This window comes from Parasphingopyxis sp. (assembly GCF_052168275.1).
GTDB lineage: Bacteria > Pseudomonadota > Alphaproteobacteria > Sphingomonadales > Sphingomonadaceae > Parasphingopyxis.
In genome coordinates, this window is record NZ_JBQLZM010000075.1 from 1 (window position 1) to 41,005 (window position 41,005).

Below are 41,005 nucleotides of genomic sequence, written 5' to 3' on the forward strand. Positions count from 1 at the left end.
CGCCGGAATTGTCGCAACGGCTTTGGCCATTTCGTTCCTGTGCTCCTTGAACCTTGGTTATCCCGGAATACCCCCGGAAATCCTTACATTATCTATACGTTTAATGCCCTGAATAGTTCCTGTATGTCGACAGGGAGATCGCTTTCAAAGGCTAAAGCTTCGCTTGTGACCGGGTGCGTGAACCCAAGGCGTTTAGCATGCAGCGCCTGGCGCTTGAAATCCAGTCTTTTCAGTATGTCCTTTAGGGCAGGTCGCGGCTTTCCATAGACCGGATCGCCGACCAGCGGATGGCCGATATGCGCCATATGGACCCGGATCTGGTGGGTTCGGCCCGTTTCGAGCCGGCATTCGATCAGGGTCGCATCGTTGAGCGCCCGAAGCCGGCGATAGTGCGTGACCGCATGCTTGCCCTTCGGCGGTTCGACGACCGCCATTTTCTGGCGGTTGTGCGACGACCGGGCGAGGTTGGTCTCGATCTTATCCTCAGATTTATTCACAACTTTATTCACTATCGCATTGTAAACCCGGTCGATGCTGTGCGCGGCGAACTGTTTCGCCAGCCCTTCATGCGCCTTGTCGGTCTTGGCGGCGACGATCAGGCCCGACGTGTCCTTGTCGATCCGGTGGACGATGCCGGGCCGCGCGACGCCGCCGATCCCGGACAAATTGCCTGCGCAATGGTGGAGCAGCGCATTGACCAGGGTGCCGTCGGCATTGCCGGCCGCCGGATGGACGACGAGGCCCGCCGGCTTGTCGATGACGATCAGATGCTCGTCCTCGAACACGATATCGAGCGGAATATTCTGCGCTCTGGCTTCCGCTGGCTCGGGCGCGGGCACGGAAACCGTGTAGTTCTGCCCCGATTCGACCGCGCTGCGGGGATCGCGGATTTCGGCGCCGTCGGTCGTGCGGACATGGCCCGATGCGATCAGCTTCTTGAGCCGCTCGCGCGAAAACTGGGGCAGGGCCGCGGCCAGGGCCCGGTCCAGGCGCCAGCCATCGGCTTCAACCGAAATCCGCGCTTCCAATGTCGACAAGGCCCCCGTCATTGCCTACCGATCTGGGGGTGAGCGTGACGATTTCAAGAGCCGCGAAACGCGGAATCCTGCGCCATTGCAGCGAAAATCCCGATATCGAGGCGTGCGGCCTGCTTTTCGGCTCGGAAACCATGATAGTGCGCGCCGTTCCCGCCGACAACGTCGCCGAAAACCCGGAGAATAGCTTCGAGATCGACCCGGCGGCGCTGTTCGCCGCGATCCGGGGGGAACGGGAGGGCGGCGACCGGCTGATCGGCCATTATCATTCGCATCCATCGGGCCCGGCCGAACCCTCGGCGCGGGACGCCGTAATGGCGCTCGACGCCGGCCGCCTGTGGCTCATCGTCGCCGGGGGCGAAATGGGCCTCTGGCGCGCCGCCGCGCCTGGCCGGCTCGCGCCTGTGGAGCTAGCCCTTGCAAGCCCTGCGTCCAGCCGACATTAGGGGCTGCGCAGAGGCAGAAAACGGGAATCCCGAGACGATGGACAGCAAGAGCGTTGAATTTGCGAGCCTTTTGGCGTCGCGCCTGTGCCACGATCTTCTGAGCCCGATCGGCGCGCTCAACAACGGCATCGAGCTGCTGGCCGACGAGCACGACCCGGAAATGCGCGAGCGCTGCATGGAATTGCTGGCCGAAAGCGCGAAAACCTCGGCGACCAAGCTCAAATTCTTCCGGCTGGCGTTCGGCGCAGCGGGCGGCTTCGACGACGAGATCGACAGCCGCGAGGCGAAAACGGCGATCGAGGGCCTGGTGGGAACCCAGGGCCGGGTCGAGCTCGAATGGATGGTCGAACAGACTTCGATGTCCAAGGCGAAGATCAAGATCCTGCTCAATCTGGCGCTGATCGCCGCCGATGCGCTGGTGCGCGGCGGGGCGCTGCTGGTCGGCGCGGAAGGCGGGGAGATCGTCGTTCGGGCCGAGGGCGAGCGGATCGTACTCGATCCCGAACTCAAGACCGCGCTGCTCGGCAAGACCGATGCCGAAGCGCTCACCCCGCGCGCCGCGGCGGCGTGGCTCGTCCATGTCCTGGTCCGCGAGGGCGGCGGCGAGGTGCAGGTGTCCGAACCGGAGGACAATGTCCTGCTGTTCGGCGTGACGTTCGCCGACTGAGCCGCCGGGTAAACGACATCTTAACCAACAGGGCGCATCAGGGCAGTCGAGCGACTTTCCTGGATGGGCCGAATGGACGATCTTCTCGCAGAATTCATTGCCGAAACGCGCGAAATGCTGGGCACGATTTCCGGCGAGATCGTCGCCTGGGAAACCGATCCCACCGACCGGCAGCGGCTCGACGCGGTGTTCCGCTTCGTCCACACCGTCAAGGGCAGCTGCGGCTTTCTCGATCTGACGCATCTCCAGCGGGTCAGCCATGAGGCCGAGAACGCGCTGTCCGACCTGCGGGACGGCAAGCGGCAGCCGAACCCCCGACTGGTCAGCGCGATCCTCGCCATTATCGACCGGATCGGCGAGATGGTCGACGCGCTCGAACGCGGCGAGGAGATAGACGAGGCCATCGACGAACCCCTGATCGCGGCGCTCAATGCCGCCGATGACGGGGAAGAAACGATCGCGATCCCCCACCCGTCGACGACCGAACTGCGCAATCCGGCGCGCAGCATCCGCGTTCCGCTCGAACTGCTCGACCGGCTGATGGGCGGCGTGTCCGATCTCGTCCTCGCCCGCAACGAACTCTCGCGCCAGCTGCGCCGCTCCCTTGGCGACGATCAGGTCGAGACCGCTTTCGAGCGGATGTCGGTCTGCGTCGCGGAGATGCGCGATGCGATCACCTGGGCGCGGATGCAGCGGATCGAAAGCCTGTTCGCGGCGCTGCCCCGGCTGGTGCGCGACCTCTCGGCCGAACTGGGCAAGTCGGTCCAGCTCGAAATCGACGGCGCCGATGTCGAACTCGATCGCGAGATGATCGAGATGCTGCGCGACCCGCTGACCCATATCGTGCGCAACGCGCTCGATCATGGCATCGAAACGCCCGACCAGCGAACCGAAGCCGGCAAACCGCGAGACGGCGTGCTGCGCATCGGCGCGCGCCAGTCGGGCAATCAGATCCAGATCCGTGTCGCCGACGACGGACGCGGCATCGATCCCCAGAAACTGCGAGCGCGGGCGATCGAATCCAGGAGCGTCGCCTCCGATACCGCAAACGGAATGAGCGAGGCCGAACTGCTCGACCTCGTGTTCCAGCCCGGCGTGTCGACCGCGGATACGGTCAGCACCGTTTCGGGCCGGGGCGTCGGCATGGATATCGTGCGCTCGAATGTCGAGCGGATCGGCGGGACGATCCATGTCGAGAGCCATGTCGGCCAGGGTACGACGCTGTCGCTTCTGGTTCCGCTGACCCTGACCATCATTCCGGCCCTCATCTTCGGCGTCGGCGGCGGCCGCTATGCCATTCCGCGCGCGAGCATCGAGGAGATCGTGTCGCTCGACAAGGAACGCGCCCGGCTCGAACGGGTCGGCGGCACCGAGATCGCCAAGGTGCGCGGGAGGCGGCTGCCGGTGGTGCGGGTCGCCGCGATGTTCGGCGCCGAGGGCACCGCCGACGATCCCTCCGAAACCGCCGATGCGCGCCATCTGGTCATCGTTCGTTCCAGCCGGCGCGAACGGTTCGCGGTCATGGTGTCCGCGGTGTTCGACCATGAAGAACTCGTGGTGAAGCCGGCTCCGCCCTGTATCATGGGATCGGGAATCTATGCCGGGACGGCTCTGCCCGACAACGGCCTCCCGCTGCTGCTGCTCGACATAGCGGGGCTGGCTTCGGCCGCCGGATTGCGGCTGTCGCTGGCCGACTATTCGGACGAAGAGGCCGGGGACGCGCAGCGCAAGACTGCCAGCCCCGATGCCCTGATGTTCATCGATCTCGACGGAAAACGCCGGGCGGTCCGCATGGGTCTCGTCGAACGGATCATCGACACCGATGTCGATGCGATCGCCGAGCGCGCCGGCCTGTTGCGGCTCGTGAAGGATGGCGAGACGATCCCCGTCGTCGCCAGCGCGCCGCTGCCCGAAACCGGTATCGTCCGTCTGCTGCGTCTCAGCGACGGGAGCCGGGCCATCACCTATGCGATCACCAGCGGGACCGCCGATGTCGCTCCGCTGCCCGAAGAATTCGAACCGGCCGCGCGCCCCGGGCGGGTTGCCGGTGTCGCGGTTCATGAAGGCGAGGCCGTCGAGCTGCTCGACGCGCATTTCCTCTTTTCCGAATTCTCCGCAGGACCGGCGCCCCGAACCGGCAAGCCGCGATGCCTGGTCGTCGGCGGCGACGATCTGTGGCGGCATGAACTGCTCGCGCCGCTGATCGAGCTGGCGGGTTATGAAGTTACGTTCGACGAAAACGAAGACGCGGCATTGGTGATCGATGCGAGCGACGCGGATGCGGTTGCGCGCGACGATCGCGACAATGTCGTGCGGCTCACCGCCGATCCGTCGCCTGGCGAAGGCAGGCTGTACCGCTATGACCGCACGGGGATTGTCGACGCATTGCATGCACGCCTGAAGGCGAGGGGGTAGACGCCATGGAACAACTCTATCTGATCGCCGAGGCCGGGGGCGTGAATTTCGCGATCGAGGCCGATGCCGTCGAATCGGTCGTGACCGCGTCCGACGTCATTCCCGTGCCCCTTGCCGAACCCAGAGTGGCAGGCGTGGCGGCGCTCCGCAGCAAGGTGATTACGGTGATCGACACGATGGCGGTGATCGACGATCGCCCGGCGTCGGTGGAGAAGGGGCGATCGCTCGTCGTCGTCAAGGTTGACGATTTTCTCTACGGGCTGGCCGTCGATACCGTGCATGACGTGCGCGAATGTTCGGCCCGGCCCGAACGTCTTGGCGCGGCGTTCGAGCCCGGCTGGCGCCGGATATCGGCCGGCGTGATCGAAATCGACGATCATGCGATCGCCGTCGTCGATCCGGCGGCGCTCGTTCTCCCGCAGGAAGCCGACGCGGCATGACATTTTGACGACGGGACAATCCGTTAACGTCAAAGTTACCGCGACGCCGTACTGTCCGGAATATTAGCAACTCCGTGCGGGTATTGGCTGGGAGTGTTCGTGTGAAGAAATGTCTTGTTGTCGATGATTCGAAGGTCATTCGGAAAGTCGCCTGTCATATGCTGCAAACGTTGGATTTCACGGTCGAAGAGGCCGGTGACGGCAGCGAAGCGCTGGACAGCGTCAAGCGGGAGGTGCCCGATGTCGTCCTGCTCGACTGGAACATGCCCGTCATGGACGGCATGCAATTTCTCAACGCGCTCGGCGATCTCGGCCTCGACAACCCGCCCAAGGTGATTTTCTGCACGACCGAAAACGATATCGACCATATCCGGGAGGCCATGGACGCGGGGGCCGACGAATATATCATGAAGCCGTTCGATCGCGAGACGCTGCAGAGCAAGCTCGAACTCGTCCAGATTGGTACGGGCTGTGGCCAGTCGGCCTGACGGAATAGCGCCAGCCCCCCGCGGGGCGAAAAACCTCCGCAACGTCCTCGTAGTAGACGATTCGGCGGTGGCGCGATTGATCGTCCAACGGGTGATCAACGAGACCGAACAATTCGCCGTTGCCGCCCATGCCGGAACTGCCGAGGAAGCGCTGGAAAAATTGCGCACGACGTCCGTCGATCTGGTCATCCTCGATATCGAAATGCCGGGCATGGACGGCATCGAGGCCATTCCGCACATCATCCGGAGCAGCTTCGACGCGCCCATTCTCGTCGTCTCTTCGCACTGCCGCGAGGATGCGGAATCGTCGGTCCGGGCGATGGCCATGGGCGCGAGCGACATCATCCTGAAGCCCGACCGCAGGGAACAGACCGAACAGTTCGCGGCTGCGCTGCGCGAGAAGATGATCCGCCTGACCGAGCGCGAGGTGATGCCGGCGGTGCCCGAAGAAGTGCCCGCGGCTGCTCAGCCGGCCGCCGATGCGCCGGTGCAACGGCCGATCAAATGTCTCGCGATCGGGGCGTCGACCGGCGGTATCCACGCCCTGTCGACCTTCTTTTCCGCGCTGCCGCGCGATCTCGACATGCCGATCCTCGTCACCCAGCATCTGCCTGCCGACTTCATGGTCTATTTCGCCCAGCAGCTGCGGGCGATCTCGGGCCGCAAGGCCACGCCGGCGCGGGACGGCCAGCGGGTCTCGCCATCGGAAATTCTCGTCGCGCCCGGCGATGCGCATTTGACCGTCGTTCGCAGCGACGAACATGTCCGGATCAGTTTCGACCGGAATCCCGCGCCCAACGGCTTTTGCCCGTCGGTCGATCCGATGCTCGCGAGCGTCGCGCGCGCCTATGGAGCGGACGCAGTCGGCGTCGTCCTGACGGGCATGGGACGCGACGGGGCTCTCGGTGCAGCGGAGCTGGCCGAGGCGGGCGGCGAATTGCTCGTTCAGGACAGTGACAGTTCCGTGATCTGGGGCATGCCGGGAGCGGTGGCGCGGCAAGGCATTGCGAGCGTCATCGCACCGCCCGGGGATCTCGCTGCCCATGTCGCGCGGCGGGGAAGGGCGTTCGGATGCAGCTGAGTCCTGCCGCCATGCGTGTCCTGTCGTCGCTGCTGGAAGCACGCACCGGCCAGCGCCTGTCCGAAGGACGGCATTGGCGTATCGAGATGGCGCTCACGCCGCTCCTGAAGTCGCACGGAATTGCGAGCGGCGAGGAACTGGCTGCCCGGCTCAGCCGATCGGATGGCGGATCGCTTTGCGGCGAGACGGTCGACGCGTTGCTCAACAACGAGACCTATTTCTTCCGCGACAGCGACGCGTTTTCGCATCTGCCCAAGGTTATCCAGGCGATCGCCGCCTACCGAGAAGACCGGCGCAGCCTCCGCATCTGGAGCGCGGGCTGTTCGACCGGCCAGGAAATCTATTCGCTTGCGATGCAGTTCCGCGAGAATGCGGCACGCTGGCAGGACTGGTCGATCGACCTGCTCGGCACCGACATTTCGCGAAAAGCGATCGCGAAGGCGCGCGCCGGCAATTACAGCCAGTTCGAGATTCAGCGCGGACTGCCGGCCCTGCACATGCTCCGCTGGTTCGACCAGCAGGGCGATCGCTGGCAGATCGACGACGAATTGCGCCAGATGGTGCGCTTCCGCCAGCACAACATTCTGGATGCGCCGCCGCCCGGCCGCTTCGACCTTGTGCTGTGCCGCAATGTGCTGCTCTATTTCCCGGCCGCCAATCGCAGCCTGGCGCTCGAGAATATCGCATCGGCGCTGGCGCCCGACGGCGCGTTGATGCTCGGCGCAGGCGAGACCGTTCTCGGCTATAGCGAGCGGTTCGAGATCCTGCCCGGCGTGCGCTCGCTCTACCGCCAGGCGCCTGCCGAGCCGGTGCGAAAACTGAGCGTCGGCTAGATATCGCCCTTGACGGCGCGCCGGAATTTGGGCGGTATCGGTTCGATGTCCGGTCGGTCGCCTTTATCAGTCGGTTTTCGGGAGCGGGTTGCGTGACGATCGTCGATACTCCTTCGCCCAATTTCAACGACCGCAAGCTGCCGGTCTCGATCCTCGTCATGCACTATACGGGCATGGTCGACGGCGCTTCGGCGATCCGCCGGCTGACCAGCTCAGAATCGGGCGTGTCGTCCCATTATGTCGTCAACGAGGACGGCACCGTTCTGCGTCTTGTCGACGAGGGGAAGCGCGCCTGGCACGCCGGAGCGTCCTACTGGCGCGGCATCACCGACGTGAACTCCGCCAGCATCGGGATCGAGATCGTCAATCCGGGGCATGAATTCGGCTATCGGCCGTTTCCGGGCGACCAGATCGCCGCCGTCGTCCGGCTGACCGACGAGATCCGCAAGCGCCACGATATTCCCCGCGCCAATGTCGTCGGCCATTCGGACGTCGCGCCGGCCCGCAGGCAGGATCCGGGCGAACTCTTCCCTTGGGACAAGCTCGCCCGGTTGAACCTGGCGCTGGCCCGGCCCGAAAATGCCACGACCGATCCCGGCTGGACCGATAGCGCGTTCCTGATCGCGCTCGAACGCTTCGGCTATGACATCGAGGACAAGATGGCCGCCGTCGTAGCGTTCCAGCGGCGGTTCCGCCCCGAACTGATCGACGGCACGATCGACGGCCAGTCCCGCGCCATTCTTTTCCAGCTGCTCTTGGAACGCGAACAGGGCGACGCTAGATAGGAGCGGCCAGAGGGCCGGGCGGCCGCGGGGCAGCGATGCCGCGAGGAAAGTCCGGGCTCCATGGACCCACGGTGCCGGATAATGCCCGGCGGGGGCGACCCCAGGGAAAGTGCCACAGAGAGCAGGTCACCCAAGGCTTCGGTCCGGTGAAAAGTGAAAGGGTGCGGTAAGAGCGCACCGCGCGCGCCGGCAACGGCCGCGGCACGGCAAACCCCACCGGGAGCAAGACCGAATAGGGACGGCATAGGGGCCTGGGTCCGGCCCGTCGTCCGGGTTGGTTGCTTGAGGGCGGGAGCGATCCCGTTCCTAGAGGAATGGCCGCACAGGCGGAGCGATCCGCCGGACAGAACCCGGCTTACAGGCCCTCTGGCAACCATCTTCCGTGATCTGGGACACAGGCGTACGATCGGCCATCTGCTTTACGAATCGAGCAATTTGGTTCACATGAACACGTAGAAAAATAGGGGAAGAGCTATGAGCCTGATCGACCGCGCAAAGAACATTCTTTTGTCGCCGAAAACGGAATGGACGAAAATCGAAACCGAAGGCGGCACAGTCGGCGGATTGTTCACCGGTTATGCGATGATCCTGGCGGCCCTGCCGGTCGTCGGCACGTTGATCGCGTTGGGGCTGTCAATCGGCCCCTATCGCTATTTCGGGGTGAGTTATTTCCTGGTCTCGGCGATCGCCGGCTATGTCATCGGTCTCGGCATCGTCTACCTGATGGGCATTATCGTCAACGCGCTGGCGCCCAGCTTCGATGGCACCAAGAACGATTTCGGCGCCATGAAGCTCGTCGTCTACTCGGCGACGCCGGGCTGGATCGCCGGCTTTTTCGGCTTCATTCCGGGCCTGAACGTGCTGCTGTCGCTGGCCGCATTCGGCTATTCGGCCTATCTGCTCTATCTCGGCAGCCAGACCGTGATGAAGGTGCCGGACAGCAAGGCCATCGGTTTCACGGCCGTCACGATCATCATCTGGATCATCGCCTCGTTCGTCGTGATGGGCGTGATCATCGGTATCCTCATATCCTCGCTGGTCGGCACGGCGGGGCTGATCGGCGCGGCGGCCTATAGCTGAACGATAGCTGATCACCGGGCGGAGCGACGGTCGCTCCGCCAGACGAATATCTGGGAAAGCGGGTCATGTCCGTTCGGCATGGCCCGCTCCCGATTCAGGAGCTAGAATAAAGCGATATGGCTGGCGCGAGACGATCCAACGACTGGGGCTTTCCCCGCTGGCGCGGCTATGATTCGTCGCGCGAGACGGTCGAAGTGCGCCTGTGCGACCGGCACGGGTGCGAGGAGCCGGGCGACCGGCCCGCGCCCAAGGCGCCGAACAGCCCCGAACGCTGGTATTTCTGCGAAAAGCACGCCGCCGAGTACAACCGCAACTATAATTATTTCGAAGGCCTGACCAAGGAACAGCGCAAGCAGCGCGAGCATGACGAGCAGCGCGACGCCAGCGGGTTCGGCCAGGCCTCGCATTATGGCTGGGGCGGCCCCGGGGACGGCACGCGCAGCGCCGACGAAATGCGCGCGCTGGAGATTTTCGAACTGGACAGCGATGCGGATATCGCCGCCGTCAAAAAGGCCTGGCGCAAGCTCGCCAAGGAAAACCATCCGGACGTGAAACCCGACGACGCCGAAGCCGCCAAGCGGTTTCGGGCGGGGCAGGCGGCCTGGGAGGTTTTGCGCGCCGCCGACGAGCGCCGGACCTGGAAAGGCGCCTGATCAAGACCGTCCGATCCGACTGGGAAAGCGCGATCCTCGTCTGCCGCAAATGCTCGAAACGCCTGGGCGGCGGGTTCGGGCCGAAGCGCAAGACGCGGCTCGCCAAGGCGCTGCGCAAGCATCTGGGCGGCAAGAAGGACCGCAAGGGCACTCTCGGCATCGTAGAAGTCAATTGCCTGTCGATCTGCCCGAAAAACGCGGTCACCGTGGTGCAATCCGGCGACCTGCTCAACTGGGTTCTGGTCAAGCCCGGCATGCCGATGGAGAAGGTCGCCGAGGCGCTGGGGATCGGTTCTCCTCAGGAATAGCGTTCGGCGGTTTCGCGGATCAGCGCGATCATGTTGGGGATCCCCTGGGTCCGGTTCGAACTGAGCTGGTTCTTCAAATCGAAGGCGGCGAGACCCTCCTCGATATCCGTTGCGAGGATTTCGTCGGCCGGCCGGTCCTGGACCGTCAGCAGGACGAGCGCGATGATTCCCTTGGTGATCGCCGCATTGCTGTCGGCCAGGAAATGCAGCCGGCCGTCGTCGGTTTGCGTCGGATAGACCCAGACAGCCGCCGAACAGCCGCGGACGAGCGTCGCATCGGTTTTCAGCGCGTCGGGCATGTCTTCGAGAGTCTGGCCGAGTTCGATCAGCAGCCGGTAGCGATCGTCGCTTTCGAGAAATTCATATTCCTCGCGGACATCGTCGAGAGAGGGAAGTTCGGTCATGCCCGCCATTTAGGGGCTGGCCGGCCGGTCGTCACCCCGGCAAGGATGCCGGGGCCTTTTCGGCGGGAGTTTCTGGCCGGGCCGAAAAGATTCCGCGGGGCTGGCGGAATGACGAAACGTGTTGATCCTAGAGCTCGATGCCGGCGGCGATCGCTTCCAGCTTGCGGACGCGTTCCTTGAGGTCGGCGACCTCGATCCGCGAGCCGGTGCTCGGTGCGGGCACGTCGGTGGACATCGCCGCCTTGTGCTGGAGCTCGAGCCGCTTGAGTTCCAGCCAGCCGCGCCATCCCCTGAGCGCCGCGTAGCTCGCGATTATCAGCCCGATCAATCCGGTGGCTGCCATCGCCAAGGTCGGTATCTGATCCTGCATGATTATACCTTTCTTTCCTGAACCTTCTTGTCGTTCTCAGCTGTGCGTTCTGTCGCGCAGAGCTTCGATTTCCTGTTCGAGCCGATTGCCCTTGTCCGTGGCGATCCGCTCGAGAACGGCGATCCGTTCCTTGAGCTGCTTGATTTCTTCGCGCATGCGTCCGGCGTCGGGATCGACGATCCGGCGCTGATTGCCGTCTTCGTCTTCGATGATGCCATGCTGCGCATTGTATCTGGAGCGGATGACGCCGGCGACGACGCAGATCAGGACGATCGCCACTACCATTTCGAACGGACCCATAATTACCTCCCTGAACCTTTCCCTGTATTTAGTTGAGCGGCTTATCCCGCAAATTTTCGATTTCGTCGGCGAGGCCCGTCGAACGGTCCGTCAGGATCCGCTCGAGCGTTGCGACCCGCTGTTCGAGGCGCTCGGTCTTCGCCGCATATTGCGCTGCCTTCTCGGCGGTCATCGCCATATTGGCCTCCGCTTCGGTCCGGCGAAGTTCGAACCATTTGCCGCCGAATATCCAGAAGGTGACGGCGCAGATCGGAAAGACGACCGTCATCAACAATATGCCCATCAATTCCATGTCCATGACGATCCCTTCCTATTCAGCCTTGTGCCGCAGCCGCTCGATCTCCTGATCGAGATTGTAGCCGCTGTCCGTGACGATCCGCTCGACATTGGTGAGCCGATCCTTCAGCCCGGCCAGTTCGTCCCGCAAGTGCGTGTTCTCCTGGCTGAGCAGCTTGATCTCGTCTTTCGTCTTGCGGTCGATCTGCGGATGGACGATTTCGCCCAGGCTGTTCTCGAGCGGATAGCCATGCTTGATCCGCATCCAGGTGGTGATGACCCAACCCACTACGCCGAGCGCCACGACCACCGCGATCATCGGCGCGATATCGGCGAGGAATTGTGCGCGTTCGGGATCCATTCTCAATTCTCCTACTTGGCCGCGTTGCGGAGATTTTCGATCTCGTCCGCGAGCCGTGTGCTGCCGTCCGTGGCGATCCGCTCGAGGACGGAAATCCGCTCTTCGAGCCGGACGATCTTGTCCTTCAGTTCGCCATTCTCGTTGGCGAGCAATTCGATTTTACGATCGCTTTCGGGGTTCTGGCGATGGGTCGATCCGCCCCATTCATTCTCCAGCGGATAACCGTGCTTGGCGCGAATGGCGGTTGTGATGATCCAGGCGAGGAAACTCATTCCCACGATCGCCAGGACAAAGACCGGACTTCCCCAATTCATCTGATATTTCCTCCCTGAACCTTATCCCTGAACCCTGCCCCCGAACCCTAGCGCAGCGCGTCGATTTCCTGGGCGAGGCGCGTGTTGCGGCTCGTTACCATCAGCTCGACATCGGCGAGCCGGCGATCGACATCGCGAAAGCGCGAGCGGATCTCGTTGACCGAGCGGCGCGGATTGGCGCGCGTGCCCTGCCAGAACTTTTCTTCCTCCTTGTCCTCGTAAAGGCCGAGCGGCTTCTTCGGAGCCAGCCAGGCGACGACGAAATAGACGAGGAACAGCGGCGGGAAGAAGAAGAGCGCGGTGACCACGAACCCGATCCGGGTCCAGAGCGTATCGATGCCGGTATAATCGGCGACGCCAGAGCATACCCCGAGAAACTTCGCATTCTGCTTGTCGAGATAGAATTTGGTGCGGCGGTCATGCATTGTCGGTCTCCTGTTCGTCTGTTCGTTACCGCCGGCGCTCGGCGCGGCTCATATCCTGCTCTGCGATCCGGTCTTCGATCCGCTCTCCGATCCGGTCGTCCAGGGGCGGCTCGTGACGCAGCGCGCGTTCGCGGGCCCATTCGGGATTGTCGGCGGCGATGATCCGTTCGATCGTATTCATCCGGTCGTCCAGTCGCCGGGCAGCGTCGTAAAGTTCATCCAGCAGATCTTCGTCTTCCCGCGTGATCGATCCTGCGCGCTTCCACTGGGTGGAGTAGTGGAGGATCAGCCAGGGAAGCCCGATGAAGAGCATCCCGACGACGCCGATGGGTACGAGGATGTCTTCCATGGGTTAGGCTTCCTTGCTTTCGGAGGGTTTCTTGCTGGCCTTCTTCATGGCCGCGAGCTCGGCTTCGACCTTGTCGCTCGTCTCAAGCTCGTTGATTTCCTCTTCGAGCGTCTTCGGCTGGCTGCCGAGCGCGAGCGCATCGGCGCGGCCCTCGGCCATGTCGACATGGCGTTCGAGCATTTCGAAGCGCGCAAAGGCGTCCTGGACGCGATCGCCATTGTAGAGGTCGCGCAGCTTGATCTGGTTTTCCGCGGTCTCGAGGCGGGCGGAAATGCTGTTCTGCCGGCTGCGGGCTTCGCGCAGCTTGCCCTGGAGCTTCGAGATGTCCTGCTCGTAGGCGTGGAGCGATTCGTCGAGGATCGCGATTTCGCCGTTCAGGCGATCGGCCATGTCGGCGGCCTTCTGCTTTTCGACGAGCGCCTGCTTGGCGAGATCCTCGCGGTCCTTCGACAGCGCGAGTTCGGCCTTTTCCTTCCAGCTTTCCTGGAGCTGTTCGAGTTTGGTGATCGACCGGCGCATTTCCTTCTGGTCGGCGATCGTCCGGGCAGCGGACGCGCGAACTTCCACCAGCGTTTCCTCCATTTCGAGGATGATCATACGGACCATCTTGGCCGGATCTTCGGCCTTGTCGAGAATGTCGGTGACATTGGCGGCAATGATGTCGCGTGTGCGGGAGAAAATTCCCATGATAGCTACTCCTATGTCCCTCGAACATTTTGGGGCCGGGGAGGGGGAGGGGCGGCCGCCTCCCCGGCTGACTCGGTGGCCTATGCGACGCGGCCGGTGACGATGATCACGTCGTCCTGATCGGCCTGCAGCTCGACCGGGTCGCCGGCGTTTCCGGCCTGGACCGGGCCGACCGTTCCAAGGACGCAGGCGCCGGTGACGGCGAGGGCGGCCATGGCGGCGGCGATGTTCTGGCTGATGTCTTTGATGCTGGTCATGTCTGGTCTCCTGAACCTTGGCCCCCAAACCGGGGTTTGAAACTGGTTTATCGTCTTTGTGACTGTTAACGCCCCATTCATAGCAGGGAGCGTGCCAGTTTTCGATTATTCAAGAAAAACAGGAGCTTGACGCGATTGCCCGTATATTTTATGCGGCGTATATTGCTATTTTTTGGGATTTTGCGCTAAAGAATGGCGATGGAACGCGAAGCCCAATTCGTCGGAGAGTCCGGCGCCTTTCTCGATGCGGTCGAGATGGCCAGCCGCGCGGCCGCGCTGGACCGCCCCGTCCTCGTAATCGGCGAGCGCGGGACGGGCAAGGAACTGATCGCCGAACGCCTGCACCGGCTGAGTCAGCGCTGGGAAGGCCCGCTGATCACGCTCAACTGCGCGGCGCTGCCCGAAACCCTGATCGAGGCCGAGCTGTTCGGTCATGAGGCAGGCGCCTTTACCGGTGCGACGCGCGCTCGCGCCGGCGCGTTCGAGGAGGCCGATGGCGGCACCCTGTTCCTCGACGAGCTGGCGACGCTTTCGGCGGCCGCGCAGGAGCGCCTGCTCCGGGCGGTCGAATATGGCGAAGTCAGCCGGATCGGATCGAACAGGCCGCTGCGCGTGGATGTCCGGATCGTCGCGGCGACCAACGAGAATCTGCCGGACCTGGTAGAGCGCAACCGGTTTCGCGCCGACCTGCTCGATCGGCTCTCCTTCGAGGTCGTCACGCTGCCTCCGCTCCGCGTCCGGGAAAGCGACATCCTGATCCTGGCCGACTATTTCGGCCGGCGCATGGCCGTCGAGCTGGACTGGCCGTCCTGGCCGGGTTTCGGCGACGAGGCTGTCACGGCGCTGATGGCCCATGACTGGCCCGGCAACGTGCGCGAACTCCGCAATGTCGTCGAACGCGCGGTTTACCGCTGGGAACGGTCCTCCGAACCGGTCGATGCGATCCAGCTCGATCCGTTCGATTCCCCCTGGCAGATACCGCCCGAGCCGGAACCGGACGAAAAAGCCGCCGCGGCACCGTCGCGCACCGCCGCTGAGCCCCGCAAAACCGTCGTCTCGGACTTCAAGGCGGCGGTCGAAGAATATGAGAAGGAGATATTGGAGGCGGCGCTCGAACGTGCCCGTTACAACCAGCGCCAGACCGCCAAGGCATTGGGATTGAGCTATGATCAGCTCCGCCACGCGCTCAAGCGCCACGACATGATCGGCTGATTCGCCAAAATCGGCCAAATGGCGTATATTCGATGCACGAAAGGGAGAAAGGCCATGCGTGGATTATCCGTCTTCGCGGCTATCGCCGTCGCCGGTTTCGCCGCCGGAACCGCCCCTGCCGCCATCAGCGTTGTCGGCAACAGCACAGCCCATGCCTGTTATCAGTCGGCGCTCAACGAACGGTCCCGGCCGAGCGATATCCGCGTCTGCACCGAGGCGATCGAGGATCGACTGATTACCGGGCGGGATCGCGTCGCGAGCCATGTCAATCGCGGCATCCTATACGTGCAGAACGGCGACTATGCGCGGGCCATCGCGGATTACGACCAGGCGATCGGGCTCGATAGCCGCGAGCCGGAGGCCTATCTCAACAAAGGGCTGGCGCTTCTGCACCAGCGCGAGAACCCGTCCGAGATCGTCGCGCTGCTGACCGCCGCCATCGAATATGGCACGCGCGAGCCGGCCCTGGCCTATTATGGCCGCGGCGTGGCGCACGAGATGAACGGCGATATTTCGTCCGCCTATTACGATATCCGGCGGGCCACAGACATCGATCCGGAATGGGATGTGCCGGCTCGCGATCTGGCGCGGTTCCGCGTTGTCGGCGGACAGGGTGGATAGAGCCGGCCTTTGCGCCCTGTCGTTCGTCGTGCCCAATCGGCCGTTCGGCGAATAATAAAACCAAAGCGTCCCGTTTTTTGTGCGGATATGTCGGTTTTCTGCATAATGGCGGCACCTACAGGAGGATGCCATGCATATGATGCTCAAACTCGCAGCCAGTGCGCTTGCCGTAACGACCGTGGCCGGTACGGCCAACGGCGCGGTCCTGGTCAGCGGAAACAGTTCTGCCGAATCCTGCTACACGGCGGCGGCGCGGCAATCGGATTCGCGCGGCGATCTGAGGCCCTGCGATTTCGCGCTCCAGGAAGAAGCGCTGACCCATCGGGACCGGATCGCGACCCATGTGAACCGGGGTATCATCCAGTTCCATCGCGGGCAGTATAACCTTGCCCTGTCCGATTTCGACCGGGCTCTCCAGATGGATCCCGAACAGCCCGAGGCCATGCTGAACAAGGCGATCACGCTTATGCGCCGCGACGAGCGCGGCCAGGAGGCTCTGCCTTATTTCACCCGCGCGCTCGAACTGGGCACCGAGCAGCCGGCGGTGGCGCATTACGGCCGGGGCCTCGCCCATCATCTCAACGGCGACCTGACCGCGGCCTATCACGATATCCTGACGGCGAGCGAACTGGCGCCCGAATGGGATGCGCCGCGCAACGACCTGTCGAACTTCATCGTCGAACCGAACAGCTAGACGCGCGCTCGATTTTCGCCGGACAACGGGCCGGCCGCCTTCTCGCGAGGCGGCCGGCTCTTTTCGTCCGGTATCGCGAAACGCCGCCAGGAATTCTCTTCGCCCGCCTATGGATACCCTTGAAGACCCTGTGCGTTACCGTCATGTAAGACCGACCAGCAGGAGACTTTCCCATGCCTTTCGAACTGCCAGACCTTCCCTATGCGAAGGACGCTTTCGGCGATCTGATTTCCGCGAAGACTTTCGATTTCCATCACGGCAAGCACCACCAAGCCTATGTGAACAAGACGAGCGACGCGATCGAGGGCGGAGAGTTGGCGGACGCCAAGCTGTCGGAGGTCATTCTCGCCGCCAAGGAGAAGGGCGATCAGGGGCTGTTTAACAATTCGGCCCAAGTATGGAACCACAGCTTCTACTGGAAGTGCCTGAGCCCCGAGAAACAGAATCCGTCGGGCGCGCTCGCCGCCCATATCGAGGACTGTTTCGGATCGAAGTCCGACATGCTCGAGGCCTTCAAGGAAGAGGCGACCGGCCATTTCGCCAGCGGCTGGGCTTGGCTCGTCCTCAACGGCGACAAGCTCGAGATCACCTCGCTTCACGATGCCGACACCCCGGTTGCGCATGAAGGGATGAAGCCGCTCCTCACGATCGATGTGTGGGAACATGCCTATTATCTGGACTACCAGAATGATCGCGGCGCCTATGTCGATGCGCTGCTCGACCATGTGAACTGGGAATTCGTCGCCCGGAACATGGACGGTAACGGCGTGAGCCGCGCCGACCAGGGCTGAGCCTTACCTGTTGGTAGCGAACCGCCTGCCCGAGGCCCTATTCATGGGCTTCGGGCATCGGCGGCTCGTCCGCCTTGTCGAGATTGAGGCCGTTCTTCAGCAGCATCGGCACATTGGCGAACGCGAAGATCAGCGTGAGCGGTATTGCGCCCCATAATTTGAATCCGACCCAGAAATCGGTGCTGAAATTGCGCCACACGGCCTCGTTGAGCACCGCCATGGCGACGAAGAAGACCGCCCAGTTGCGCGACAGCAGGTCCCAGCCCCGGTCGCTCAACCCCGGATAGGCGCTGCCCAGCAGGGCCTTCAGCGTCGGCCGTTTCGTCAGCAGCCCGAAAAACAGGATCAGGGCGATGAAGACGTAATAAATGGTCGGCTTGATCTTGATGAAGGTCTCGTCGCGCAGGAACAGCGTGACGCCGCCGAAGATGAGTACCATCACGCCGGAGAACAGCAGCATCGGCGAAATCTTGCCGACCTTCGCCCAGGATATGACGAGGGCGATCATCATCGCAGCCATGAAGGCGCCCGTCGCATAGAATATTCCGAGCGGTGGCGGCGCGAGATAGTTGACGGCGAAGAATATCAGCACCGGCCCGAAATCGAGCGCCATGCGCATTCCGGACGACAGTTCCGTCTTGGTTTCGGCTTCGCTCATACTCTACTCTCCATCAAACTCGTCGGCGCCCGTGATCGCGCGCGCCACCGCGCGAGGGTCGAAGGGGCGCAAATCTTCGAGCCTCTCGCCGACACCGATCGCGTGGATCGGCAAGCCGAACTTTTCGGCCGCGGCGACCAGCACGCCGCCACGCGCCGTTCCGTCGAGCTTCGTCATAACAAGGCCGGTGACATTGGCCACTTCCCTGAACACCTCGATCTGGGAAAGGGCGTTCTGCCCGGTGGTCGCGTCCAGCACGAGGATGACGTTATGCGGCGCCTCTTCGTTGAGCCGCCCCAGCACCCGGCGGATCTTGGAAAGCTCGTCCATCAGATGGCTCTTGTTCTGCAGGCGGCCGGCCGTATCGACGATCAGCACGTCCGTGCCGATCTCGGTGCCGCGCTTGACCCCCTCGAACACGAGGCTGGCCGCATCGCCGCCTTCCTCGCCGGCGATGATCGGCACTCCGAGCCGCTCCGCCCACACCTTGAGCTGGCCGATCGCCGCCGCGCGGAACGTGTCGCCGGCGACGAACATGACATTGTAGTCGTCCTCGAGAAACAGGTGTCCGAGCTTGGCGATGGTGGTCGTCTTGCCCGACCCGTTGACGCCGATAACGAGCATGACCTGCGGCCGCGGAAAGGCGTCGATCTCGAGCGGCACGGCGACGGGGCGCAATATCTCTTCCAGTTCCTCGGCGACGATCTCGCGTATATCGAGTTCGGACAAATGCCGGTCGTAGCGGCCGCTCGCCAGCCGGTCGCGCACGCGCGCGGCGACCGAGGGGCCGAGATCGGACGCGATCAGCGCCTCCTCGATCTCGTCCAGCGTGTCCTCGTCGAGCTTTTCCTTGGTGATCAGGCCGGTCAGATTGCCGCCGAGCCTGTCGGACGTCCGCTTGAAACCGAAGCGCAGCTTCTCGCCCCAGCTTTTTTCCTCACTCACGCGATTTCCCCGGCCAATATCCCGTCATCGACACCGGCGATCCGGGTCTCGACGATCGTCCCTATCTTGCTTGCTCCGTCCATCGCGGACGGTCGGTCGAGCGCCACCTCGGCGAAATTTTCCGCATGGCCGGTCCCGTCCTCGCGCTCGACCAAAACGCGTTGCGTCGTGCCGATCAAACCCTCCAGCCACATCGCCTTCTGCCGCGCGGTTGCCGCGCGCAGCCTTTGCGCGCGTTCCTTGCGGGCCGGGACGGGCACCTGCGGCATTTTTGCCGCCGGCGTTCCGCGCCGCGCCGAATAGGGGAAGATGTGACCGAAGACGATCTGGCAATCGTCGACCAGCGCCAGCGTATTCGCCGCCATCTCCTCGGTTTCGGTCGGAAAGCCTGCGATGATATCGGCGCCGATCGCGATCTCGGGCCGCTCGGCCTTGAGGCGCGCGACCATCTCGACGGATTGCGCGCGGCTGTGGCGGCGCTTCATGCGTTTCAGGATCATGTCGTCTCCCGCCTGCAGCGAGAGATGGAGATGCGGCATGAAACGCGGTTCGCCCGTGATGATCTCGAACAGCCGCTCATCGATCTCGATCGAGTCCAGGGACGAGAGCCGCAGGCGGGGGAGGGCGGTCACGCCCGTGAGGATGCGCTCGACGAGCAGGCCGAGGCTGGGACTGCCAGGAAGGTCGGGACCATAGCTGGTGACGTCGACGCCCGTCAGCACGATCTCCTGAAAGCCCTGATCGACCAACGCCTTGATCCGGTCGACGACGAGGCCGGCCGGGACCGAGCGGCTGTTGCCGCGGCCATAGGGGATGACGCAGAAGGTGCAGCGATGGTCGCAGCCATTCTGCACCTCGACAAAGGCGCGGGCGCGCTCGGCAAAACCGGTCACGAGATGGGGCGCCGTTTCGCGCACGGCCATGATGTCGGAGACCAGCGAGCGGTTCGACGCAAAGCTTTCGGGCAGCATCTTTTCACGATTGCCGAGCAGCCTGCCGACCTCCGGCATCGCTGCGAAACTTTCGGGTTGGGTCTGCACGGCGCATCCCGTGACGATGATCTCCGCATCGGGCCGCGCGCGCTTCGCCTTGCGGATCTGCTGGCGGGTCTTGCGGACCGCTTCGGCCGTCACCGCGCAGCTGTTGACGATGACCAGATCGTCGCGATCGGCCGCCATCGCCCGCATGGCTTCGCTTTCGGCGAAGTTCAGCCGGCAGCCCAGGGTAATGAGTTCGGGACCGCTCACCGCAGCGTCCCCGTGTCGATCTCGCCGCTGAAGACATGGGTGGCCGGGCCGGTCATCCGGATCGTCTCACCCGGTGCCCAGTCGATCCGGAGATCGCCGCCGGGCAGATGCACGACCGTCTCGCCGGCGACGAGCTTCCGCCGCGCCGCGGCGACCATCGTCGCGCAGGCGCCGGTGCCGCAGGCACGGGTCAGGCCCGCGCCCCGCTCCCAGACGCGCAAGGTAATGCCGCCGTCCGGTTCGACCGTCGCGACGTTGACGTTGATGCGCTCGGGAAAGAGCGGGTCGGTTTCGATGATCGGGCCGAGCCGGGCGAGATCGACCGCTCCGGCGTCCTCGACGAAGAACACGATATGCGGATTGCCCACATTGACCGCGGCCGGGTCTTCGAGATTCTCCCAGCCGACCGGCATGTTCGCGGTGTCCATCGCATAGGCCAGCGGGATCGCATCCCAGTCGAACCGGGGCTCGCCCATGTCGAGCGTCGCGCCCGCACCGTTGACGCGACCCGAGATCGTGCCGCCCGCGGTTTCGATCACGGCCTCGTCGCCCACCAGCTGCGTCACGCAGCGTGCGGCATTGCCGCAGGCCTCGACCTCGCCGCCGTCGGCGTTGAATATCCGCATGGCCAGATCGGCGGTGTCCGACGGTTCGAGCAGGATGAGCTGGTCGCAGCCGATCCCGGTGCGCCGGTTGGCGAGCGCGCGCGCGAGGGTCTCCGTCATGTCGACGGAGCGATTGCGGGCATCGATAACGACGAAGTCGTTGCCGAGGCCGTGCATCTTGTGAAAAGCCAAGGTGCGAGAAGATGGGCGCATGGCGCGCGATTTAGGGTCGGGAAGGGGTGCTGTCCACTTGCACGGCGCTTTTGTTCGCGCCCGCCGCTCGGTTTAGCCCGTGCGGCGCAGCTTGCGCAGATCGTCCAGCGCTTCCTCGGCGATCTCTTCACTCGGCCGCGACGTCAGCATGTCCTTGTCGGCGAGCAGCCGCCGCGTCTGGCCAATTGCCATCGGCTTGCCGAAATGCCAGCCCTGTCCGGCCATCGAGCCCAGATCCTTGAGGCTGGCTTCGATCTGTTCGTTTTCGATCCCCTCGGCGGTGACCGGCAGGCCTAGGCTGGCACCGAGACGCGTGATCGCATCGACGATCGCCGCGCTTTCATTGTCGTCGTTGATCGAGGTGACGAAGCTGCGATCGATCTTGATCCGGTCGAACGGCAGCGCGCGCAGATGGGCAAGACTCGAATAGCCGGTTCCGAAATCGTCGAGCGCCACGCGGATGCCCTGGTTTTTGAGGCTCGAAATGATCGATTGCGCGATGCCGAGATTGTCGAACAGCGCTGTTTCGGTGATCTCGATTTCGAGCCGGCTGGCCGGGAAGTTCGTCTCGGTCAGCAATTTGATGATCTTCTGGGCGAGCCAGGGATCCTTGAGCTGCGCCGGCGAGATGTTGACGGAGAGCGTCAGGTTCGGGTCCCAGTCGCGCGCCTCGATGAAGGCCTGGCGCATCACGCATTCGGAAAGTTCGGCGATCAGGCCGCATTCCTCGGCGACCGGAATGAATTCCTCCGGCAGGATGACGCCCCTGGTCGGGTGTTCCCAGCGGGCCAGCACCTCGAAACCGTGCAGCTTGCCGGTCAACAGGTCGACCTGCTGCTCGTAATAGGGGGCGAATTCGCCGGCCGGAATGCCCTTGCGCATGCCTTCTTCGACGCGGTTCCGTTCCTCGAGCATCCGCTCCATGCTGCCGTCGAACCAGACGGCGCGGTTCTTGCCCTGGTGCTTGGCGGCATACATGGCGATATCCGCGCGGCGCAGCAGCGTTTCGACGCCGTTGCAGTCGTGATCCGACCGGGCGATGCCGACCGAGGCGCTCGTCTGTATCGACTGGCGTTCGATATCGAAGGGCTGCGAAATCCGTTCGACGAGCTCGTCGGCCACGGCGTCTACCGCGGCCGGGTTGGAAGGATCGAACTGGAAGGCCGCGGCGAACTCGTCGCCGCCGAGGCGCGCGCCGAGCGCCGAGCCGGGCAAGGCGCTCATGATCCGCTTGCCGACCTCGCGCAGCAGTACGTCGCCGACATGGTGGCCGTTGAGATCGTTCACATATTTGAAGCTATCTAGGTCGATGACGAACATGGCCACGACCCGGTCCCGCTGCGCGGCGCGCTTGATCATTTCGCCTGCCTCGCTGCTGAGCGCGCGGCGGTTGAGGAAACCGGTGAGCGGATCGCGCAATGCCAGCAGGCGGGCGCGCTTGGCGGCCTCCTTGTGGGACTTGATCTGTTCGCTGACTTCGTTGTGATGGCGCCATCCGATGAGGATCAGCGCAATGTTCAGGATCAGGGCGATGGCGAGAACCGGATCGCGCTCGGACGCGGTGCCGGCGATGATATTGGCGATGACCTGTCCGCCGAGGCCGGCAAACATGAGGATGGCCGTGAGAGCGACGGCACCCGAAACGAGTGCACGGGGCTGTCGGTCCTCGCTCGACGCCGGTACAGTCGAATTTGAACTTGAAGCGATGGTCTCGCGTTCGCCCATAACGTGTTTCCCGTAAATTGAGCTGCGTGATGGCACGAACGGAGTGAAGACCGAGTTAATTTCGGGCATTTTCGGCGAACCCTTGTAAATTCCGCTTTCGCGCAGTATTTGCGCTCCACAGTTCCGCGAGGAATGCAGATCGACGCGCCGATATGGCGTCCGCTGGCCGGCGAGGTTTCGCCCGCCGGCGCTTTTTGCGTTAGTCGCCGGAACAGGAAGGAATTGGACGATGTTCGACAGTCTCAGCGATCGGCTCGGCGGCGTATTCGACCGTTTGAAGGGCCGCGGCGCGCTCAGCGAAAGCGATGTCCGGGCGGCGATGCGCGAAGTGCGGATCGCGCTGCTCGAGGCCGATGTCGCGCTGCCGGTAGCGCGCGAGTTCGTCGACGGGGTGACCGAACAGGCAGTCGGTCAACAGGTGCTGAAATCGGTCACGCCGGGCCAGCAGGTCGTCAAGATCGTCAACGACGCGCTGGTCGCGATGCTCGGCGCCGAGGCGTCCGAACTCAATCTCGAGGGGACGCCGCCCAATGTCGTGATGATGGTCGGCCTGCAGGGCTCGGGCAAGACGACGACGACCGCCAAGATCGCCAAGCGGCTCACCGAAAAGGGCCGGAAAAAGGTGCTGATGGCGTCGCTCGACGTCAATCGCCCGGCCGCGCAGGAACAGCTGGCCGTACTCGGTACGCAGACCGATGTCGCGACGTTGCCGATCGTCGAGGGCCAGCAGCCGGTCGATATCGCGAAACGGGCGCTGCAGGCGGCGAAGCTCCAGGGCTTCGATGTAGTGATGCTCGATACCGCCGGCCGTCTCCATGTCGACCAGCAGCTGATGGACGAGATGAAGACGGTCGCCGACGTCGCGACACCCGCAGAAATCCTGCTCGTCGTCGATGCGTTGACCGGCCAGGACGCGGTCAATGTCGCGCAGAACTTCTCCGAACAGGTGCCGCTGACCGGTACCGTGCTGACCCGGATGGATGGCGATGCGCGCGGCGGCGCGGCGCTGTCGATGCGCGCGGTCACAGGTACGCCGATCAAGTTTGTCGGCGTTGGCGAGAAGCTCGATGCGCTGGAAGAATTCCATCCGGAGCGCGTCGCGGGCCGCATTCTCGGCATGGGCGATGTCGTCAGCCTCGTCGAACGCGCGGCCGAAACGGTTGAAAAAGAAGAGGCCGAAGCCTTCGCCAAGAAGATGGCCAAGGGGCAGTTCGACCTCAACGACCTGCGTACGCAGCTCGCGCAGATGCAGCGCATGGGCGGGCTCGGCGCGCTCGCCGGGATGCTGCCGGGCATGAAAAAGGCGCAGGCCGCGATGGCGCAGAGCGGCATGGACGACAAGGTGCTCGTCCATATGGACGCGATGATCGGCTCGATGACCAGGGAGGAGCGCGCCAAGCCCGGCCTGCTCAACGCCAAGCGCAAGCGCCGCGTGGCGATGGGCTCGGGCACGACCGTGCAGGAGGTCAACAGGCTCCTCAAGATGCACAAGGAAATGGCGACCGCGATGAAGCGCATCAAGAAGATGGGCGGCATCAAGGGGCTGATGAAGATGTTCGGCGGAGGCGGCCCGGACGGCCTGCCGACCGACCCGGGAGACATGCCGCCGGGCGGCATGCCGGGCCTGCCCGGAATGCCGGGGCAGGGGATCCCTCCGGGGCTCGATAAATTACTGAAACGCTAGAGTTATTTTGACTATTCTGATTTTTGAAAGAAGGAAATATCAATGCCAGTAGCAATCCGGTTGTCGCGCGGTGGCGCAAAGAAGCGGCCTTATTACAAGATCGTCGTAACCGATTCCCGCAAGGCGCGGGACGGCAAGTTCATCGAACGGATCGGCAGCTACAACCCGCTGCTCGCCAAGGACGATCCCGAGCGCGTGAAGCTCGACGAAGACCGTGCCAAGCATTGGCTGTCGGTCGGCGCGCAGCCGTCAGATCGCGTGATGCGCTTCCTCGATGCTGCCGGCATCATGGAGCGTCCGGCGCGCAACAACCCGCAAAAGGCGGAACCGGGCGCGAAAGCCAAGGAACGCGCCGAGGAAAAGGCCGAGAAGGAAGCCGCCGCCACGGAAGCCGCAGAAACACCTGCGGAAGAGGCTCCGGCTGAAGCCGCCGAAGCGCCGGCTGAAGAAGCGGTTGCCGAAGAGGCCCCTGCCGAGGAGGCCGAAGCGACGGCTGAAGAAGCTGCCGCCGAGGAAGCTCCGGCGGAGGAAACGCCTGCTGAGGAAGCAGCCGCTGAAGAGGCTCCTGCCGAGGACGCCGAGAAAGAAGAAGCCAAGAGCTAAGCCTTGGCCGAAAAGCGCATCACCCTCGCCGCCATTGCCGGAGCGCATGGCATTGGCGGCGAGGTGCGCCTCAAGCTGTTCGCCGAGAGTCTGGACAGCTTCAAACGCTACAAGACGTTCGACGCGGGCGGGCAATCGCTCACGCTCACATCCGCGCGCGAAACCGGCAAGATGCCGATCGCGCGCTTCGCCGAGATCGCCGACCGCAACGCCGCCGAGGCGCTGCGCGGCAAGGAACTGACCGTGCCGCGCGACGCGCTGCCGCCGCTCGCCGAGGGCGAATATTATCACGCCGATCTTGTCGGCCTCCCGTGCGTGACCGAGTGCGGCGATCCGGTCGGCGAGGTGATCGCCATCGAGAATTTCGGGGCCGGCGATATTATCGAGATACGGCAACCCGATGGCTCGGAATTCATGGTGCCGATGAAAGCGGTCACGGCATCGGCAACCGGGATCATTCTGGATAGCGATTTTCTGCCATGAGCTTCGCCGCTACCATCCTGACCCTCTACCCCGAGATGTTCCCGGGGCCGCTCGGCCATTCGATCGCCGGGCGTGCGCGGGACGAGGGGAAATGGGCGCTGGAAACGCTCCAGATCCGGGATTTCGCGACCGACAAACATCACACGGTGGACGATACGCCGGCCGGTGGCGGCGCGGGCATGGTGATGAAGGCCGATGTGCTGGCCGCCGCGATCGACGAAGCGCTGGAGCGCCAGCCGGATGCCCCGGTGCTCGCCATGTCGCCGCGCGGAACGCCGCTGACGCAATCCCGGATACGCGCGCTTTCGACCGGCCCCGGCGTCACGATATTGTGCGGCCGTTTCGAGGGGTTCGACGAGCGCATTTTCGAAGCCCGCCCGGTTGAGGAAGTCTCGGTCGGCGACTATATCCTGTCCGGCGGCGAAATCGGCGCTCTGGCGCTGCTGGACGCTTGCATAAGGCTGCTTCCCGGGGTAATGGGCGCGGCTTCAAGCGGCGATGAGGAAAGTTTCGAACAGGGGCTTCTCGAATATCCGCACTATACCCGGCCTGTAGAATGGGAAGGGCGCAGTATCCCTGAAGTGTTGCGATCGGGGGATCATGCGAGGATCGCGGCTTGGCGGAAACGCCGGGCCGAAGAGATAACACGGTCACGGCGGCCGGATCTTTGGGAGCGCTACAGTGGCGCTCCGGGTCAGTCGCCCTCTGGCGCGCAACGGGACAAAGCAAAGGACGAATGAGATGAATCTCATCGAGACGCTCGAGGCGGAAGCCATCGAGAGCATTACGAGCGACAAGAAACTGCCCGACTTCAAGGCGGGCGACACGCTGCGCGTCGGCGTGAAGGTCGTGGAGGGTGACCGCACCCGTATTCAGAATTTCGAAGGCGTCTGCATCGCGCGCACCAATCGCGGCATGGGATCGAGCTTCACGGTTCGGAAGATCTCGTTCGGCGAAGGCGTCGAGCGCGTATTCCCGCTGTACAGCCCCAACGTCGACAGCGTGACCGTGCTCAAGCGCGGCATCGTGCGCCGCGCCAAGCTCTACTATCTGCGGGGCCGCACCGGTAAGGCTGCGCGTATCGCCGAAAAGCGCGACGATCGCGAGAAGAACACGATCAAGACCGAAAAGCCGGAGGCCGCCGAGGCCGCCGAAAGCTGAGATCGCACCGGCGATTGGAGACGATGAAAAGGGCCGTCCCGTGGGGCGGCCCTTCTTCTATCTTCCCATCCGCTCGAGTTCGTCCCGGTCGACAAGGCGGGTGTAGAGGTGCCAGGTGGCGTAACCGAGGACCGGCAGCGCCACGGCGAGGCCGATCAGCAGCGGTATCGCCGCCACGGTCAGGATCAGGCCCACCGTGACGCCCCAGCGCAGCAGCACGCCGGGATTGCGGCGGAAGGCGGCGAGCGAGGTCGCGACCGCGCGTTCGGCGCTGACTTTGCGGTCGACGAGCAGCGGCAGCGAAACGACGCTGACCGCCAGTACGACGACGGCGAACAGGATGCCGACGAGGTTTCCGACGATGATCATGCCCCAGCCGGGCCGGGTCGTCAGCACCATTTCGGCGAAATTGGCGATCGTCCCGGGAGGCTGCAGTCCGAAGAACAAGGTGTAGATCAGGCCGGCGGCGAACAGCCAGGCGCCGAAGATGGCGAGCAGCCCGATGCCGACCGCCGCGATCGAGAGAATCGAGCGGTTCTTGAGCACGGCGAAGAAATGCCACCAGCTCGAATCTCGACCCGCTTCGCGCCGTTTCGCGAGTTCGTAGAAGCCGGTCGCGACGAGCGGACCGAGCAGCGAGAGGCCCGCGAACAGCGGAAAGAGCATCGATATGTCGCTGCCGGTCATCACGACGGACGCGATGGCGCCGACGAGCGGGTAGAGCAATCCGACGAAAAGGAGATCGCCCCGCTTCGCCTTGAAATCGGCGTATCCGGCGGCGAGACTTTCATTGAGATCGACGGCGGTTATCGTGCGCACGGGCAGCGGAACGGTGGCCGGCGTGGCGTCGAGCGAAGCTTCCTGGGGCATGACGGTCTCCGTCGGCAGAAACGCCTGCCGTTCGCGGCCCCCGGATGTCGATAACGAACAGTCTAGACCCAAAGCGTCAACCGCGCAATGACGCTACGGAAAGCCGAATGTATTGCACCGCAACAATGTTTGGCTTGGCGTAAGCGGGAACTCGCGCTACGTCCCCATGCCTCAACAAGGGAATGCGACTATGGGTTATCGGGTAGCGGTGGTCGGAGCGACGGGGAATGTCGGGCGCGAAATGCTCGCCTGCCTCGCCGAGCGCGAGTTTCCGGCGGACGAGGTCGCGGCGGTCGCCTCGCCGCGTTCGCAGGGCGTCGAGGTCGAATTCGGCGAAACCGGCACGATGCTCAAATGCCGCAATATCGAGCATTTCGACTTTTCCGGCTGGGATATCGCGCTGTTCGCCGCGGGTTCGGGCCCGGCCAAGGAATATGCTCCCAAGGCGGCCGAGGCCGGCTGCACGGTGATCGACAACAGCTCGCTCTTCCGGATGGACCCGGACGTCCCGCTGATCGTGCCGGAGGTCAATCCCGAGGCGATCGACGGGTATCTCGCCAAGAACATCATCGCCAATCCCAATTGCTCGACGGCCCAGATGGTCGTCGCGCTGAAGCCGCTGCACGACGCGGCGACGGTCAAGCGAGTCGTGGTTTCGACCTATCAGTCGGTTTCCGGCGCGGGCAAGGAGGGGATGGACGAGCTGTTCAACCAGTCGCGCGACATCTTCGTCGGCGATCAGGCCGAAGCCAGGAAATTCACCAAGCAGATCGCGTTCAACGTGATCCCGCATATCGACGTCTTCCTCGACGACGGCTCGACCAAGGAAGAATGGAAGATGGTCGTCGAGACGAAGAAGATCCTCGATCCGAAAATCAAGGTCAGCGCGACCTGCGTCCGCGTCCCGGTTTTCGTCGGCCATAGCGAGGCGATCAATATCGAGTTCGAGAACGAGCTGTCGGCCGAGGACGCGCAAAATATCCTGCGCGAGGCGCCGGGCATCATGCTCGTCGATAAGCGCGAGGACGGCGGCTATGTGACCCCGGTCGAGTGCGTCGGTGACGGCGCGACCTTCATCAGCCGCGTGCGCGAGGACCCGACGGTCGAGAACGGCCTCGTTCTGTGGTGCGTCTCGGACAATCTGCGCAAAGGCGCGGCGCTCAATGCCGTCCAGATCGCCGAGCTGCTCGGCCGACGGCATTTGCAGAAGGCGGCGTAGCTATTCCGCCGGCTGCGGCTCGCCGTCCGGCTCGTCCTCCTCGACATTCGCTGTGCCCGTTTTCGGTAGTTTCTTGAGCAGCATCGAGGCGGGGACGGCGATGATGCAGCCCCACATGATCAGCCAGAAATTGTTGATGTAGCCGATCATCAGCGCCTGGCGGTTGATCTCGTTGTCGAGCAGGGCGGCGATCTGCTCGATGGGCAGGTTCAATCGCTCGAGGCCCAGCGATGGCACGGTCGAGGGCGTGATATGCTGGCCGAGATCGGCATGGCTGATCTGCAGGTTGCGCGCGACGTTGCTCGCCGTGATCGAGATGCCGATCGACGCGCCGACGTTGCGCAGCAGGTTCATCAGCGCCGCGCCTTCGGGGCGCAGGCTGACCGGCAAGGTCGCGAAGGCGATGACGTTGAGCGGGACGAAGATAAAGCCGATGCCGAGGCCCTGGATGACGCCCACGGTGATGATCGGGCCGGAATCCATGCCGATCATCCAGTGCGTCATCATGTAGCACGACCAGGCCGTGATCGCCCAGCCGATGGCGAGGATGATCCGCGCGTCCATAACGTTCATCAGCCGCGCGGCGACGCCCATCGCGACGATCACCCCGAGCCCCCGCGGCGCCAGCAGATAGCCGGCGGTGATCACCGGATAATCGAGCACGCCCTGCAGCATCGGCGCGATCAGCGCGATGATCGCGAACACGACAACCCCGACGAACGCGACGAAGATGAGCGAGCCGACCAGGTTCCGGTCGGTGAAAATGGCCGGGGTCAGCAGCGTGTTCTTCCCGGTCAGCATATGGACGATGAACACCCAGAAGCCGATGATGATGCAGCCGATGCCGATCCAGATCGACGTGCTGTCGAGCCAGTCAAGCTGCTGGCCGCGATCGAGCACGAGCTGGAGCGCGGCGAGGCCCAGCGCGAACATCGAGAAGCCGAACAGGTCGAAGCCGCGCCGGCTGATCGGGCGGCTCGGCAGCAGGAAATACAGCATGGCAAAGATCACCGCGCCGATCGGCAGGTTCACGTAGAACACCCAGCGCCAGTTATAATATTCGGTGATATAGCCGCCGATCAGCGGCCCGAGGATCGGCCCCATCACCGCGCCCAGACTCCAGATCGCCATTGCCTGGCCGTGCTTGTGCGACGGATTGATGTCGAGCATCGCGGTCTGCGAGATCGGGCCGATAAAGGCGGCCGCGATCCCCTGCATGATGCGGAACGTCACCATCTGTTCGAGGCTCGTCGCCGCGCCGCAGAGCATCGAGGTGAAAATGAAAAAGGCGACGGCCCAGAGGAAAAGGTTGCGCGATCCGATCCGGTCGGCGAGCCAGCCGGTGATCGGGATAGCGACGGCGGTCGCGACGATATAGCTGGTCAGCACCCAGGCGATCGTGTCGATCGTCGCGCCAAGGCTCGTCTGCATGTGGGGAAGCGCGACGTTGGCGATCGTCGTGTCGAGGATCTGCATCATCATCGCCATCATGATGGCGAAGGTCAGGAGCCCCTTGTAGCGGACCGGGAGAAGGGCGTCGCCGTCTGCCGGAGCGGCTGCTTCGCTAGCGCTCGCCATCGTCGCGGATATCGACGCGGACATCGGCGCTGAGGCCGGTGATCATCTGCCGCGACGGCGTCCCTTCGATCTCGATGCGCACCGGCACGCGCTGGGTGACCTTGACCCAGTTGCCGGTGGCGTTTTGCGGCGGGAGGATCGAGAATTCAGCGCCGGTGCCCGCGCCGATGCTGCCGACCCGGCCCTGGACAACCAGGTCGGGATAGGCGTCGAACGTGATCCGCGCCGGCTGCCCGATCCGCATCCGGTCAAGATCGGTTTCCTTGAAATTGGCCTCGATCCAGGTCTCGTCGCGCGCGACGATGCTGACGACCGCGGTTCCGGGGTTCGCCATCTGGCCGATCTGGAGCCGGTCGACCTCGCTGATCGTGCCGCTCACCGGCGCGCGGACGATCGTGCGCTCGAGGTTGAGCTGCGCCTCTTCGCGCCGGGCGATGGCGGCGGCGACAGCCGGGAATTCCGAACGCGCGCCGCGGCTGTTCGCGCTGCCGACGGCGGCGCGGGCGTCCATCTGCGCGGCGCGGGCGGCGTTCAGGCGCGCCTGCGCGTCCGATAGCTGGTTCTCGAACGATTCGACGCGCGCCCGTGTGTTGAAGCCGCGCTCCATCAGCTCGCGCTCGCGGGCGAGATTGCGCCGGGCGAATTCGACATTGGCCTGTGCCGTCGAGATGTCGACGCCGCTTGTCGAGACCGCCGTTTCGGCCTGGCCGAGCGCGAGCCGCGCGTCGCTGATATCGGCTTCGGCCTGCTGGACGGCGATGCGGTAGGGCTCGGGGTCGATGCGGAACAGGATATCGCCCGCCTCGACCTGTTCATTCTCCTCGACCAGCACGGCCACGATCCGCCCGCCGACTTCCGGGCTGATCTCGATGATATCCTGCTGGACATAGGCGTTGTCGGTCGAAACGTAGCGCCCCGACGTGACGTACCAATAGACGCCGATGCCGATCACCAGCGCCGGTACGATCAGCATTGCGATCAGCCGGACAGGAGACCGCTTGCGTTCGGTCTTTTCCTGTTCAGCCATCTTGTCCGCCCTGATTTGCGGGTCCTGTTCGGCCACTGCGCCCCATCCTCCCAGACGAACGGCGAAATTCGCACAGACTTTGGGTCTTGGCGAGGCTTTTCGGAAAAAGAGGGGAAAAGTGAGTCTTTTGAGTCACAGTGGTCCTGTTATGGTTTTCCGCTTATCAGCCCGTTAATGCCGGAATCCGGTTCCGGCCAACAGCGAAGGATATGCCGAGATGACCCTTCACGCCGATCTCTACTGGTCCTTCCGCAGCCCGTACAGTTACTTGGCGACCCGCCGCTATCGCGCGCTGACCGAGAGCCACGACGTCGATATCGCGCTCAGGCCCGTCTATCCGCTGGCCATCCGCGAACCCGATTTCTTCGAGCGGAACCATCCCAACTGGCTGCGCTACACGCTCGTCGACATCATGCGCCTGTCGCAGTTTCTGGATATCCCGATGGCGCCGCCGCGCCCCGATCCGATCGTCCAGGACATGGCGACGCGCAAGATCGCCGACGAGCAGCCCTATGCCTATCGGCTGACCCGGCTCGGCCAGGCCGCGGCGCGGCGGGGCAAGGGGCTGGCTTTCGCCGACGAGGTGTCGCGGATCATCTGGGGCGGGACCGAAAACTGGCATGAGGGCAGCCATCTTGCCGACGCGGCGGCACGCGCGGGTCTCGATCTCGCAGAACTCGACGCCGAGGCGGAGGCCGAACCCGAGATACTCGACGCCGAGATCGCCGCGAACCAGGAAGCGCTCGAGGCCGCCGGCCATTGGGGCGTACCGACGCTGGTGTTCGAGGGCGAGCCGTTTTTCGGACAGGACCGGATCGATGTCGCGGTCTGGCGGCTGAAGCAGAAAGGATTGGAAGAGCGATGAGCCTCGAGGGCGGATGCCTGTGCGGCGCGGTGCGGTATCGCATCGATGAGGATGCGCTGCCCTGCTACGCCTGCCACTGCACGGATTGCCAGACGCATACCGGTAGCGCATTCGCATTGCAGATGCCGGTCTTCGCGTCGAGATTTTCGATCGAAGGCAATGTCGTGACCGCCGAAACCGAACTGCCGAGCGGTCAGACCACGACTATCCATGCCTGTGCGAAATGTCTCGTCAGATTGTATGCGACGGTGAGCAACCGCCCCGGCCTGAACACCGTGCGGGCGGGGACGCTGGACGATAGCCGCGACCTTGCACCGGTCGCCCATATCTGGATGCATTCGAAACAAGATTGGGTCGCGATACCCGATGGCCTGCGGACATTCGAGGAAATGCCGGAAGAGGCCGACTGGTTCGAGATATTGGATACTGCCAAGCGGTTGCAGGCGGGAGGACCGACATGACGGAAACAATCACGGGCGGCTGCCAGTGCGGCCGGATACGCTACACGGCCACGATTGACGATCGCGACGCCTATCTGTGCCACTGCCGGATGTGCCAGCGCGCGACGGGCGGCGTTTCGATCGCGTTCAAGAATCTGCCCAAGGCGAGCGTCGAATGGGAAACCGATCCCGACTGGTACGAAAGCTCGCCGATCGCGCGGCGGGCTTTCTGTTCGCAATGCGGTACGCCGCTCGGCTTCGAATTTCCCGACAGCGACAAGATGGACATCACGGTCGGATCGATCGACGATCCCTTCGGTTTCGTTCCGAAACATCATTTCGGTTCCGAAAGCCTGCATGAGGCCTGGCTGGATACGCGCAGCCTCACGCGCTACCGGGCGGACGAATATGAACCGGTCGTCAGGCGCTGGAAGGAAAAAGTTGGCAAACTCCCCGATTGATCTGCCGATCCGCTATTTCGACAGCGACGACGGCTACCGGCTGGCCTATCGGGAAACGGGCGAAGGGCGGCCGCTTATTCTCCTCCACGGCTTCTTCTCCAACGCCTTCACCAACTGGATTCGCTACGGCCATGCCGAAATGATCGCGGCCAAGGGCTATCGCCTGATCATGCCGGACCTGCGCGCTCATGGCGACAGCGCGAAGCCCCACGATCCGGCCGCCTATCCTGCCGATATACTGGCGCGCGACGGATTGGCGCTGATCGATCATCTCGGGCTGACGGAGTACGATCTGGGCGGCTATTCATTGGGCGCGCGGACCGTCGTGCGGATGCACGTGCTGGGCGCGCGCCCGGCACGGCTGATCATATCGGGCATGGGACTGTCCGGACTGACGAGCCTCGCGAGCCGGGCCGAGCATTTCCGGCATATCCTGACCAATCTCGGCAACCATCCGAAACATTCGCCCGAATGGATGGCCGAAGCCTTTCTGAAGACCACCAAGGGCGATCCCGAGGCGCTGCTGCAGGTCCTCAACGTCTTCACCAATACGCCGGAAGAGGCGATCCGGGCGATCGCGGTGCCGACGCTCGTTCTTGCGGGTGAAGAGGATCAGGACAATGGCAGCCATACGGATCTCGCCGCCCTGATTACGAAAGCCGATCATCGCGAAGTGCCGGGCGGCCATATGAGCTGCATCGTGAAGCCTGAATTCGGCGCGGCGATCGCCGACTGGCTGGGCGAACCCGTCTAGGCTTTCGACCAACGGCCCTTGACCGTCGGCGAACGCCTTGGTCAAACGCGCGCCATAGAAACGTCTTACGGAGAGCATGTTCCATGAAAATATTTGCGAAAATCGGTGCGTCCGCACTCGCGCTCGGCGCGGTCCTGGCCGCGACGCCGGCCCTGGCCGACAATCACGCGACGCCGGCCGCCGACCGCACGCCCGAGGCCGCCCGCGCCTTTCTCGACCAGTCGATGGCCGAGATGCGCGATCTCTTCACCATCTCGTCGCGCGCGGCCTGGGTCAACTCGACCTATCTCAATCAGGATACCGACGCGCTGAACACCTATTTCGGCACGCTGATCACGCAGATGCTCGTGCGGCTCGCCAATCAGGCCGCCGAATATGCCGAGGTCGACGGACTCGATTACGACACGAACCGTCAGCTCGATCAGCTCCGTTCCGGCATCGGCATGCCGGCGCCGACCCGCGACGGCGCCGCCGCCGAACTCAACGAGCTCGCGACCGCTCTGAGTACCGCCTATTCGACCGGCCGGGCGACGATGAACGGCGAGGAGATCAACGGCAACGAGGCCGAAGCCCGAATGGGCACGGTCCGCGATCCTGCGCTTCTCGCCGAGATGTGGACGAGCTGGCACGATGATGCCGCCGATATGCGCGACAATTACTCGCGCATCGTCACCATCGCCAACGAGGGCGCGACCGAGCTCGGCTATGACAATGTCGGCGATCTTTGGCGGTCGGGCTACGACATGACGCCGGACGAATTCGCGGCGATGACCGAACGGCTCTGGAACGAGACGCGGCCGCTCTACGAAGAACTGCACTGCTATGTCCGCGCCGAGCTCAACGAGGAATATGGCGATGCGGTGCAGCCGGAGACCGGCCCGATCCGCGCCGACCTGCTCGGCAATATGTGGGCGCAGGAATGGGGCAATATCTACGAAATCGTCGCGCCGGAAGGGGCGGGCGATGTCGGGTATGACCTCACCGAGCTTTTGACCGCGGCCGACTATACGCCCGAGCGGATCGTCCGGACGGGCGAGGCATTCTTCAGTTCGCTGGGCTTCGAGCCTCTGCCGGAAACCTTCTGGACCCGCTCGCAGATCACCGAACCGCGCGACCGTGATGTTGTCTGCCATGCCAGCGCCTGGAACATCGACAGCGTCGACGATCTGCGCATCAAGATGTGTACGCGCGTCAATGCCGACGATTTCGTCACCGTGCATCACGAACTCGGGCACAATTACTATCAGCGCGCCTATAACCAGCAGCCGCTGATTTACCAGAACAGCGCAAACGACGGTTTCCACGAAGCGATCGGCGACATGATCGCGCTCAGTGTCACCCCCGAATATCTGGTCCAGGTCGGCCTGCTCGACGAAGCCGATGTACCGGGTCCGGATCGCGATCTCGGCCTGTTGCTGCGACAGGCGATGGACAAGGTCGCGTTCCTGCCGTTCGGCCTGCTGATCGACCGCTGGCGCTGGGGTGTCTTCGACGGGTCCATCACGCCGGATAATTACAACGCGGCATGGAACGAGATGCGGCTGCGCTATCAGGGCATCACCCCGCCGGTCGAGCGGACCGAGGCGAATTTCGACCCGGGCGCGAAATATCACGTACCGAACAACGTCTCCTACACCCGCTACTTCCTCGCGCGGATCCTGCAGTTCCAATTCTATCAGGCGGCCTGCGAACAGGCGGGCTGGGAAGGGCCGCTCCATCGCTGCTCCTTCTACGGCAACGAGGAAGTCGGTGCGCGGCTGAACGCGATGCTGGAAATGGGCTCCTCGCGGCCCTGGCCGGAAGCGCTGGAAGCCTTTACCGGCACCCGCGAAATGTCGGCCGAACCGCTGCTTGCCTATTTCGAGCCGCTCCAGACCTGGCTCCAGGAGCAGAATGACGGGCGGGAGTGCGGCTGGTCGGTCGAATAGCCGAACAATCGGACTGAAAAAAGGGCGGCCCGCCTGTCGGCGGACCGCCCTTTTTTGTGTGGTTTCGAACGCGGCTAGTCAGCGCGCGGCTTCACCTTGGGCGGTGCGGCCTTTGCGGCCTTTCGCTTGTCGTACATTTTCTTGCCGACCACGGCGCCGGCGGCTGCCGCGGCGACGCCGCCGACCGCAGCGGCCGTCTTGACCGGGTGTTTCCTGACCGTCTGGCCGACGGTTTTCGCGCCGCTGCCGACCTTGCTCGCCGTGCCTTTCGCGGTCTTGCTGACCTTGGCGGCGGCGCCTTTCGCGGTCTCGCCGGCCTTGCCGGCGGCGGACTTGGCGGTGGCACTGATCTTGTCAGTCACGCCGGTCTTGGCGGCGGCCGGCGTTTTGGCCGTGCTTTTTGCTGCCGGTTTCGCAGCGGGTTTGGTCGGTTTGCTTGCCATGGTTGTCGGGCCTCCTTTGGCGTGATGTGCTATTATCCAATCAATTCGCGAAACGGCATTCCGTTCCATCGCTGAACGAATGAAATATGCTTTCGCAGCTGTAATGACCCTTAACGAGCCTAGCACATACGCCGTCTAGCGGAAGGGCGGTTCGTCGAATGCGCGCAGCTTGCGGCTGTGCAATCGCGATCCGAAGGCGCGCAGTTCCTCGACGGCGGCGATGCCGATCTCGATATGCTCGCGCACCGCGCGGTCGTAGAAGAGATTGGCCTGGCCGGGCAGTTTGAGCTCGCCATGGAGCGGCTTGTCCGATACGCAAAGCAGGGTGCCGTAGGGCACGCGATAACGATAGCCTTGGGCGGCGATGGTCGCCGACTCCATATCGATTGCGACCGCGCGGGACAGCGAGAAGCGCAGCGCCGACTGGCTGTATCGCAGTTCCCAGTTGCGGTCGTCGGTCGTCACCAGCGTGCCCGTTCGCATCCGCCGCTTCAGCGCATCGGCCTCTTCGCCGGTCACGCTGCGCGCGGCCGCCTCCAGCGCCTGCTGCACCTCGGCGATCGGCGGGATCGGGATTTCGGGCGGCAGCACCGCGTCGAGCACATTGTCGTCGCGCAGATAGGCGTGGGCGAGGACGTAATCGCCGATCCGCTGACTGGGCCGGAGGCCGCCGCAATGGCCGATCATCAGCCAGGCTTCGGGGCGCAGGACCGCAAGATGATCGGTGATCGTTTTCGCATTGGACGGGCCGACGCCGATATTGACGATCGAGATTCCGGCTCGATCCTCGGCGGTCAGATGATAAGCGGGCATCTGATGCTTGCGCGCCGCAGCGGCAGTTTCCAGTGCGGCCGGATCGGCATCGTCGCAGGTCAGCTCGATCCCGCCCGCGCCGGATAGCGTTCGGTACCGATCGCCGGATTTCAGTTGCTCGCAGCCCCACTCGATGAACTCGTCGACATAGCGCTGATAGTTGGTGAACAGGATGTAGCGCTGCACATGTTCGGGCGGCGTGCCGGTATAATGGCGCAGCCGGGCGAGGCTGAAATCAGTGCGCAATGCATCGAACAGCGCCAGGGGCCGGTATCTGGCGCGTGCGCCGTCCCACAGGCCGTCGGCCAGTTCGTCGCCGATCTCGGCCAGCTCGGTCGCCGGGAAGTGGCGCGCCAGTTCTTCGGCGCGCATATCGCCCAGCTCGATCCCGCTGCCGTCCAGCACATAGGGGAAGGGGATTTCCTGGTGGCTGCGATGGACTTCGACGTCCTGCAGGCCGTAATCCGCGAACAGGATTCCGATCTGTTCGGCAAGATAGTCGCGAAACAGCTCTGGCTGGGTTACCGTGATCGCATAGGTGCCGGCTTCCCCCAAACGCCCGTAGGACCGCGGCTTGCGGTCCTCGGCCCGACCCTCGCCATCATAGTCGAAGCGCAGCTCGGGGTAGCTGAAACGGCGCCCCGACCGCAATCCGGGCGCAGGCGGCGTGCCGTTATCTATATAGTCGCGAAGGGCGTCCCGCAGACTGCGGATGCTATCGAGATAACATCGCTCCAGCTCGTCGATGACGGCTTTCGCCCGCGCTTTGGTATCCGCCTCAGTCAAGCTGGCCTAGCATATGTTCGGCCGAACTGACCTTGTATTCTCCGGGCGCCTCCACGTTGAGCTTTTCGACCACACCGTCGTTCACGATCATCGAGAATCGCTGGCCACGCTTGCCCATGCCGAATCCGGTGCCGTCCATGGTCAGCCCGACCGCTTCGACGAATTCGCCGTTGCCGTCAGCGAGCGCGGTCACCTGGTCGGCGTCCTTGGTCCATTCGCCCATCACGAAAGCGTCGTTGACGGCGGTGGTCGCGATTTCGTCGATGCCCTTGGCCTTAAGCTCGTCGGCTTTTTCGACATAGCTTGGCAGATGCTTGGCGGAGCATGTCGGCGTGAAGGCTCCGGGGACTGAGAAGAGCGCGATCTTGCGGCCGCCGAAAAACTGGTCGTGATCGACCGGCTGCGGGCCGTTTTCCGTCATCGTCACGAAATTGGTCTTGGGGAGGGTATCGCCTTCGCTGATCGTCATGATGTGCTCCTGCTGATTGGGGTTCCTGTGGCGTGATATCGATCAACCATGAATGTTTGCGGACGTCCAGCGCAATTCGGCGAAAAAGGCCCATCGTTGCGCCCGATCCGTTATGGCGGCTATGGTGCGGCGGACGGATCGTCGCGGGCGCCGGTCGATTATGTCCTGTTTGGAGAGTGTTATGCGTATCGTGATCGTGACCCTGATGGCCCTGCTGCTGAGCGGCTGCATCGCGCGTACGGCGGCCAATGTCGTGACAGCGCCGGTCCGCGCGGTCGGCCAGGTCGCCGACTGGGCGACGACGAGCCAGGACGAGGCCGACCGCAACCGCGGCCGCGAAATCCGCGAGGAGGAAGAACGGCTCGGCCGCGAATGGCGCGAATGCATGGAAGATTATGACCGCGCCTATTGCGACGAGATCTATTACAGCAATGCGCGCGCCCGGCCGCCCGAAGAGGATTGAGACTGCTCGGTCGGTTTGCGATTGGTCGATGATGTCGGCTGTCCGGTCGAACGCCCTGCGGTGATTCCGCGCGTGTCTGATACTCCGATGCGTCTCGTCGCAAGGGGGAGGGACGGACATGCGATATCTCTGGCTGCTATCATGCGTGGCTCTGGCGTCCTGTGCGCAAGCTGCGGACGATGTGCGCGACGTGGACGACGCAGCGCTCCGCCAATGGGTGGATAGTTTTTACGGCGACTATCTTCGTCCGGGCGTCACGGCCGAGCAGTTGCTGAGCCATTATGCCGAGGATGTGGAATTCGTCGATCCGACGTTCCGTATCGACGTCCGGGGGCACGACGGTCTCATCCGTGTTTTCGGGCAGTTGGGAACGCCAGAATCCAATTATCGCGACGTCGAGTGGCAGATCGACAAGGTGATGGTGGACGGCCAAAGTGTCGCGGTGAACGGCGTGATGAGCGGCGAATGGTACGGCTGTCCATTCGAAATGGCCTTCGTTACGATCTTCGATATCGAGGACGGCCTGATCGCGCGTCAGCAGGATTTCTTTGCGGCCTCGACGTTCGACGAGCAGGTGGCGCTGGATCGCGACACGGGTTTGCCGACCTGCGAGACGAGTACGGCGTCTGCCGGATAATCATTCCGGGGCGTATGGAGTGCGTTTCGGGCCGGGATACACTGGACCCGAAGCGCCCACCCGCTACAGTCCCGATTATGGATTCACCGACCTTTTACTCCGGCCAGCTGCTGCTCGCGTTGCCGGGCATGGGCGATCCGCGGTTCGAGCGCGCCGTGATCGCGATGTGCGCGCATGACGAGCAGGGGGCGCTCGGTATCGGGATCGGCAATGTGATCGCCAATGTCGGGTTTCATACGTTGCTCAAACAGCTCGAGATCGACGTCGGCGACGCGCCGGACGCGCCCGTCCATCTCGGCGGTCCGGTCGAGCCGCAGCGCGGGTTCATCCTGCACAGCCTCGACTGGGGCGGCGAGGACAGTGTCCAGGTCGGCGACAAATGGGGGCTGACCGGGACCCTGGATATTCTGCGCGCGATCGTCGAGGGCAGGGGGCCCTCGCGCTGGCTCTCCGCGCTTGGCTATGCCGGCTGGTCGCCGGGGCAGCTCGACGAGGAAATGACCCGGCACGGCTGGTTCACGGCCGAAGGCGACGAGGAAATCCTGTTCGACACCGCGGCCGAGGACCGCTGGGCGGCGAGCTACCGGAAAGCGGGCGTCGATCCGGCGCTGCTGGCGCACGATGCGGGACATGCCTGAGCCTCACCGGATGTCGGCGCCGGTCGGAAGCCGGAAAGGATAGCCCATGCCCCATCGTGTCGATTTCGGGAACCGTCCGCGCGCGGTGGAAACGCATCTCGATGACGGCGCGCCGATCTGCCTGCGCCCGATCCGCCCGTCGGACGGGGAGGCGATCGATCGCGGAATAAGGGAACTCTCCGACCGCTCGCGCTATCTGCGGTTCTTCTCATCCTTCAAGAGCGCGCCGCCCACCGTCATCGAGCGTCTGTCGGCGGTCGACGGGTTCGAGCATATCGCCTGGGGTGCGGTAATGACGGGCGAGGACGGCCAGCCGCCGGTCGCCGCCGCCCATGCGATCCGCGACGGCGAGCATCCCGATACCGCGGATCTCGCTATCGCCGTGCTCGATCACTATCACCATCGCGGCATCGCGCGCCTGCTACTCGCGGCGCTGATGCTCGACTGCAGCGCGGCGGGCCTTGCCGAACTGACCTTCGACATCCTGTTCGCCAACAAACCGGCGATCACGCTCGTCAAATCGCTGGGCGCCGAGACGCGCTCCAAGGCGTCGACGGTGATCACTTACGGTCTTGACGTGAACGAGACTCTTTCGCGCCTTGAAGGAATGGCGGAACCGCGCGGGTTGAACGACGTTTTTGCGGCTTTTCGCCATCAATAATATTTGGCATTCGGGCGCCGATTTCCGGGAACGAGAAAGACATATAAAGAATTCTTTATATTCCATTTGCAATCGGCGCCGCGCCCCTGTAAAAAGACATTCATGACGGCCGCCGTTGCTACGCGCGGCTTTTCTTTTTGACCTATTCGAACAGGAGCCTTCTTCATGGCCACCGACGTCCTTGAAGCGAAACAGGATTATATTGTCGCCGATATCGGCCTGGCCGATTACGGCCGGCGCGAGCTCGATATCGCCGAGACCGAAATGCCGGGCCTCATGGCGACGCGCGAGGAATATGGCCGGGAGCAGCCCCTGAAGGGCGCGCGCATCGCCGGCTG

Annotated in this window: 52 protein-coding genes and 1 other RNA gene; 31 read left to right on the forward strand and 22 right to left on the reverse strand. The window is 63.7% G+C overall.

Annotated features, from left to right (window positions below; translation table 11 throughout):
• Positions 1 to 92: 92 nt before the first annotated feature.
• Positions 93 to 1,049: an RluA family pseudouridine synthase gene (locus ACTS1X_RS06645; RefSeq protein ID WP_442613600.1), complete on the reverse strand. Its 957-nt coding sequence runs from the start codon at positions 1,047 to 1,049 to the stop codon at positions 93 to 95.
• Positions 1,050 to 1,072: 23 nt separating this feature from the next.
• On the opposite strand from ACTS1X_RS06645, the gene ACTS1X_RS06650 reads away from it, so the two are divergent.
• From ACTS1X_RS06650 to ACTS1X_RS06700, 11 genes are all read left to right on the forward strand, one after another.
• Entirely contained in the window at positions 1,073 to 1,480 is a 408-nt protein-coding gene (locus ACTS1X_RS06650; protein WP_442613601.1) for a Mov34/MPN/PAD-1 family protein, read from the forward strand.
• A gap of 37 nt (positions 1,481 to 1,517) precedes the next feature.
• Entirely contained in the window at positions 1,518 to 2,147 is a 630-nt protein-coding gene (locus tag ACTS1X_RS06655; RefSeq protein WP_442613602.1) for a histidine phosphotransferase family protein, read from the forward strand.
• Positions 2,148 to 2,219: 72 nt separating this feature from the next.
• Positions 2,220 to 4,562 carry a chemotaxis protein CheA gene (locus tag ACTS1X_RS06660; RefSeq protein WP_442613603.1) on the forward strand — a complete coding sequence of 781 codons (2,343 nt, stop codon included), beginning with the start codon at positions 2,220 to 2,222 and terminating at the stop codon, positions 4,560 to 4,562.
• Positions 4,563 to 4,567: 5 nt separating this feature from the next.
• Complete coding sequence (locus tag ACTS1X_RS06665) at positions 4,568 to 5,002, forward strand: chemotaxis protein CheW (protein WP_442613604.1); 435 nt, start codon at positions 4,568 to 4,570, stop codon at positions 5,000 to 5,002.
• 101 nt (positions 5,003 to 5,103) lie between these two features.
• The gene (locus ACTS1X_RS06670; RefSeq protein ID WP_442613605.1) at positions 5,104 to 5,490 is read left to right on the forward strand and encodes a response regulator; all 387 of its coding nucleotides are present in this window, start codon (positions 5,104 to 5,106) and stop codon (positions 5,488 to 5,490) included.
• A 4-nt stretch (positions 5,491 to 5,494) separates the two neighbouring features.
• The gene (cheB, locus tag ACTS1X_RS06675) at positions 5,495 to 6,571 is read left to right on the forward strand and encodes a chemotaxis-specific protein-glutamate methyltransferase CheB (protein ID WP_442613650.1); all 1,077 of its coding nucleotides are present in this window, start codon (positions 5,495 to 5,497) and stop codon (positions 6,569 to 6,571) included.
• Positions 6,572 to 6,582: 11 nt separating this feature from the next.
• Entirely contained in the window at positions 6,583 to 7,404 is an 822-nt protein-coding gene (locus ACTS1X_RS06680; protein ID WP_442613606.1) for a CheR family methyltransferase, read from the forward strand.
• Positions 7,405 to 7,496: 92 nt separating this feature from the next.
• Complete coding sequence (locus tag ACTS1X_RS06685; protein ID WP_442613607.1) at positions 7,497 to 8,189, forward strand: N-acetylmuramoyl-L-alanine amidase; 693 nt, start codon at positions 7,497 to 7,499, stop codon at positions 8,187 to 8,189.
• 6 nt (positions 8,190 to 8,195) lie between these two features.
• An RNA gene (gene rnpB, locus ACTS1X_RS06690) (RNase P RNA component class A) lies at positions 8,196 to 8,563 on the forward strand.
• A 100-nt stretch (positions 8,564 to 8,663) separates the two neighbouring features.
• On the forward strand, positions 8,664 to 9,269 hold the full coding sequence (locus ACTS1X_RS06695) for a Yip1 family protein (protein WP_442613608.1): 606 nt from the start codon (positions 8,664 to 8,666) through the stop codon (positions 9,267 to 9,269).
• A gap of 116 nt (positions 9,270 to 9,385) precedes the next feature.
• Entirely contained in the window at positions 9,386 to 9,922 is a 537-nt protein-coding gene (locus ACTS1X_RS06700) for a DnaJ domain-containing protein (RefSeq protein WP_442613609.1), read from the forward strand.
• Between the two features lie 298 nt (positions 9,923 to 10,220).
• Here ACTS1X_RS06700 and ACTS1X_RS06705 read toward each other — a convergent pair whose 3' ends face one another.
• From ACTS1X_RS06705 to ACTS1X_RS06750, 10 genes are all read right to left on the reverse strand, one after another.
• Positions 10,221 to 10,643 (reverse strand): SufE family protein, encoded by a 423-nt coding sequence (locus ACTS1X_RS06705; RefSeq protein ID WP_442613610.1) that lies wholly within the window; start codon positions 10,641 to 10,643, stop codon positions 10,221 to 10,223.
• Positions 10,644 to 10,761: 118 nt separating this feature from the next.
• Entirely contained in the window at positions 10,762 to 11,004 is a 243-nt protein-coding gene (locus tag ACTS1X_RS06710) for a hypothetical protein (RefSeq protein WP_442613611.1), read from the reverse strand.
• 36 nt (positions 11,005 to 11,040) lie between these two features.
• Positions 11,041 to 11,304 (reverse strand): hypothetical protein, encoded by a 264-nt coding sequence (locus tag ACTS1X_RS06715; RefSeq protein WP_442613612.1) that lies wholly within the window; start codon positions 11,302 to 11,304, stop codon positions 11,041 to 11,043.
• A 28-nt stretch (positions 11,305 to 11,332) separates the two neighbouring features.
• On the reverse strand, positions 11,333 to 11,602 hold the full coding sequence (locus tag ACTS1X_RS06720; RefSeq protein WP_442613613.1) for a hypothetical protein: 270 nt from the start codon (positions 11,600 to 11,602) through the stop codon (positions 11,333 to 11,335).
• Between the two features lie 12 nt (positions 11,603 to 11,614).
• Positions 11,615 to 11,941 carry a hypothetical protein gene (locus ACTS1X_RS06725; protein WP_442613614.1) on the reverse strand — a complete coding sequence of 109 codons (327 nt, stop codon included), beginning with the start codon at positions 11,939 to 11,941 and terminating at the stop codon, positions 11,615 to 11,617.
• 11 nt (positions 11,942 to 11,952) lie between these two features.
• A complete protein-coding gene (locus ACTS1X_RS06730; protein WP_442613615.1) occupies positions 11,953 to 12,255 on the reverse strand; it encodes a hypothetical protein in 303 nt (100 codons plus the stop codon).
• A gap of 47 nt (positions 12,256 to 12,302) precedes the next feature.
• Positions 12,303 to 12,680 carry an envelope stress response membrane protein PspC gene (gene pspC, locus ACTS1X_RS06735; RefSeq protein WP_442613616.1) on the reverse strand — a complete coding sequence of 126 codons (378 nt, stop codon included), beginning with the start codon at positions 12,678 to 12,680 and terminating at the stop codon, positions 12,303 to 12,305.
• A gap of 25 nt (positions 12,681 to 12,705) precedes the next feature.
• Positions 12,706 to 13,029, reverse strand: coding sequence for an envelope stress response membrane protein PspB (pspB, locus tag ACTS1X_RS06740; protein WP_442613617.1), 324 nt, complete (start codon positions 13,027 to 13,029; stop codon positions 12,706 to 12,708).
• Between the two features lie 3 nt (positions 13,030 to 13,032).
• Entirely contained in the window at positions 13,033 to 13,716 is a 684-nt protein-coding gene (gene pspA / locus ACTS1X_RS06745; RefSeq protein ID WP_442613618.1) for a phage shock protein PspA, read from the reverse strand.
• Between the two features lie 80 nt (positions 13,717 to 13,796).
• A complete protein-coding gene (locus tag ACTS1X_RS06750) occupies positions 13,797 to 13,973 on the reverse strand; it encodes a hypothetical protein (protein WP_442613619.1) in 177 nt (58 codons plus the stop codon).
• A gap of 198 nt (positions 13,974 to 14,171) precedes the next feature.
• Here ACTS1X_RS06750 and pspF point away from each other — a divergent pair, with 198 nt between their 5' ends.
• From pspF to ACTS1X_RS06770, 4 genes are all read left to right on the forward strand, one after another.
• Positions 14,172 to 15,185 (forward strand): phage shock protein operon transcriptional activator, encoded by a 1,014-nt coding sequence (pspF, locus tag ACTS1X_RS06755; RefSeq protein ID WP_442613620.1) that lies wholly within the window; start codon positions 14,172 to 14,174, stop codon positions 15,183 to 15,185.
• A 54-nt stretch (positions 15,186 to 15,239) separates the two neighbouring features.
• Positions 15,240 to 15,806 (forward strand): tetratricopeptide repeat protein, encoded by a 567-nt coding sequence (locus tag ACTS1X_RS06760; RefSeq protein ID WP_442613621.1) that lies wholly within the window; start codon positions 15,240 to 15,242, stop codon positions 15,804 to 15,806.
• Between the two features lie 130 nt (positions 15,807 to 15,936).
• The gene (locus ACTS1X_RS06765) at positions 15,937 to 16,500 is read left to right on the forward strand and encodes a tetratricopeptide repeat protein (protein ID WP_442613622.1); all 564 of its coding nucleotides are present in this window, start codon (positions 15,937 to 15,939) and stop codon (positions 16,498 to 16,500) included.
• Between the two features lie 173 nt (positions 16,501 to 16,673).
• Positions 16,674 to 17,291 carry a superoxide dismutase gene (locus ACTS1X_RS06770; RefSeq protein ID WP_442613623.1) on the forward strand — a complete coding sequence of 206 codons (618 nt, stop codon included), beginning with the start codon at positions 16,674 to 16,676 and terminating at the stop codon, positions 17,289 to 17,291.
• A gap of 37 nt (positions 17,292 to 17,328) precedes the next feature.
• Here the strand turns inward: ACTS1X_RS06770 and ACTS1X_RS06775 are convergent, their stop codons facing one another.
• The 5 genes from ACTS1X_RS06775 to ACTS1X_RS06795 form a co-directional block, all read right to left on the reverse strand.
• A complete protein-coding gene (locus ACTS1X_RS06775; RefSeq protein ID WP_442613624.1) occupies positions 17,329 to 17,949 on the reverse strand; it encodes a septation protein A in 621 nt (206 codons plus the stop codon).
• A 3-nt stretch (positions 17,950 to 17,952) separates the two neighbouring features.
• Positions 17,953 to 18,894, reverse strand: coding sequence for a signal recognition particle-docking protein FtsY (gene ftsY, locus ACTS1X_RS06780; protein WP_442613625.1), 942 nt, complete (start codon positions 18,892 to 18,894; stop codon positions 17,953 to 17,955).
• Positions 18,891 to 20,141 carry a tRNA (N(6)-L-threonylcarbamoyladenosine(37)-C(2))-methylthiotransferase MtaB gene (gene mtaB / locus ACTS1X_RS06785; protein WP_442613626.1) on the reverse strand — a complete coding sequence of 417 codons (1,251 nt, stop codon included), beginning with the start codon at positions 20,139 to 20,141 and terminating at the stop codon, positions 18,891 to 18,893. The genes ftsY and mtaB overlap by 4 nt, the downstream gene beginning before the upstream one ends.
• Entirely contained in the window at positions 20,138 to 20,959 is an 822-nt protein-coding gene (gene dapF, locus ACTS1X_RS06790) for a diaminopimelate epimerase (RefSeq protein WP_442613627.1), read from the reverse strand. Before dapF ends, mtaB begins: the two co-directional genes overlap by 4 nt.
• Before the next feature lie 72 nt (positions 20,960 to 21,031).
• Positions 21,032 to 22,570, reverse strand: a complete 1,539-nt coding sequence (locus ACTS1X_RS06795) for a putative bifunctional diguanylate cyclase/phosphodiesterase (protein WP_442613628.1) — start codon at positions 22,568 to 22,570, stop codon at positions 21,032 to 21,034.
• A gap of 343 nt (positions 22,571 to 22,913) precedes the next feature.
• Here ACTS1X_RS06795 and ffh point away from each other — a divergent pair, with 343 nt between their 5' ends.
• The 5 genes from ffh to rplS are packed head-to-tail and all read left to right on the forward strand — an operon-like array spanning position 22,914 to position 26,615.
• Entirely contained in the window at positions 22,914 to 24,368 is a 1,455-nt protein-coding gene (ffh, locus tag ACTS1X_RS06800; RefSeq protein WP_442613629.1) for a signal recognition particle protein, read from the forward strand.
• Between the two features lie 42 nt (positions 24,369 to 24,410).
• On the forward strand, positions 24,411 to 24,971 hold the full coding sequence (gene rpsP / locus ACTS1X_RS06805; protein ID WP_442613630.1) for a 30S ribosomal protein S16: 561 nt from the start codon (positions 24,411 to 24,413) through the stop codon (positions 24,969 to 24,971).
• Positions 24,972 to 24,974: 3 nt separating this feature from the next.
• Positions 24,975 to 25,454: a ribosome maturation factor RimM gene (rimM, locus tag ACTS1X_RS06810; protein WP_442613631.1), complete on the forward strand. Its 480-nt coding sequence runs from the start codon at positions 24,975 to 24,977 to the stop codon at positions 25,452 to 25,454.
• On the forward strand, positions 25,451 to 26,194 hold the full coding sequence (trmD, locus tag ACTS1X_RS06815) for a tRNA (guanosine(37)-N1)-methyltransferase TrmD (protein ID WP_442613632.1): 744 nt from the start codon (positions 25,451 to 25,453) through the stop codon (positions 26,192 to 26,194). Before rimM ends, trmD begins: the two co-directional genes overlap by 4 nt.
• A gap of 1 nt (position 26,195) precedes the next feature.
• Positions 26,196 to 26,615: a 50S ribosomal protein L19 gene (gene rplS, locus ACTS1X_RS06820; RefSeq protein WP_442613633.1), complete on the forward strand. Its 420-nt coding sequence runs from the start codon at positions 26,196 to 26,198 to the stop codon at positions 26,613 to 26,615.
• 57 nt (positions 26,616 to 26,672) lie between these two features.
• On the opposite strand, the gene ACTS1X_RS06825 is transcribed toward rplS, so the two are convergent.
• Positions 26,673 to 27,485: a DUF2189 domain-containing protein gene (locus tag ACTS1X_RS06825; RefSeq protein ID WP_442613634.1), complete on the reverse strand. Its 813-nt coding sequence runs from the start codon at positions 27,483 to 27,485 to the stop codon at positions 26,673 to 26,675.
• 190 nt (positions 27,486 to 27,675) lie between these two features.
• Between ACTS1X_RS06825 and ACTS1X_RS06830 the strand changes: the two genes are divergently transcribed.
• Complete coding sequence (locus ACTS1X_RS06830; RefSeq protein WP_442613635.1) at positions 27,676 to 28,704, forward strand: aspartate-semialdehyde dehydrogenase; 1,029 nt, start codon at positions 27,676 to 27,678, stop codon at positions 28,702 to 28,704.
• On the opposite strand, the gene ACTS1X_RS06835 is transcribed toward ACTS1X_RS06830, so the two are convergent.
• Both ACTS1X_RS06835 and ACTS1X_RS06840 read right to left on the reverse strand, forming a co-directional pair.
• The gene (locus tag ACTS1X_RS06835; RefSeq protein WP_442613636.1) at positions 28,705 to 30,282 is read right to left on the reverse strand and encodes a DHA2 family efflux MFS transporter permease subunit; all 1,578 of its coding nucleotides are present in this window, start codon (positions 30,280 to 30,282) and stop codon (positions 28,705 to 28,707) included.
• Positions 30,269 to 31,309 carry an HlyD family secretion protein gene (locus ACTS1X_RS06840; RefSeq protein ID WP_442613637.1) on the reverse strand — a complete coding sequence of 347 codons (1,041 nt, stop codon included), beginning with the start codon at positions 31,307 to 31,309 and terminating at the stop codon, positions 30,269 to 30,271. Before ACTS1X_RS06840 ends, ACTS1X_RS06835 begins: the two co-directional genes overlap by 14 nt.
• 217 nt (positions 31,310 to 31,526) lie before the next feature.
• On the opposite strand from ACTS1X_RS06840, the gene ACTS1X_RS06845 reads away from it, so the two are divergent.
• The 5 genes from ACTS1X_RS06845 to ACTS1X_RS06865 all read left to right on the forward strand — a co-directional run bounded on the left by ACTS1X_RS06845 (position 31,527) and on the right by ACTS1X_RS06865 (position 35,757).
• Complete coding sequence (locus ACTS1X_RS06845) at positions 31,527 to 32,174, forward strand: 2-hydroxychromene-2-carboxylate isomerase (RefSeq protein WP_442613638.1); 648 nt, start codon at positions 31,527 to 31,529, stop codon at positions 32,172 to 32,174.
• Positions 32,171 to 32,635, forward strand: coding sequence for a GFA family protein (locus ACTS1X_RS06850; RefSeq protein WP_442613639.1), 465 nt, complete (start codon positions 32,171 to 32,173; stop codon positions 32,633 to 32,635). Before ACTS1X_RS06845 ends, ACTS1X_RS06850 begins: the two co-directional genes overlap by 4 nt.
• A complete protein-coding gene (locus ACTS1X_RS06855) occupies positions 32,632 to 33,075 on the forward strand; it encodes a GFA family protein (protein ID WP_442613640.1) in 444 nt (147 codons plus the stop codon). The genes ACTS1X_RS06850 and ACTS1X_RS06855 overlap by 4 nt, the downstream gene beginning before the upstream one ends.
• Entirely contained in the window at positions 33,056 to 33,829 is a 774-nt protein-coding gene (locus tag ACTS1X_RS06860) for an alpha/beta fold hydrolase (protein WP_442613641.1), read from the forward strand. Before ACTS1X_RS06855 ends, ACTS1X_RS06860 begins: the two co-directional genes overlap by 20 nt.
• 83 nt (positions 33,830 to 33,912) lie before the next feature.
• Positions 33,913 to 35,757 (forward strand): M2 family metallopeptidase, encoded by a 1,845-nt coding sequence (locus ACTS1X_RS06865; protein WP_442613642.1) that lies wholly within the window; start codon positions 33,913 to 33,915, stop codon positions 35,755 to 35,757.
• A gap of 74 nt (positions 35,758 to 35,831) precedes the next feature.
• Here ACTS1X_RS06865 and ACTS1X_RS06870 read toward each other — a convergent pair whose 3' ends face one another.
• The 3 genes from ACTS1X_RS06870 to ACTS1X_RS06880 form a co-directional block, all read right to left on the reverse strand.
• Positions 35,832 to 36,269: a hypothetical protein gene (locus tag ACTS1X_RS06870; protein WP_442613643.1), complete on the reverse strand. Its 438-nt coding sequence runs from the start codon at positions 36,267 to 36,269 to the stop codon at positions 35,832 to 35,834.
• Between the two features lie 66 nt (positions 36,270 to 36,335).
• Positions 36,336 to 37,799 carry an AMP nucleosidase gene (locus ACTS1X_RS06875; protein WP_442613644.1) on the reverse strand — a complete coding sequence of 488 codons (1,464 nt, stop codon included), beginning with the start codon at positions 37,797 to 37,799 and terminating at the stop codon, positions 36,336 to 36,338.
• A complete protein-coding gene (locus ACTS1X_RS06880) occupies positions 37,792 to 38,268 on the reverse strand; it encodes a peroxiredoxin (RefSeq protein ID WP_442613645.1) in 477 nt (158 codons plus the stop codon). The genes ACTS1X_RS06875 and ACTS1X_RS06880 overlap by 8 nt, the downstream gene beginning before the upstream one ends.
• Before the next feature lie 181 nt (positions 38,269 to 38,449).
• Here ACTS1X_RS06880 and ACTS1X_RS06885 point away from each other — a divergent pair, with 181 nt between their 5' ends.
• The 5 genes from ACTS1X_RS06885 to ACTS1X_RS06905 form a co-directional block, all read left to right on the forward strand.
• On the forward strand, positions 38,450 to 38,731 hold the full coding sequence (locus tag ACTS1X_RS06885) for a hypothetical protein (protein ID WP_442613646.1): 282 nt from the start codon (positions 38,450 to 38,452) through the stop codon (positions 38,729 to 38,731).
• Positions 38,732 to 38,849: 118 nt separating this feature from the next.
• Complete coding sequence (locus ACTS1X_RS06890; RefSeq protein WP_442613647.1) at positions 38,850 to 39,368, forward strand: nuclear transport factor 2 family protein; 519 nt, start codon at positions 38,850 to 38,852, stop codon at positions 39,366 to 39,368.
• Between the two features lie 77 nt (positions 39,369 to 39,445).
• A complete protein-coding gene (locus tag ACTS1X_RS06895) occupies positions 39,446 to 40,006 on the forward strand; it encodes a YqgE/AlgH family protein (RefSeq protein WP_442613648.1) in 561 nt (186 codons plus the stop codon).
• Between the two features lie 46 nt (positions 40,007 to 40,052).
• Complete coding sequence (locus ACTS1X_RS06900; protein WP_442613649.1) at positions 40,053 to 40,667, forward strand: GNAT family N-acetyltransferase; 615 nt, start codon at positions 40,053 to 40,055, stop codon at positions 40,665 to 40,667.
• A gap of 165 nt (positions 40,668 to 40,832) precedes the next feature.
• Positions 40,833 to 41,005: adenosylhomocysteinase (locus ACTS1X_RS06905; RefSeq protein WP_442613651.1), on the forward strand; the 173-nt coding region annotated here is incomplete at its 3' end.

What these genes read in the sequence shown, in the direction of transcription:
- ACTS1X_RS06645 (WP_442613600.1), bottom strand. Translation starts at nt 1,049, where the DNA reads ATGACGGGGGCCTTGTCGACATTGGAAGCGCGGATTTCGGTTGAAGCC.
- ACTS1X_RS06655 (WP_442613602.1), top strand. Translation starts at nt 1,518, where the DNA reads ATGGACAGCAAGAGCGTTGAATTTGCGAGCCTTTTGGCGTCGCGCCTG.
- ACTS1X_RS06660 (WP_442613603.1), top strand. Translation starts at nt 2,220, where the DNA reads ATGGACGATCTTCTCGCAGAATTCATTGCCGAAACGCGCGAAATGCTG.
- ACTS1X_RS06665 (WP_442613604.1), top strand. Translation starts at nt 4,568, where the DNA reads ATGGAACAACTCTATCTGATCGCCGAGGCCGGGGGCGTGAATTTCGCG.
- ACTS1X_RS06680 (WP_442613606.1), top strand. Translation starts at nt 6,583, where the DNA reads ATGCGTGTCCTGTCGTCGCTGCTGGAAGCACGCACCGGCCAGCGCCTG.
- ACTS1X_RS06695 (WP_442613608.1), top strand. Translation starts at nt 8,664, where the DNA reads ATGAGCCTGATCGACCGCGCAAAGAACATTCTTTTGTCGCCGAAAACG.
- ACTS1X_RS06700 (WP_442613609.1), top strand. Translation starts at nt 9,386, where the DNA reads ATGGCTGGCGCGAGACGATCCAACGACTGGGGCTTTCCCCGCTGGCGC.
- ACTS1X_RS06705 (WP_442613610.1), bottom strand. Translation starts at nt 10,643, where the DNA reads ATGGCGGGCATGACCGAACTTCCCTCTCTCGACGATGTCCGCGAGGAA.
- ACTS1X_RS06710 (WP_442613611.1), bottom strand. Translation starts at nt 11,004, where the DNA reads ATGCAGGATCAGATACCGACCTTGGCGATGGCAGCCACCGGATTGATC.
- ACTS1X_RS06715 (WP_442613612.1), bottom strand. Translation starts at nt 11,304, where the DNA reads ATGGGTCCGTTCGAAATGGTAGTGGCGATCGTCCTGATCTGCGTCGTC.
- ACTS1X_RS06720 (WP_442613613.1), bottom strand. Translation starts at nt 11,602, where the DNA reads ATGGACATGGAATTGATGGGCATATTGTTGATGACGGTCGTCTTTCCG.
- ACTS1X_RS06725 (WP_442613614.1), bottom strand. Translation starts at nt 11,941, where the DNA reads ATGGATCCCGAACGCGCACAATTCCTCGCCGATATCGCGCCGATGATC.
- ACTS1X_RS06730 (WP_442613615.1), bottom strand. Translation starts at nt 12,255, where the DNA reads ATGAATTGGGGAAGTCCGGTCTTTGTCCTGGCGATCGTGGGAATGAGT.
- pspC (WP_442613616.1), bottom strand. Translation starts at nt 12,680, where the DNA reads ATGCATGACCGCCGCACCAAATTCTATCTCGACAAGCAGAATGCGAAG.
- pspB (WP_442613617.1), bottom strand. Translation starts at nt 13,029, where the DNA reads ATGGAAGACATCCTCGTACCCATCGGCGTCGTCGGGATGCTCTTCATC.
- pspA (WP_442613618.1), bottom strand. Translation starts at nt 13,716, where the DNA reads ATGGGAATTTTCTCCCGCACACGCGACATCATTGCCGCCAATGTCACC.
- ACTS1X_RS06750 (WP_442613619.1), bottom strand. Translation starts at nt 13,973, where the DNA reads ATGACCAGCATCAAAGACATCAGCCAGAACATCGCCGCCGCCATGGCC.
- pspF (WP_442613620.1), top strand. Translation starts at nt 14,172, where the DNA reads ATGGAACGCGAAGCCCAATTCGTCGGAGAGTCCGGCGCCTTTCTCGAT.
- ACTS1X_RS06760 (WP_442613621.1), top strand. Translation starts at nt 15,240, where the DNA reads ATGCGTGGATTATCCGTCTTCGCGGCTATCGCCGTCGCCGGTTTCGCC.
- ACTS1X_RS06765 (WP_442613622.1), top strand. Translation starts at nt 15,937, where the DNA reads ATGCATATGATGCTCAAACTCGCAGCCAGTGCGCTTGCCGTAACGACC.
- ACTS1X_RS06770 (WP_442613623.1), top strand. Translation starts at nt 16,674, where the DNA reads ATGCCTTTCGAACTGCCAGACCTTCCCTATGCGAAGGACGCTTTCGGC.
- ACTS1X_RS06775 (WP_442613624.1), bottom strand. Translation starts at nt 17,949, where the DNA reads ATGAGCGAAGCCGAAACCAAGACGGAACTGTCGTCCGGAATGCGCATG.
- dapF (WP_442613627.1), bottom strand. Translation starts at nt 20,959, where the DNA reads ATGCGCCCATCTTCTCGCACCTTGGCTTTTCACAAGATGCACGGCCTC.
- ACTS1X_RS06795 (WP_442613628.1), bottom strand. Translation starts at nt 22,570, where the DNA reads ATGTTTGCCGGCCTCGGCGGACAGGTCATCGCCAATATCATCGCCGGC.
- ffh (WP_442613629.1), top strand. Translation starts at nt 22,914, where the DNA reads ATGTTCGACAGTCTCAGCGATCGGCTCGGCGGCGTATTCGACCGTTTG.
- rpsP (WP_442613630.1), top strand. Translation starts at nt 24,411, where the DNA reads ATGCCAGTAGCAATCCGGTTGTCGCGCGGTGGCGCAAAGAAGCGGCCT.
- trmD (WP_442613632.1), top strand. Translation starts at nt 25,451, where the DNA reads ATGAGCTTCGCCGCTACCATCCTGACCCTCTACCCCGAGATGTTCCCG.
- rplS (WP_442613633.1), top strand. Translation starts at nt 26,196, where the DNA reads ATGAATCTCATCGAGACGCTCGAGGCGGAAGCCATCGAGAGCATTACG.
- ACTS1X_RS06825 (WP_442613634.1), bottom strand. Translation starts at nt 27,485, where the DNA reads ATGCCCCAGGAAGCTTCGCTCGACGCCACGCCGGCCACCGTTCCGCTG.
- ACTS1X_RS06830 (WP_442613635.1), top strand. Translation starts at nt 27,676, where the DNA reads ATGGGTTATCGGGTAGCGGTGGTCGGAGCGACGGGGAATGTCGGGCGC.
- ACTS1X_RS06835 (WP_442613636.1), bottom strand. Translation starts at nt 30,282, where the DNA reads ATGGCGAGCGCTAGCGAAGCAGCCGCTCCGGCAGACGGCGACGCCCTT.
- ACTS1X_RS06840 (WP_442613637.1), bottom strand. Translation starts at nt 31,309, where the DNA reads ATGGCTGAACAGGAAAAGACCGAACGCAAGCGGTCTCCTGTCCGGCTG.
- ACTS1X_RS06845 (WP_442613638.1), top strand. Translation starts at nt 31,527, where the DNA reads ATGACCCTTCACGCCGATCTCTACTGGTCCTTCCGCAGCCCGTACAGT.
- ACTS1X_RS06850 (WP_442613639.1), top strand. Translation starts at nt 32,171, where the DNA reads ATGAGCCTCGAGGGCGGATGCCTGTGCGGCGCGGTGCGGTATCGCATC.
- ACTS1X_RS06855 (WP_442613640.1), top strand. Translation starts at nt 32,632, where the DNA reads ATGACGGAAACAATCACGGGCGGCTGCCAGTGCGGCCGGATACGCTAC.
- ACTS1X_RS06865 (WP_442613642.1), top strand. Translation starts at nt 33,913, where the DNA reads ATGAAAATATTTGCGAAAATCGGTGCGTCCGCACTCGCGCTCGGCGCG.
- ACTS1X_RS06870 (WP_442613643.1), bottom strand. Translation starts at nt 36,269, where the DNA reads ATGGAACGGAATGCCGTTTCGCGAATTGATTGGATAATAGCACATCAC.
- ACTS1X_RS06880 (WP_442613645.1), bottom strand. Translation starts at nt 38,268, where the DNA reads ATGACGATCAGCGAAGGCGATACCCTCCCCAAGACCAATTTCGTGACG.
- ACTS1X_RS06885 (WP_442613646.1), top strand. Translation starts at nt 38,450, where the DNA reads ATGCGTATCGTGATCGTGACCCTGATGGCCCTGCTGCTGAGCGGCTGC.
- ACTS1X_RS06890 (WP_442613647.1), top strand. Translation starts at nt 38,850, where the DNA reads ATGCGATATCTCTGGCTGCTATCATGCGTGGCTCTGGCGTCCTGTGCG.
- ACTS1X_RS06895 (WP_442613648.1), top strand. Translation starts at nt 39,446, where the DNA reads ATGGATTCACCGACCTTTTACTCCGGCCAGCTGCTGCTCGCGTTGCCG.
- ACTS1X_RS06900 (WP_442613649.1), top strand. Translation starts at nt 40,053, where the DNA reads ATGCCCCATCGTGTCGATTTCGGGAACCGTCCGCGCGCGGTGGAAACG.